Annotated in this window: 51 protein-coding genes (2 of these 51 running past the window's edge); 35 read left to right on the forward strand and 16 right to left on the reverse strand. The window is 66.4% G+C overall.

Features of this window, described 5'->3' with window-relative positions:
- From G5B40_RS16315 to kynA, 7 genes are all read left to right on the forward strand, one after another.
- Positions 1–154, forward strand: the final stretch of a protein-coding gene (locus G5B40_RS16315; protein ID WP_165100720.1) for a Fur family transcriptional regulator. It extends 272 nt beyond the left edge of the window; 154 of the gene's 426 nt are visible here — the last part of the coding sequence; the start codon falls outside the window, past its left edge; its stop codon occupies positions 152–154.
- Positions 155–432: 278 nt separating this feature from the next.
- The gene (locus G5B40_RS16320) at positions 433–660 is read left to right on the forward strand and encodes a hypothetical protein (protein ID WP_165100723.1); all 228 of its coding nucleotides are present in this window, start codon (positions 433–435) and stop codon (positions 658–660) included.
- 255 nt (positions 661–915) lie between these two features.
- Positions 916–1,905, forward strand: a complete 990-nt coding sequence (locus tag G5B40_RS16325; protein WP_165100726.1) for an SMP-30/gluconolactonase/LRE family protein — start codon at positions 916–918, stop codon at positions 1,903–1,905.
- Positions 1,906–1,915: 10 nt separating this feature from the next.
- Positions 1,916–3,007, forward strand: a complete 1,092-nt coding sequence (locus tag G5B40_RS16330; RefSeq protein ID WP_165100729.1) for an isocitrate/isopropylmalate dehydrogenase family protein — start codon at positions 1,916–1,918, stop codon at positions 3,005–3,007.
- On the forward strand, positions 3,000–4,019 hold the full coding sequence (locus tag G5B40_RS16335) for a Gfo/Idh/MocA family protein (RefSeq protein ID WP_165100732.1): 1,020 nt from the start codon (positions 3,000–3,002) through the stop codon (positions 4,017–4,019). The genes G5B40_RS16330 and G5B40_RS16335 overlap by 8 nt, the downstream gene beginning before the upstream one ends.
- Positions 4,016–5,242, forward strand: a complete 1,227-nt coding sequence (gene kynU, locus G5B40_RS16340; protein ID WP_165100735.1) for a kynureninase — start codon at positions 4,016–4,018, stop codon at positions 5,240–5,242. Before G5B40_RS16335 ends, kynU begins: the two co-directional genes overlap by 4 nt.
- A complete protein-coding gene (gene kynA, locus G5B40_RS16345; protein ID WP_211907357.1) occupies positions 5,239–6,084 on the forward strand; it encodes a tryptophan 2,3-dioxygenase in 846 nt (281 codons plus the stop codon). Before kynU ends, kynA begins: the two co-directional genes overlap by 4 nt.
- Positions 6,085–6,190: 106 nt before the next feature.
- On the opposite strand, the gene G5B40_RS16350 is transcribed toward kynA, so the two are convergent.
- Entirely contained in the window at positions 6,191–7,072 is an 882-nt protein-coding gene (locus G5B40_RS16350; RefSeq protein ID WP_165100738.1) for a LysR substrate-binding domain-containing protein, read from the reverse strand.
- A gap of 99 nt (positions 7,073–7,171) precedes the next feature.
- On the opposite strand from G5B40_RS16350, the gene G5B40_RS16355 reads away from it, so the two are divergent.
- The 4 genes from G5B40_RS16355 (at position 7,172) to G5B40_RS16370 (ending at position 10,791) form a co-directional block, all read left to right on the forward strand.
- Entirely contained in the window at positions 7,172–8,500 is a 1,329-nt protein-coding gene (locus G5B40_RS16355) for a serine hydroxymethyltransferase (RefSeq protein ID WP_165100741.1), read from the forward strand.
- The gene (locus G5B40_RS16360; RefSeq protein WP_165100744.1) at positions 8,497–9,519 is read left to right on the forward strand and encodes a DUF2332 domain-containing protein; all 1,023 of its coding nucleotides are present in this window, start codon (positions 8,497–8,499) and stop codon (positions 9,517–9,519) included. Before G5B40_RS16355 ends, G5B40_RS16360 begins: the two co-directional genes overlap by 4 nt.
- A 61-nt stretch (positions 9,520–9,580) precedes the next feature.
- On the forward strand, positions 9,581–10,027 hold the full coding sequence (locus G5B40_RS16365; protein ID WP_165100747.1) for an HIT family protein: 447 nt from the start codon (positions 9,581–9,583) through the stop codon (positions 10,025–10,027).
- Between the two features lie 2 nt (positions 10,028–10,029).
- Positions 10,030–10,791: an NTP transferase domain-containing protein gene (locus G5B40_RS16370; protein ID WP_165100750.1), complete on the forward strand. Its 762-nt coding sequence runs from the start codon at positions 10,030–10,032 to the stop codon at positions 10,789–10,791.
- On the opposite strand, the gene G5B40_RS16375 is transcribed toward G5B40_RS16370, so the two are convergent.
- The 3 genes from G5B40_RS16375 to G5B40_RS16385 all read right to left on the reverse strand — a co-directional run bounded on the left by G5B40_RS16375 (position 10,776) and on the right by G5B40_RS16385 (position 14,255).
- On the reverse strand, positions 10,776–11,801 hold the full coding sequence (locus tag G5B40_RS16375; protein WP_165100753.1) for an ELM1/GtrOC1 family putative glycosyltransferase: 1,026 nt from the start codon (positions 11,799–11,801) through the stop codon (positions 10,776–10,778). The genes G5B40_RS16370 and G5B40_RS16375 overlap by 16 nt on opposite strands.
- A 62-nt stretch (positions 11,802–11,863) precedes the next feature.
- A complete protein-coding gene (locus G5B40_RS16380; protein WP_165100756.1) occupies positions 11,864–12,553 on the reverse strand; it encodes a hypothetical protein in 690 nt (229 codons plus the stop codon).
- A 328-nt stretch (positions 12,554–12,881) separates the two neighbouring features.
- Positions 12,882–14,255, reverse strand: a complete 1,374-nt coding sequence (locus tag G5B40_RS16385) for a lipopolysaccharide biosynthesis protein (RefSeq protein ID WP_165100759.1) — start codon at positions 14,253–14,255, stop codon at positions 12,882–12,884.
- A 110-nt stretch (positions 14,256–14,365) separates the two neighbouring features.
- Here G5B40_RS16385 and G5B40_RS16390 point away from each other — a divergent pair, with 110 nt between their 5' ends.
- From G5B40_RS16390 to G5B40_RS16415, 6 genes are all read left to right on the forward strand, one after another.
- The gene (locus G5B40_RS16390) at positions 14,366–15,262 is read left to right on the forward strand and encodes a hypothetical protein (protein WP_165100762.1); all 897 of its coding nucleotides are present in this window, start codon (positions 14,366–14,368) and stop codon (positions 15,260–15,262) included.
- An 84-nt stretch (positions 15,263–15,346) separates the two neighbouring features.
- Positions 15,347–16,075 carry a phosphocholine cytidylyltransferase family protein gene (locus G5B40_RS16395; RefSeq protein WP_165100765.1) on the forward strand — a complete coding sequence of 243 codons (729 nt, stop codon included), beginning with the start codon at positions 15,347–15,349 and terminating at the stop codon, positions 16,073–16,075.
- 82 nt (positions 16,076–16,157) lie between these two features.
- The gene (locus tag G5B40_RS16400) at positions 16,158–16,979 is read left to right on the forward strand and encodes a uracil-DNA glycosylase (RefSeq protein ID WP_425500068.1); all 822 of its coding nucleotides are present in this window, start codon (positions 16,158–16,160) and stop codon (positions 16,977–16,979) included.
- Between the two features lie 3 nt (positions 16,980–16,982).
- Entirely contained in the window at positions 16,983–17,522 is a 540-nt protein-coding gene (moaB, locus tag G5B40_RS16405) for a molybdenum cofactor biosynthesis protein B (protein WP_165100771.1), read from the forward strand.
- Complete coding sequence (locus G5B40_RS16410; protein WP_165100774.1) at positions 17,519–17,989, forward strand: NUDIX domain-containing protein; 471 nt, start codon at positions 17,519–17,521, stop codon at positions 17,987–17,989. Before moaB ends, G5B40_RS16410 begins: the two co-directional genes overlap by 4 nt.
- A 29-nt stretch (positions 17,990–18,018) precedes the next feature.
- Positions 18,019–18,279 carry a hypothetical protein gene (locus G5B40_RS16415; protein WP_165100777.1) on the forward strand — a complete coding sequence of 87 codons (261 nt, stop codon included), beginning with the start codon at positions 18,019–18,021 and terminating at the stop codon, positions 18,277–18,279.
- A gap of 5 nt (positions 18,280–18,284) precedes the next feature.
- On the opposite strand, the gene G5B40_RS16420 is transcribed toward G5B40_RS16415, so the two are convergent.
- Genes G5B40_RS16420 through G5B40_RS16430 form a run of 3 tightly spaced genes read right to left on the reverse strand, consistent with a single transcriptional unit; the run spans position 18,285 to position 21,023 of the window.
- Positions 18,285–18,683 carry a (deoxy)nucleoside triphosphate pyrophosphohydrolase gene (locus G5B40_RS16420; RefSeq protein WP_165100780.1) on the reverse strand — a complete coding sequence of 133 codons (399 nt, stop codon included), beginning with the start codon at positions 18,681–18,683 and terminating at the stop codon, positions 18,285–18,287.
- Complete coding sequence (gene argJ / locus G5B40_RS16425) at positions 18,680–20,101, reverse strand: bifunctional glutamate N-acetyltransferase/amino-acid acetyltransferase ArgJ (RefSeq protein WP_165100783.1); 1,422 nt, start codon at positions 20,099–20,101, stop codon at positions 18,680–18,682. Before argJ ends, G5B40_RS16420 begins: the two co-directional genes overlap by 4 nt.
- Positions 20,102–20,111: 10 nt before the next feature.
- Entirely contained in the window at positions 20,112–21,023 is a 912-nt protein-coding gene (locus G5B40_RS16430; RefSeq protein WP_165100786.1) for a peptidylprolyl isomerase, read from the reverse strand.
- Between the two features lie 303 nt (positions 21,024–21,326).
- On the opposite strand from G5B40_RS16430, the gene secA reads away from it, so the two are divergent.
- From secA to G5B40_RS16455, 5 genes are all read left to right on the forward strand, one after another.
- Positions 21,327–24,374, forward strand: a complete 3,048-nt coding sequence (secA, locus tag G5B40_RS16435) for a preprotein translocase subunit SecA (RefSeq protein WP_165100789.1) — start codon at positions 21,327–21,329, stop codon at positions 24,372–24,374.
- Between the two features lie 141 nt (positions 24,375–24,515).
- Positions 24,516–24,860 (forward strand): hypothetical protein, encoded by a 345-nt coding sequence (locus G5B40_RS16440; protein WP_165100793.1) that lies wholly within the window; start codon positions 24,516–24,518, stop codon positions 24,858–24,860.
- 186 nt (positions 24,861–25,046) lie between these two features.
- Positions 25,047–25,757, forward strand: a complete 711-nt coding sequence (locus tag G5B40_RS16445) for an Npun_F0296 family exosortase-dependent surface protein (protein WP_165100796.1) — start codon at positions 25,047–25,049, stop codon at positions 25,755–25,757.
- 173 nt (positions 25,758–25,930) lie between these two features.
- Positions 25,931–27,088: a CDP-alcohol phosphatidyltransferase family protein gene (locus G5B40_RS16450; protein WP_165100798.1), complete on the forward strand. Its 1,158-nt coding sequence runs from the start codon at positions 25,931–25,933 to the stop codon at positions 27,086–27,088.
- Between the two features lie 37 nt (positions 27,089–27,125).
- Positions 27,126–28,721 carry a GMC family oxidoreductase gene (locus G5B40_RS16455; protein ID WP_211907358.1) on the forward strand — a complete coding sequence of 532 codons (1,596 nt, stop codon included), beginning with the start codon at positions 27,126–27,128 and terminating at the stop codon, positions 28,719–28,721.
- Positions 28,722–28,740: 19 nt separating this feature from the next.
- Here the strand turns inward: G5B40_RS16455 and G5B40_RS16460 are convergent, their stop codons facing one another.
- Positions 28,741–31,026 carry a xanthine dehydrogenase family protein molybdopterin-binding subunit gene (locus G5B40_RS16460; protein WP_165100800.1) on the reverse strand — a complete coding sequence of 762 codons (2,286 nt, stop codon included), beginning with the start codon at positions 31,024–31,026 and terminating at the stop codon, positions 28,741–28,743.
- A 111-nt stretch (positions 31,027–31,137) separates the two neighbouring features.
- Between G5B40_RS16460 and G5B40_RS16465 the strand changes: the two genes are divergently transcribed.
- The 5 genes from G5B40_RS16465 to G5B40_RS16485 all read left to right on the forward strand — a co-directional run bounded on the left by G5B40_RS16465 (position 31,138) and on the right by G5B40_RS16485 (position 37,886).
- On the forward strand, positions 31,138–31,623 hold the full coding sequence (locus tag G5B40_RS16465; RefSeq protein ID WP_165100803.1) for a hypothetical protein: 486 nt from the start codon (positions 31,138–31,140) through the stop codon (positions 31,621–31,623).
- 217 nt (positions 31,624–31,840) lie between these two features.
- Positions 31,841–33,487 (forward strand): ABC transporter substrate-binding protein, encoded by a 1,647-nt coding sequence (locus tag G5B40_RS16470; RefSeq protein ID WP_425500069.1) that lies wholly within the window; start codon positions 31,841–31,843, stop codon positions 33,485–33,487.
- 101 nt (positions 33,488–33,588) lie between these two features.
- Positions 33,589–34,632 carry an ABC transporter permease gene (locus G5B40_RS16475; protein WP_165100806.1) on the forward strand — a complete coding sequence of 348 codons (1,044 nt, stop codon included), beginning with the start codon at positions 33,589–33,591 and terminating at the stop codon, positions 34,630–34,632.
- Positions 34,633–34,644: 12 nt separating this feature from the next.
- On the forward strand, positions 34,645–35,799 hold the full coding sequence (locus G5B40_RS16480; RefSeq protein ID WP_165100808.1) for an ABC transporter permease: 1,155 nt from the start codon (positions 34,645–34,647) through the stop codon (positions 35,797–35,799).
- Positions 35,800–35,810: 11 nt separating this feature from the next.
- Positions 35,811–37,886: a dipeptide ABC transporter ATP-binding protein gene (locus G5B40_RS16485; RefSeq protein ID WP_165100811.1), complete on the forward strand. Its 2,076-nt coding sequence runs from the start codon at positions 35,811–35,813 to the stop codon at positions 37,884–37,886.
- A gap of 34 nt (positions 37,887–37,920) precedes the next feature.
- On the opposite strand, the gene G5B40_RS16490 is transcribed toward G5B40_RS16485, so the two are convergent.
- The 4 genes from G5B40_RS16490 to galU all read right to left on the reverse strand — a co-directional run bounded on the left by G5B40_RS16490 (position 37,921) and on the right by galU (position 41,399).
- Positions 37,921–39,273, reverse strand: a complete 1,353-nt coding sequence (locus tag G5B40_RS16490) for a PepSY-associated TM helix domain-containing protein (protein ID WP_165100813.1) — start codon at positions 39,271–39,273, stop codon at positions 37,921–37,923.
- A gap of 66 nt (positions 39,274–39,339) precedes the next feature.
- Positions 39,340–39,732 (reverse strand): hypothetical protein, encoded by a 393-nt coding sequence (locus G5B40_RS16495; RefSeq protein ID WP_165100815.1) that lies wholly within the window; start codon positions 39,730–39,732, stop codon positions 39,340–39,342.
- A gap of 121 nt (positions 39,733–39,853) precedes the next feature.
- Positions 39,854–40,339 carry a translation initiation factor IF-3 gene (infC, locus tag G5B40_RS16500; RefSeq protein WP_246209863.1) on the reverse strand — a complete coding sequence of 162 codons (486 nt, stop codon included), beginning with the start codon at positions 40,337–40,339 and terminating at the stop codon, positions 39,854–39,856.
- A gap of 172 nt (positions 40,340–40,511) precedes the next feature.
- On the reverse strand, positions 40,512–41,399 hold the full coding sequence (gene galU / locus G5B40_RS16505) for a UTP--glucose-1-phosphate uridylyltransferase GalU (protein WP_165100817.1): 888 nt from the start codon (positions 41,397–41,399) through the stop codon (positions 40,512–40,514).
- 133 nt (positions 41,400–41,532) lie between these two features.
- Here galU and G5B40_RS16510 point away from each other — a divergent pair, with 133 nt between their 5' ends.
- The gene (locus G5B40_RS16510; protein WP_165100819.1) at positions 41,533–42,813 is read left to right on the forward strand and encodes a glycerate kinase type-2 family protein; all 1,281 of its coding nucleotides are present in this window, start codon (positions 41,533–41,535) and stop codon (positions 42,811–42,813) included.
- A gap of 18 nt (positions 42,814–42,831) precedes the next feature.
- Here the strand turns inward: G5B40_RS16510 and hppD are convergent, their stop codons facing one another.
- Positions 42,832–43,932: a 4-hydroxyphenylpyruvate dioxygenase gene (hppD, locus tag G5B40_RS16515; protein ID WP_165100821.1), complete on the reverse strand. Its 1,101-nt coding sequence runs from the start codon at positions 43,930–43,932 to the stop codon at positions 42,832–42,834.
- Between the two features lie 133 nt (positions 43,933–44,065).
- On the opposite strand from hppD, the gene G5B40_RS16520 reads away from it, so the two are divergent.
- The 6 genes from G5B40_RS16520 to G5B40_RS16545 all read left to right on the forward strand — a co-directional run bounded on the left by G5B40_RS16520 (position 44,066) and on the right by G5B40_RS16545 (position 51,240).
- Positions 44,066–44,524: an Lrp/AsnC family transcriptional regulator gene (locus G5B40_RS16520; protein ID WP_246209582.1), complete on the forward strand. Its 459-nt coding sequence runs from the start codon at positions 44,066–44,068 to the stop codon at positions 44,522–44,524.
- Between the two features lie 133 nt (positions 44,525–44,657).
- Positions 44,658–45,839, forward strand: a complete 1,182-nt coding sequence (locus G5B40_RS16525; RefSeq protein ID WP_165100826.1) for an MFS transporter — start codon at positions 44,658–44,660, stop codon at positions 45,837–45,839.
- Positions 45,840–45,974: 135 nt separating this feature from the next.
- Positions 45,975–47,627, forward strand: coding sequence for an acetolactate synthase large subunit (locus G5B40_RS16530; RefSeq protein ID WP_165100829.1), 1,653 nt, complete (start codon positions 45,975–45,977; stop codon positions 47,625–47,627).
- A 56-nt stretch (positions 47,628–47,683) separates the two neighbouring features.
- Entirely contained in the window at positions 47,684–49,126 is a 1,443-nt protein-coding gene (locus G5B40_RS16535) for an aldehyde dehydrogenase family protein (protein WP_165100832.1), read from the forward strand.
- A 431-nt stretch (positions 49,127–49,557) separates the two neighbouring features.
- On the forward strand, positions 49,558–50,607 hold the full coding sequence (locus G5B40_RS16540; protein ID WP_165100835.1) for an isopenicillin N synthase family dioxygenase: 1,050 nt from the start codon (positions 49,558–49,560) through the stop codon (positions 50,605–50,607).
- A 3-nt stretch (positions 50,608–50,610) separates the two neighbouring features.
- Positions 50,611–51,240, forward strand: coding sequence for a LysE family translocator (locus tag G5B40_RS16545; protein ID WP_165100838.1), 630 nt, complete (start codon positions 50,611–50,613; stop codon positions 51,238–51,240).
- A gap of 6 nt (positions 51,241–51,246) precedes the next feature.
- Here the strand turns inward: G5B40_RS16545 and G5B40_RS16550 are convergent, their stop codons facing one another.
- The 3 genes from G5B40_RS16550 to G5B40_RS16560 are packed head-to-tail and all read right to left on the reverse strand — an operon-like array spanning position 51,247 to position 54,625.
- A complete protein-coding gene (locus G5B40_RS16550; RefSeq protein ID WP_165100841.1) occupies positions 51,247–52,377 on the reverse strand; it encodes a GNAT family N-acetyltransferase in 1,131 nt (376 codons plus the stop codon).
- A gap of 5 nt (positions 52,378–52,382) precedes the next feature.
- Entirely contained in the window at positions 52,383–53,423 is a 1,041-nt protein-coding gene (locus G5B40_RS16555; protein WP_165100844.1) for an LptF/LptG family permease, read from the reverse strand.
- Positions 53,420–54,625 carry an LptF/LptG family permease gene (locus tag G5B40_RS16560; protein ID WP_165100847.1) on the reverse strand — a complete coding sequence of 402 codons (1,206 nt, stop codon included), beginning with the start codon at positions 54,623–54,625 and terminating at the stop codon, positions 53,420–53,422. The genes G5B40_RS16555 and G5B40_RS16560 overlap by 4 nt, the downstream gene beginning before the upstream one ends.
- 283 nt (positions 54,626–54,908) lie before the next feature.
- Between G5B40_RS16560 and G5B40_RS16565 the strand changes: the two genes are divergently transcribed.
- On the forward strand, positions 54,909–56,115 hold the 5' portion of the coding sequence (locus G5B40_RS16565) for a GAF domain-containing sensor histidine kinase (RefSeq protein WP_165100850.1). Its footprint extends 71 nt past the window's final position; 1,207 of the gene's 1,278 nt are visible here — the first part of the coding sequence; its start codon is at positions 54,909–54,911; its stop codon lies beyond the right edge, outside the window.

Below are 56,115 nucleotides of genomic sequence, written 5' to 3' on the forward strand. Positions count from 1 at the left end.
GCCGCATCACGATCACATCATTGATCTGGAGACTGGCGAAGTCATGGAGTTTCGTTCCGAAAAGATCGAAGCGCTGCAGGCCCTTATCGCCGAAGAACTTGGCTATGAGGTCGTGCATCATCGGCTGGAGCTCTATTGCCGTAAGCGGAAATAGGACCACGATGCGACGCCGGGCTGGAAATCCGCGCCGACCCCTCGTAGATCCTGGATAGAATCGGCCTTTGAGCGAACCAAGGCGCTTCAGGCTGCGAAGCCAATCAGGATTAGCGCCTTCTTAACGTCATCTTAACGAATTACGCAGCATCTGGCAGATGTTGGAACCATGGTCGTCCCATAAGCGTTCGCTATCCATCATGTGTTGACGAATGCAACTTATGAGGGATACGTATTTTGACTGCACATCCTGAGATAGGAAGGAGGCGCACTGTCGCTATGGCGTTCCCGGCATTTCTCGTCTCCACCTGCATTATGTGGATGGCGACGTTCGCATTATGGCTGAAGTTTCCCTACGGCTTTTTCGCCAGTCTGGGTATTGGTGTCGTTATCGGAACCGCAGCTTTCTTCCTGATCATCGGCCTTCACGTGGCTGTTCGCAAGCTCTTTTGCAGCGCGGAGAATGACAACTTGTCGCTGGATACGGTCGCGTCGGAGCGGCGCTGATCGGCTTTCGGGCGCCGTATTCGCAGAGCGGACGACTATTCCGATCAAGACGATGAATCCTCCGTAGTCATGTGAATCGGGCTCATTCCGCGCGCGCCCACCGCGTCCAAATCCCATCGCCCGACCTGAACGCTGGAAGCAAAACGGCGTCGCGCCGGACCGGGCGTGCGCGAATGGTCTATCCGGCGCGCCGCGTGTCGAAAGCTTCACGAACCCTCTGGTCCGCATGGACGCCCGCGCATAGTCTTCGCCGGGATGATCGACCTTGACGCCCTGAGCTTTATCGGCGCCGGCCTTCGGCGGCCCGAATGCGCGCTGGCGCACGGGTCGGGAATCGTCTTCGCGCCGGATTGGACCGGGAAGGGCGGCGTGGCGATCCTCGCGCCGTCGGGCGCCGTCAGGCGGATCGAGGCGCGCTGGCCCCAGCCTCTGCGTCCGAACGGGATCGCGCTGGAGGCGGGGGGGGCGTTCCTGCTCGCTCATCTCGGAGACGAAGATGGCGGTGTTTTCCGCATGGATCACGCGGGCGCGATCGAACCGGTGCTGACGGAGATCGGCGGGCGCGCTCTGCCGCCGACGAATTTTGTGCTCGTCGACGCCGAGGGGCGGCTCTGGGTCACGGTCTCCACCACCATCCAGCCCCGAGCGGACGATTATCGGAAGGACGCCTGTACCGGCTTCGTCGTTCTGATCGACGGCGCCGGCGCGCGGATCGTTGCCGACGGACTCGGGTACGCGAATGAATGCGCGCTATCGCCGGACGGCCGGAGGTTCTACGTCAACGAGACGTTCGCGCGCCGCACATCGGTGTTCGACATCGGCGCGAACGGCGCGCTGGCCAACCGCCGGACCTTCGCCGCCTACGGGCCCGGAACCTATCCCGACGGTCTGGTCTTCGACGCGGAGGGCGGGCTCTGGGTCACCTCGATCGTCTCCAATCGCGTCATCCGCGTTCGCCCCGACGGCGCGCAGGAGATCGTCGTCGAGGACGTCGCACCAGCGCATCTCGACTGGACCGAAGCGGCGTGGGCGACGGATGCGATGGGCCGGCCGCATCTCGACACCGCCGGCGGGCGCATTCTGAAGAACATCTCGAACCTCGCCTTCAGGGGCGAAACGCTTGAAGAAGCGGTGCTCGGCTGCCTCCTCGGCGACCGTCTCGCGGTGTTTTCAAGCCCGGTTCCGGGCCACCCGCCCCCACATTGGCGTGTCGATCTCGGCCCGCTTGCTTGCGTTCTCGACTGAAGGAGACCACATGGTCCAGGATTTCAACATCGCCGTCTTTCCGGGCGACGGCATCGGCCACGAAGTGACCCCGGCGGCGGAGACGGTGCTGGCGGCGGCGGCGGCGCGCTGCGGTTTCGGGCTGAACTGGAACCATCTTCAGGGCGGCGCGGCGTGCTGGCGCGAAACGGGGCATGAAATTCCCCCCTCCGATCTCAAGACGGCCGGGGCCGCCGACGCGATCTTCCTCGCCGCGATGGGTTTGCCGGAAGTGCGCCATCCCGACGGGCGCGAGATCACGCCGCAGATCTCGATCCGCTTTCATTTCGATCTCTACGCCGGGGTGCGCCCGGTTCGCCCGATCCCCGGCGTCCGCCCGGTGCTGGCCGACCCGCGTGCGGCGAAGATGGATTATGTCATCCTTCGCGAAAGCACCGAGGGGCTTTTCGCCCCCGCCGCCAAGGGGTCTGCGACGGCGGACGAGGCGCGCGAGACGATGCTGATCACCCGCAAGGTTTCCGAAAAGCTCTTTGACTTCGCCTTTCGCATGGCGGAGGCGCGGAAAGCGGCGGGCCATCCCGGAAAGGTCACCTGCGTCGACAAGGCCAATGTCTTCGCCGCCTTTTGGTACTTCCGCGAGATTTTTCATGAGCGGGCGAAGGCTTTCCCCGCGATCACGGCCGACGGCGCCTATGTCGACGCTTTCGCGATGACCATGGCGCAGAAGCCGGGCGCGATCGACGTTGCGGTCACCGAGAACATGTTCGGCGATATCCTCTCCGATCTCGGCGCGGCGCTGATGGGCGGCATGGGTTATGCGCCCTCCGCCGATATCGGCGACGAGCACGCGGTCTTCCAGCCCTGTCACGGGACGGCGCCGGATATCGCGGGCAAGGGCCTCGCCAACCCGACCGCGATGATCCTCTCGGGTGCGATGATGCTCGAATGGCTGGCGGAGCGGCAAGGCGCGCCAGAAGCCGCCTGCGCCGGCGGCCTGATCCGCCGCGCGGTCGACATGGCCTTCGCCGGCGGCGATCTGGTGACGTGCGAACTTGGCGGCGACGCCGGGATCGAAGCGGTGAAGACGGCGGTGCTGGCTGCGCTCGAGCGGCTGGATGTCTGACCCGGAGATGCGTGTCGCGCTGGTCGGCGCGGGCTATTTCGGCCGCTTTCACGCTGACGCCTGGGCGCGCATCGAGGGCGCCGAGCTGGTCGCGGTGGTCGACAGCGACTCGACGACGGCCGAAGGGCTGGGCGCGCCGGTTTTCGCCGACGCGGTGGAGATGGCGCGCGCGCTGACCCCCGACATCATCGACATCGCCGTTCCGCCCGCCGCGCATCTCGGCCTGATCGAGGCCTTGGCGCCGCTCTGCGCGCGCCTCATCTGCCAGAAGCCTTTCTGCCGCGATCTGGCCGAGGCGGAGCGCGCCACGGCCGTGGCCGCCCGGGGAGGCGCGCGCCTCATCATCCATGAGAATATTCGCAACCAGCCCTGGTATGCGGAGGCCGCGCGGTTGATTCGCGACGGCGCCATAGGCGACCCTTGGTCGCTTTCCTTTCGCCTTCGCCCCGGCGACGGGCGCGGCGCCGAAGCCTATCTCGCCCGCCAGCCCTATTTTCAGAAGATGGAGCGGTTTCTGGTCCATGAAACCGCGATCCACTGGATCGATCTCTTTCGCGCGATCTTCGGCGAGCCGGAAGGGGTCTACGCCGATCTGCGCCGGCTCAACCCGGCGATCAGGGGCGAGGACGCCGGGATCGTCATCCTCGACTGGCCGGACGGGCGGCGTGCGCTCTTCGACGGCAATCGCCTCGCCGATCACGCCGCAACCGACCGGCGCCGGACGATGGGCGAGTTTCTGGCCGAAGGCGATTCCGGCGCGCTCCGCATCGACGGCGAGGGGCGGATTTTCCTTCGAAAAATCGAAGAGAACGCCGAACGGGAGCATCGCTTCGACTGGCGAGACAGGAATTTCGGCGGCGACTGCGTCTATATTTCATGCATGAACTATCTTGACAGTTTCCGGACCGGCGCTCCTAATCCGACCGAGGCGGCCGCATATCTCGCCAACCTCAGGATCGAGCAGGCGATCTACGAGAGCGCCGCCGAAGGACGGAGGGTCGTTCCCGGATGACAGATATCGCGGCGCTTGACCGGGCCGACCCGCTGGCCGCGAAACGCGCGGAGTTCCTGATCCCCGAGGGGGTCATCTATCTCGACGGCAATTCCCTCGGCCCGCTGACGAAAGGCGCGCAAGCGCGGATCGCCTCCGCCGTGGCCGACGAATGGGGCGAAATGCTGATCCGCGGCTGGAACGACGCCGGCTGGTTCACCGCGCCGGGCCGGGTCGGCGACCGGATCGGCGCGCTGATCGGCGCGCCGCCGGGCAGCGTCACCGCGGCGGACAACACCTCGATCAACGTCTTCAAATGCCTCTCCGCCGCGCTGGCGATGCGCCCGGACAGGAAAGTTGTGCTTTCCGACAGCGGCAATTTTCCCACCGATCTCTATATCGCGGAAGGGCTGATCGCGGGGCTGGGCGGCGGCCACAGGCTGAAGACCGTGGCGCCGGAGGAAGTTGCCGACGCGCTCGACGAGGACGTCGCGGTGATGATGCTGACCGAGGTCGATTATCGCACCGGCCGGCGCCATGACATGGCCGGGCTCACAAGGCGCGCGCATGAGGTCGGGGCGCTGGCGATGTGGGATCTCGCGCATTCCGCCGGGGCGTTTGAAGTCGATCTGACCGGCGCCGGGGCCGATTTCGCGGTCGGCTGTGGCTACAAATACCTGAATGGCGGGCCGGGGGCGCCGGCCTTCCTCTATGTCCGGCCCGAGCGCCAGGCGCGGGTGCGGCCGCTGATCTCCGGTTGGATGGGGCATGAGGCGCCTTTCGCCTTCGATCCGGATTACCGCCCGCTGGAGGGGATCGGCCGGATGCGGGTCGGGACGCCGCCGGTGATCTCGCTCAAAGGGCTCGACGCCGCGCTCGATGTGTTCGACGGCGTGGAGATGGCGGCGATCCGGGCGAAATCGATCTCGCTTTCCGAACTGTTCATCGCCGAGGTCGAGCGGCGCTGCGCCGGTCATGGGCTGCGGCTCGTCTCGCCGCGCGATCCCGCGGTGCGCGGAAGCCAGGTCTCCTTCGCGCATGAGCAGGGTTACGCGGCGATGCAGGCGTTGATCGCGCGCGGCGTGATCGGCGATTTTCGCGCGCCGGACGTCATGCGCTTCGGCTTCGCGCCGCTCTATCTTTCGCACGCAGACGTCGCCGCCGCCGCCGGCGTGCTGGCCGAGGTGCTGGACGGCCGGCTTTGGGACCGGCCCGAATACCTGACGCGGTCGGATGTTACATGAAACGCGAGAAACCGAAGCACGAAGCGGAGGCGGAAGGCGCGCGGATGTCGTTCGAGGGCGCCATGGCCTATGGCGACTATCTGAAGCTCGACCGGATTCTCGACGCGCAGGCCCCGCTCTCCTCCGCGCATGACGAGATGCTGTTCATCATCCAGCACCAGACGAGCGAACTCTGGATGAAACTGGCGCTCCACGAACTCGAAGCCGTGCGTCGCGCGATCCGCGCCGACGACATGCCGACCGCTTTGAAGATGATGGCGCGGGTCAGCCGCATCTTCGAGCATCTGAACAACGCCTGGGACATTCTGCGCACGATGACGCCGAGCGAGTATACGCGGTTTCGCGACGATCTCGGGCAATCTTCCGGCTTCCAGTCCTGGCAATACCGCTCGATCGAATTCATCAGCGGCAACAAGGCGGCGGCGCTGTTGAAACCCCATGCGCATCGGCCGGACGTGGTCGCGGACCTCAAGCGCCGTCTCGCCGAGCCGAGCCTTTATGACGAGGCGATCCGGCTGCTCGCCCGTTCCGGCCTCGTCATCGCGCCGGAGGCGCTGGAGCGCGACTGGACCCAGCCTTACCGCGCCGACGACAGCGTGCGCGCCGCCTGGGGAGAGGTTTACCGCAACCCCGAGGCGATGTGGGGGCTTTACGATCTGGCCGAGAAACTGGTGGATTTCGAAGATTACTTCCGCCGCTGGCGCTTTAATCATGTCACCACGGTCGAGCGGGTGATTGGCTTCAAGCGCGGCACCGGCGGAACATCTGGCGTCGCCTATCTCAGGAAGATGCTGGAGGTTGTGCTCTTCCCCGAGCTTTGGGACGTGCGCACGGCGCTTTAGGCGGCAGGCGCGCCTGATGGAGACCCCGGCTCAAAGCGGGGGTCTCGATGGATGGCGCAATCTGGGCGCATTCTCGGATCAGGTCCGGGAAAGTCATGCGCTCCGTTCAGCCCGCCGCCAGCATCGCCGCGATCCGCGCCGTAGCGCCGCCCTTCGCCGCCGGGCGGGCGAGGCTGAGCGTCAGGCGCCGGCCGGTCGCGACCCGCTCCGGGAAGGGCGCGATCAGTCGGCCGGTTTTCATCTGCCGGCGCACCAGATGGCCATGCCCGATCAGCACGCCGCCGCCGCTCTCCGCCGCTTCGACCGCCAGCGCGTAGAGCGAGAAGACCGGGCCGGCGGGCGCCCGGCGCGGCGCGGCTGGAACGGCGGCGGCCCAGCGCGCCCAGTCATCGGACCAGGCGGTGTCGCTCAGCAGAGACTCGCGGCCCAGATCGGCGGGGCGGCGGAGGCGCCGGGCCACGGAGGGCGCCGCGACCGGAAAGATCACGTCCGCTCCGAGGTCGAGTGCGTCGGCCGCACCTTCGGCCTCGTCGAGGAAAACCGCGATGTCGAATGCCTCCCGCAGCAGATTGGGCGCACGTTCAATGGCCGCGACGGAGACGGTGATCTCCGGCGCCGCCTGCCGCAGCCCCGCGAGGCGCGGCGAGAGCCAGAGCTGCGCGATGGCGGGTAGCGCGGCGATCCTGACCGCGCGTGGCCCGGCTCCGGCCCTGAGCGCGGTTGCAGCCGCGCCGAGCCGGTCGAAGGCGGCGGAAAGCCCGCCCAGCGCTGAAGCGCCGAGCGGCGTCAGCTCGACCCCCTGCGCCCGGCGCGCGAAGAGCTTCGCGCCGATCGCCGCCTCCAGCGCCTTGACCTGCTGCGCCACCGCGCCCGGCGTCACCGAGAGCTCCTCCGCCGCCGCCGCGAAGCCGCCAAGCCGCGCCGCCGCCTCGAAGGCGCGGAGCGCGGTGAGCGGCAGGCCGGGGCCGCGGGGCGGGGAGAGGGACATCGCCTAGCCGTAGTTTTTCTCGGCCAAATTCGCAAGAGAACTGGTTTGCGCGCGCCCTGCCGCGCCGCTTCTATCGGCGCCGACAGATAGGAGACCGCCATGACCGCCCTCGCGCCCCGCCCCTGGCTCGCAACTTCGTCCGCCACGCTGATAAGCGCGCGCGCCGAGGCGGCCGCCGCGCTGCCAGCCGCTTCCGTCGCTGACCGGATCGAGGCGCTCGCGGTGCGAAACCGCGAGATTCATGAGCGCGATTGTTTCAACCTCAACCCCGCGACTAATGTGCTCAACCCGCGCGCCGAGGCGATCCTCTCCGCCGGGCTCGGCTCGCGCCCCTCGCTCGGCCAGCCCGGCGAGAAATACGAGATGGGGCTGGAGGCGATCGAGGAGATCGAGATCATCGCCGCGGAACTGGCGGCGGAGGTGTTCGACGCCCGCCATGTCGAGATGCGCGTCGCTTCCGGCGCCATGTCGAATCTCTACGGCTTCATGGCGCTGGCGAAGCCGGGCGACGCGATCATCGCGCCCCCTGCCGCCATCGGCGGGCATGTCACGCATCACATGGCGGGCTGCGCCGGGCTCTACGGATTGCGGATCCACGAGGCCCCGGTGGACGCCGACGGTTACACCGTCGATCTCGACGGACTGGCGACGCTCGCCGCGCGGGTGAAGCCGAAAATCATCACCATCGGCGGCAGCCTCAACCTCTTCCCGCATCCCGTCGCCGAGGCGCGCGAGATCGCGGACAGCGTTGGCGCGAAGCTGATGTTCGACGCCGCGCATCAATGCGGGATCATCGCCGGCGGGGCCTGGCCGAACCCCCTGAAGGACGGCGCGCATCTGATGACGATGAGCACCTATAAGAGCCTCGGCGGGCCGGCCGGCGGCTTGATCGTCACCGACGAGCCGGAGATCGCCGAGCGGCTGGACGCCATCGCCTTTCCCGGCCTCACCGCGAATTTCGACGTTTCGAAGACCGCCGCGCTGGCGATCACGCTGGCGGATTGGAAGGCCTGCGGCGCGGCCTACGCGGCCCGGATGGTCGCGCTGTCCCGCGCGTTGGCGGCGGCGCTGGCCGGCGCGGGCCTGCCGGTCTTCGCCGCCGAGCAGGGCTTCACCGGTTCGCACCAGTTCGCGCTCGAAGCCGCGCGCTGGGGCGGCGGGCAGGCGGCGTCGCATCATATCCGGCCGGCCGGGTTTCTCGCTTGCGGCATCGGCCTTCCCATCGCGCCGATTGTGGGCGACATGAACGGCCTCCGGATCGGCACGCCGGAACTCGCGCGGTGGGGGGTGGAGGAGGCGGATATCCCGGAGATCGCCGGTCTCCTCGCCCGCGCCCTGACGGCGGATCAGCCCGAGGCGCTCTCGGCCGAGACCCGCGCGCTCCGCGCCCGCTTCACCGAGATTCATTTCACCACGGGTGGCGCATGACGAACGCGGTTGCGGCCCATTTCCGCGCGCAAGCGCAGGCTTGCCGCCGGCTCGGCTCGCCCTTCACCGCGGACCTGCTGGCCCGCCTGATCGCCGCGCCCATCGAGGCGAGCCGGTTCGGCGCCCGGATCCTGGGCTGGAAGGGTGAGCCGGGGGCGGACGCGCTCGCGCTCCGCGCCGCAGGCGCGCTGCACGCATTGGCGCTCTCGGGCCGAGCGCCGGCGCTGACCGCCGCCTATCCGCCGGCGCCAGGGCCGGATGCGGAGCTGCTGGCGGAAACGGTGGCGTCGCATGACGCCTGGCTCTTCCCCTGGCTCGACAGCCCGCCGCAAACCAACGAGGTCGCCCGCTCCGGCGTTCTGCTCGGCGGGCTTCTGACCATCGCGACGGAGACCGGCAAGTCGCTGGAGCTTCTGGAGATCGGCGCCAGCGCCGGGCTGAACCTGGTCCCCGACCGTTACCGCTACGCGCTCGGAGTCGGGAATTGGGGAGACGCCGCCGCGACGCCGCTGATCGAATGCGAATGGCGCGGCGCGGCGCCGCCGTTCGACGCGAGGCTGGATATCGCGGCGCGGGCCGGGGTCGATCTCCGGCCGGTAGATCCCGCCCTCCGGCCCTCGCCCCTTCTCTGCTATGTCTGGCCCGATCAGCATGCGCGCCGCGCACGGCTGGAAGCGGCGCTCGATCGGCTTGCGGCGAGCGGCCTGAAGGTGGCGGCGGGCGATGCGGCGGAATGGCTCGCCCTCCGGCTCCGGGAGCCGCAGGCGGCCGGCCGCGCCCGGGTGATCCTGCACTCGATCATGTGGATGTATCTGCCCGAGTCGACACGCGCCGTCATCGACGCGGAGATTTCGGCCGCCGGCGCGCGGGCCTCGCAGGACCGCCCGCTCGCGCATCTGAGGCTGGAGCCGGACGGCGTCCAGGGCTCCGCCGCGATTCGGCTGACGACATGGCCTGGCGGAGAGCCCCGCCTGCTGGGACGGGGCGATTATCATGGGCGCTGGGCCGATTGGGTCTGAACCGCTTGCGGCGGGGGGCGCGCGCGCTAGTCTCTGGCGCGAAAGCAGATGGGAAACCGCCATGACCGAGACCGCCCCCAACGCCACCTTCGCCAAGTTCGGCTGGCCCGAAACCGGCATCGCGGAGCTCGAACATTGGGGGGTGATGCTGCGCCCCGACCAGCCGACGCTCGGCGCGCTCGTCCTCGCCTGCAAGCAGCCGGTCACGGCCTTCGGCGATGTCGACGCGGCGGGGTGCAAGGAGCTTGGCGTCGCCGTGAGGGCGGTGGAGGCGATGCTTCAAGCCGCCATCGGCTATGAGAAGATCAACTACCTGATGCTCATGATGGTGGACCCGGACGTCCATTTCCACGTCATCCCGCGCTATGACGGCGCGAAGACGTTCGATGCGCTGGAGATCGAGGATCAGGGCTGGCCCGGCCCGCCCGCGCTTGCCGCCTGTCAGACGCCCGACGCAGCGCAGAGGGCGGCGTTGATCGCGCATCTTGGCGCTCATTGGCCGCTCTAGGCGTGGCGCGCTGGAAAACTCTCGTCCTCGCCGGGGATCGCGGGCCGGAGGACCGGGTGGCGCGGGCCGCCGGCGTCTCCACCAAGGCCTTCGCGGAGATCGCCGGCGCGCCGATGATCGACCATGTGCTGGCGGCGTTGGGCGCGGCGCCGGAGATTGGCGAGATCGCCGTCTCGATTTCGGCGGATGCGCCGGCTTTGCCCTCCGGCGTGTTGCGCCTCGACGCGGCGGCCACCCCGGCGACGAGCACGGCGGAGGGGCTGGCGGCGCTCGGCGCGCCCCTGCTGATCACCACCGCCGATCACCCGCTCCTGACCGCGGCGATGATCGCTGATTTTATCGCCGGGGCGGAGGCGTCGGGCGCGGACGCGGCGGCGGGGGCGAGCCTCCGCGCGGTGGTCGAGCGCGCCGGCAACCCGGCGCGGCGGACCTATCTGAAATTCTCCGATGGCGGGCTTTCCGGCTGCAATCTCTTCGCCATCCGCACCGAGCGCGGCGGCGGCGCGGTGGAATTCTGGACCGAGATCGAGGCCGACCGGAAAAGACCCCTGCGCATGGCGCTCAAGGTCGGGCTCCCTGCGCTTGCGCTTTACGCGCTCGGCCGCCTCAGCCGGGCGAAAGCTGCGGCGATGATCGGAGCGAAGGCTGGGTGCCATGCGGCGATCGTTCTGCTCGATCATCCGGAAGCGGCGCATGATGTCGACAAGCCCGCCGACATGGATTTCGCCCGCCAGCGGCTGGAGGCCCGTCAGCGCGGCGCGTGAAGAACGGCGCGGACCCGCCGGATCCCTTCCGCGTGTTCGGCGCGCACCGTCGGCGTCACGTCGTCGATCCGCAAAAGCCCGTCTTCCCACCGCGCGAGGCCGAGCGCCACCAGTCGCGCGTGGATCGCCGGCAGATGCGCCGGCGGGCGGAACCAGGCGCGATTGCCGTTATTCTTGAACCAGCGCCGGCCCCACCAGGTGTCGCCAAAGCGCGCCAGCAGCGCGCGCGCAGGCGTCGGCAGGAGACTGACCGGCGCGCCCGCGCCGAGCGCATCGGACAGGAGCGAGATGCTGTCGCCTGACACGAGACAGGCCCCGGCCTCCGCCAGCCAGCGCCGATAGGGGTTGTCCTCGCCCTTGCGCGCCCGAAAGTCATAGATCTCCGCTTCCGGCAGTCGCCGGGCGAGCCGTGCGGCTGCGCCTTCGGGGCTGCGCGGCGAGGTCGAGACCGAGAGCGGCAAACCGCTCTTCGCGGCCATTGCGGCGGCGGCGTCGGCGAAGCGGTCGACATAGGCCAGCGTGACATGGGCAGCCTTGCTGGAGCCGCCGAGCAGCGCCACCGCGCGCTTGCGCCGGGTGGCGGCCGTCGTCACCCCGAATGGCATCGAGAACATCACCACGTTCGGCGCGGGGGGCAGCATGTATTGCGGCGTCGTCAGCACGAGGTCGACCTGATCGAGCGGGATGCAGGGCCGCCCGATCCACACGATCCTTGTCTTCCCGCCGGAAGCGTTGCGGATCCAGCGCGCCGCCGGGATCGGGCGCCGGCCGCTGCTGATCACCATGTCCGGCCAGGGCGGCCGAAAGCCCGGATCGCGCCTCAGCGTGATCAGCGTCGCGCCGAGCAGCGCCTTGGGGTAATGCCGCATGGCGTTGAATTCGAGCTGGAACCCGGTGATCTCAGCGTCACCCTGCGCCGCCGCCTCCGCCACCGCGCGAATCTGGACATTGTCGCCGAAATGATGCGCGAAGAGCAGCCATATGCGCGGCTTCGGTGGGGAGGGAGTCATCGCGTCGCCGCCTTCACGAGGTTCGGTGCCGACCCCCGTTAAAATGGCGCGCGCCGCGGAGTTCAAGCCGCTTGTCGCGATGCGCGCGCCCTGTCCTGGGCGATTCTGAACGCGGCGCTTTGCTTGCGCGTCGGCCCCTTGGCGGTCCAGATGACGGAATCCGGCCGGAATTCGTAGTCGGAGAGGATGCGGGGCACCTGGAAGTATTGCGCCGCGCATCGTCGCGAAGCGTAATAGAGCAGGGTCTGATCGACATGGTAAGCCGGCGCATCGGCGAGCGCCATCAGCGTGGACCGCGCCATGACATGCGCGAAATGACGTCCGCGTATCGTCGGGTGGATAATCACGCCGGACGCAAGCACCTTGCGCCACGGCTTCCGCATCTCGGGCCGGAAATAGAGACCCACACCGCCCGAGGAGGCGTCCTCGACGGCGGGCCAGATCGGACGGTTGGCGATCGAGTCGATATCGGTGATGAAGACCGAGCATCCGCGCTCGACGATGAAATGCGCGACGACGAACCGCGTCGCCGCCATATAGATGATCGAAGACGCGGCGTCGCTGGGAACGTCGTTGCGATCCACCGTCCATGTCAGCGCCATGTCCCGCGCTCTCACGTCGAGATCGGCGATCACCCTGTCCGACGGCCAGTAGAGGTGGAGATGAACATGGTCGAAGCCGCCGGTCGACCTTATCGAGTCCAGAAACGCTGCGCCGAATTTCCAGTAGTAAGTTTCGTCGCAGGCCGCCATGATAGCGTTATCAATTGGAAATTTTCCGCGTATTTTAATTCTAAAATTCGATAGATTATCTTCTCCCGTGAATTGTTCGCGGTCTGTTTGCCTCACCTGCATCCACATTTTCGCGCGGCGCGGGCGAGAGTGCCATTCCTTCATTTCGATACTCGCTGCTCTTCGAGAACGGTCATTGTTCTCGTTTTCGGGTCCCGCCTCCTCCCGGCCATATGGGCGCCGCTCCGGCAGGAAGAACTCACGAAGTGGTGAGGCGCGGCGTTCGCCGCACGTTTCGCGTGCGAAATTGGGGAAGGCGCTGAGCGCCCGGACGCGAGGCGCGCCCCGGTCAGCGCGCCGCCTTTTTGCGCGCCGGATTGGAGACCAGCGCCCGGTAAAGGATCACCAGGCGGTGGGCGGTGACGACGACCTGGCGCAGCAGCAGCGCGAATCCGACGCCGAGCAGGCCCCACAAGTGCATGAACGGGAAGAGCGCGGCGCAGAAGACGAGGGCGCCGACAGTGGTGGAGAAAAGCAGCGCCTTTTCCTTGCGGATGGTCATCATCACCGGTCCGATGGCGAATCCGAAGGCGCCCAGCGCGGCGGCGACGCCCGCCGCGGTGAGCAACGGCGCGGCCGGCGCCGCCGCCGCGCCGAAGAGAAGCGTGAGCAGCGGCTCGCCGAGGAAGACGAAAATCAGGCACAGCGCGACGAGCGGCAGGGCGGAGAGCGCCATGGTTCGCACGAAAAGCCGCCGTATCGAGCGGCGGTCCCGGCGCGCTTCGAGCCAGGCGAGCTCGGGAAAGATGATCGGTCCGATCAGCGTGAAACCGCGCTTCAGCGGGTCGGTGAGCTGGCGCACGATGCCAAAAAGGCCCGCCGCGCCGGTGCCGAGCACCGGGCCGACCACGAGCACCGTCGCCTGCGCGACCAGCGAGTTCAGCAGCGACGTGGTGTTGAGGAACACCATGAAACGCCAGATCCGCGGGAACCCGGCGGTGAGCCGCGACCAGCGCCCGGCGAGCTTCGGCATCAGCCGCCGGCGCTTCAGCTCCAGCCCGGCCGCGAGGATGAGCGAGCCGCCGGCGACCACCGTGGCGAGCGCCCACACCAGGATCAGCGCTTCGAGCCCGCCGCCGAAGACATAGATCGCCGCGGAGCCGATCAGCCGAACGATGGCGTTGAAGGCGTGCTGGCGCACCAGCACGTTCAGATTGTCAAAGAGCCGAACCACGCCGGTCGCGGTGGCCGGGTTGATGAAGGGAATCGTCAGCGCGAAGTAGGGCGCGATGGCGGCGGCTTCGGGCGGCCAGCCCATCCAGCGCGCGGCGAGATGGGCGCCGATTACGCCAACGATGACGCCGAGCATGTTCCCGAGAAAGTCGAGCCGCAGCGTGAAGCCGATCAGTCGGCGAAAGTCGCTCCAGCGCTCCTCGGCGACGGTCTCCGCGCCGAATTTCGTCACGGCGGTCCAGGATTCGAATTTCAGCAGGCCGCTGATGAGCTTGACATAGGCCTGCAGCATCACGACCACGCCGAAAGCCTCGATGCCCACGGCCCGCGCGGCGAGCGCCGCCGCAGCGAGATTGACCAGTCCGAAAACCGCGCGGCCGCCGATGATCTTGACCGCATTGCGCCGAACGCGGCGCCAGATCTCCGCAAGGCCGCCTTGTCCCGGCGCTCCGTTCAGGGCTGGCTTCAGGGACGGCGCTTCGGGCGTCATTCCCATTGATCCTCATCCACGCGGCGCTGGCCAGCCGCCGGGCAGACCGTTATATGAGCAGGGCACGACCCCGCAAGGGGCGACTAACCGCAGGCGGCGGAGCGCAGAACATGACTGACACGGTATTCATTCACACCAATGCGCAGCAGATGGTTGGCGCGATCGTCGGCCGCCACTCGCTTAAGCGGCAGGCGTCGGACCCCGAGAGTTTCGAGGTCAGGATCCTGAAGCGAGAAGATTTCCCGGTTTTCGAGACCTATGCCGGGCGAAAGTTCCTGCGAGGCGGCGGCTGGCGCGTCTGGCGCAACGACGACCTGCAGAGCTTCACCCCCCTGCGCTTCGCGCCGCCGCAGGTGATGAACTATCAGAGCCGCGCCGTGGTGACCGACCCGGACGTCTTCGCCGTCGGGGATATCTGCGAGCTTCTGAAGCGGGATATGGGCGGCAAGGGCGTGCTCGCCAAGCCCCGTCCGGGCCACAAGGGCGTCGCCGAATACATCGCGACCAGCGTCATGCTGATGGATTGCGCCAAGCTAACTCACTGGAAGATGGAGGATCAGTTCGAGGCGATGTTCCGCGGCGAGTTGGATTACGAGGATTGGATCATCCTCGCCAATCAGCCCGAGGGGCTTGTCGGTCCGCTCGAGGAGTGCTGGAATGATTTCGACCATCTCGGACCTGAGACCCGGCTTCTTCACAACACGAAGCGCCGCACCCAGCCTTGGAAGGCCGGCCTGCCGATCGATTTCACCACTAGTCTGCCGCTGATCGGCAAGATCATTCCGGGCGCAAGCATCCGCAAGAAGGGAAAGTACCTGCGCCATCCGGACCCGAGGCAGGAGAATCTGTTTTTCGCCTATCTCGCCGAATGTCTCGACGCCGGGGAACTCACCGAGGCGGACGTCAGGAAGGAGATGGCCGCCGATCATGTCCGGCACGACGCGCTGGAGATGGTCAGGAAGGCGCCCTCGGTCGATTCCATCCTTTCCGAGGTCGAAGCGGCCTAGACGCGACGACGCGGCGCGGCATGGACAAGACCGCCCTCTTGATGTGAAAAGGCGCCAACATCAACGAAAGACAGGCGGCCTCTCTTGACCAACGCCGTTCTACTTAGCGCCGGGCAGGGCAAGCGGCTTGGCGCGCTGACCGAGGATCGCCCGAAATGCACCGTGATGATCGGCGAGCGGAGTCTCGTCGAATGGCAGGTCCGGGCGCTCGTCGCCAACGGGATCGAGGACATCACCATCGTTACCGGCTTTCGTGCGCCGATGATCAGGGCCGCGCTTGACGCCGCCGCTCTCCCGGTCCGGATCGAGTATCTCTACAATCCCTTTTACAGCGTCGCCGACAATATCGGCTCCTGCTGGATGGCGCGGGAGCGGCTCGGCGAGGATTCGGTGCTGATCAACGGCGATACGCTTTTCGACCCGCGCATCCTTGAGCGGGTGTTGGCGCGCGCCACGGCGCCGATCTCCGTCACCATCGACCGCAAGCCGGTCTATGACAGCGACGATATGAAAGTGCGCCTCGACGGTGGGCGCTTGACCGATATCGGCAAAACGCTGACCCGCCCGATTGACGGCGAATCGATCGGGATGCTGCGTTTCAGCGGCGCGGGCGGGATGCTTTTTCGCGACAAGCTGGAAGAGGTGCTGGCCGATGTCGCGGCGCTGAAGCTCTGGTATCTCTCGATCATCGATCGGATCGCCAAGACCGGTTCGGTCGGTTTCGTCGATATTGAGGGCCTGCCCTGGGCCGAAGTCGATTTCGCGCAGGATGTGGAGAGCGCGGCCCAAGCAGTCGCGAAGTTCCCGCTCTAGGTCCGCCGAACTGGCGAAGCGCCCGGCGCGCATCTATAGTCGGGCGATGGACTCGCCCCTCACCCCTGATCAACCGCCTGTTTTGCGCGATGACCCCGCCGCGCTTCTGGCGGCGCTTGGCTGGCAGTTGGAATGCGGCGTCGACGAATGCGTCGCCGACGCACCCGTTGACCGGTTCAAGGTGGCGGCGGAGGCCGAGGCCGCGCAGGCCGTCTCGCCGCCCGTCGCGCCGCCGGCCCCGCTGCGCGCCGCCCCGCCCGCCGACGAGGCCGAAGAGGCGATCGGCGAGGCGCGCCGGAGCGCGGCCGCGGCGAAAACGCTGGACGCGCTTCGGGCCGCCGTAGCCGCCTTCGACGGCTGTGCGCTGAAACACGGGGCAAGGAATACGGTTTTCGCGGATGGCGACCCGGCGGCGCGGGTGATGTTCATCGGTGAGGCCCCGGGTCGCGAGGAAGACCGCGAAGGCAAACCCTTTGTGGGCCGCTCCGGTCAGCTTCTTGACCGGATGCTGGCGGCGATCGGGCTCGACCGGCGTTCCGGCGACCCTGAAAAGGCCGCCTATATCGCGAATATCCTGCCCTGGCGCCCGATCGACAACCGCGATCCCTCGACTGACGAGGCGGTGATGCTTTGGGCGTTTCTGGAGCGCCATATCGAACTCGCGGATCCGGAGATTGTCGTCGCGCTCGGCAAGGCCCCGGCGGCGGTGCTGCTGGAGACCCCGGTCGCGATCACGCGGATGCGCGGGCGCTGGCTTCGGCCGGCGCGGGTAGGCGGGCGGCCGCTGCTGCTTACGCTCCACCCAGCCTATCTGCTGCGCCAGCCCGCGGAAAAGGCGAAAAGCTGGCGCGATCTTCTCTCGCTCCGCGCCGTGCTCGACGGCGCCTCGCCGCCCGAAGGTTAAACCATGAGCAACGCCAAGACGCGCGAATTCGTCCCGGTCCGCATCGCCGTGCTGACCGTCTCCGACAGCCGGACCCTCGCCGACGACCGTTCCGGCGATGTGCTGGTCGAGCGTCTGACCGGCGCCGGGCACAGCCTCGCCGACCGCGCCATCGTCACCGACGATGTCAAGAAGATCGCAGCGCGGCTCAGGGACTGGATCGCCGACCCGGAGGTCGACGCCGTGATCTCCACCGGCGGCACCGGGCTGACAGGCCGCGATGTGACGGTGGAGGCGCATAAATCCGTCTACGAGAAGGAGATTGAGGGCTTCGCCGTCGCTTTCCACATGATCTCGTGGGAAAAGATCCGCACCTCCACCATCCAGTCCCGGGCCTGCGCCGGCGTGGCGGGGGGAACCTATCTCTTCGCCCTTCCGGGCAGTCCCGGCGCCTGCAGGGACGGCTGGGACGGCATCCTCGTCCATCAGCTCGACTATCGCCACATGCCCTGCAATTTCGTCGAGATCATGCCCCGGCTCGAAGAGCATCGGCGCCGGACGTGAGCGAAGAGGCGGGTTTCGCGCCGCTCGGTCCCTGGCGGGAGCCTTTCGACGTCTATCGCGGCGCGCTGGTGATCCCGGTCGACCCCGCCGGCCGCGTCCTTCTCCAACTGCGCGACCGCTGGGCGCCTGTCCACCCCGGCGAGTGGGGGCTGTTTGGCGGCGCCGTCGAGGGCGATGAGACTCTGCTCGAAGCGGCGATGCGCGAGCTCGAGGAGGAGACCGGGCTGCGCCCGCCGGCGGCGGAGTTCCGGCCTTTCGCCCGCATCGTGTCGGCCGATTCGCGCCGCCGGCTCTACACCTTCGAGGCGCGGATCGTCGCCACGCCCGCCGATATTATCCTCGGAGAGGGCGCCGGTTTCGGCTTCTTCGAGCGCGAGGACATGATGCGCCTCGATCTTGTCCCGCCGACGCGGGTGCTGCTCGCCGCGTGGGCGTCTTCCTTTGCGAAGAGCGAAATCCGCGCATAGGCTGATCGGCGCGTTGGCCCGGAGCGGCGATGAAAAACGAATCCGCGCATCTGGAATGGCTGCGGCGGAACGCGCCGGGGATCGCCGGGATCGCGAGCATCGCCGCCTTCGTCGCTGTCCGGCTTGCCGGCCGGGCCATCAGCGACGCGCTGCTCGTCGCGGGGATAATGCTGGTCTTCGCGACCTTTCTGATCAAGCTCAGGCAGTGGTTCGGGGTAAGAATCGCCGCTGCGGTGGTGGGGACGCTGTCCTTTTTGCTCTTTCTCGCGCTCCACTACGACTGGGTCTGATTTCTTCAGAGCCAGTCCCGCAATATCGCCACCAGCGGCAGGTCGGCCGGCGGCATTGGGTAGTCCTTCAGCGCCCCGACCCGCGCCCATTTCAGCCGCTGACCTTCGCGCGGGCGCAGCGCGCCCTCCCATTTCCGGCAGGCGTAGAGCGGCATCAGCAGGTGGAAGTCCTCATAGGCGTGGCTGGCGAAGGTGAGCGGGGCGAGGCAACTCTTCCAGGTCTCGATTCCGAGTTCCTCATGCAGTTCGCGGATCAGCGCCGCTTCGGGCGTTTCGCCGGGCTCGACCTTGCCGCCGGGAAACTCCCACAGCCCCGCCATCGGTTTTCCCGCCGGGCGCTCCGCGATCAGCACGCGCCCGTCGCGGTCGATCAGCGCGACGGCGGCGACGAGCACCAGTTTCAAGAACGGTAGTCCGCGTTGATCTCGATATAGCGATGGGTCAGATCGCAGGTCCAGACCTCAGCCGCGCCGCGTCTGAGGCCGAGATCGACGCTGATCTCGATCTCGTCGCGCTTCATGTAAGCGGCGCCGTCCTCTTCGCGGTAGCCAGGCGCGACCCAGCCTTTCTCCGCGACCAGAATATCGCCGAGCCGGATCGAAAGCCGGTCGCGATTCGCCGGCTCGCCGGATTTGCCGACAGCCATGACGATTCGCCCCCAGTTCGGGTCGGCCCCGGCGATAGCAGTCTTCACCAGCGGCGAATTGGCGATGGCGCGAGCGATCACGGCGGCGGAGGCGTCGGTTTTCGCGCCCGTCACCTTCACCGCGACATATTTCGATATCCCTTCACCATCGCGCACGATCTGCTGCGCGAGATCGACCAGAACTTCCCTGAGCGCCGCTTCGAACGGCGCGGCGCGCGGGTCGCGCCGGTTCCTGATCGGCTTGCCGCCAGCCTTGCCCGTCGCGGCGACGATCAGCGTGTCGGAGGTCGAGGTGTCGCTATCCACGGTGGCGGCGTTGAAGCTGACCACTGTCGCGGCGGAGACCATGGATTGCAGAAGCGGCTGGGCGATTGGCGCGTCGGTGAAGACGAAGGCCAGCATCGTCGCCATGTCCGGAGCGATCATGCCGGAGCCCTTGGCGATTCCGGCGATGGCGACCGGCTCGCCGCCCAGCGTCAGCTCCCGCCCGGCGCCCTTGGCGAAAGTGTCCGTCGTCATGATCGCGTCGGCCGCGTCGCGGATCGCGCCGGCGTCCAGCCTTGCGGCCATGTCCTTCAGGCGCGCCGTGATGCGCTCCGCCGGCAGAGCTTCGCCAATCACGCCTGTAGAGGCGACGAATACGCCGCCTTTCGCGCCGCGCACCGCTTTGGCCGCCGCGCCGGCCACCGCGGAGACGCCGGCCATGCCGTTGTCGCCGGTGAAGGCGTTGGCGTTGCCGGAATTGACGACGATGGCTAACGGGCCTTTCATCGACCGTTTCGAAAGCGCCGCCAGGCGCGCCCGGCACCAGTCGACCGGGGCCGAGCGGGTGGCGGAGCGGGTGAGAACGCCGGCGATGGCCGTCCCCGGCGCAAGCTCGGCGAGCATCACGTCCTTCCGGCCCTGATAGCGAACCCCGGCTTCGGCGGCGGCGAACCGCGCGCCCCGGATTTCAGGGAGGTCGGGAAAGGGCCGGGCGAAGGGCGAAACGCCGCCCCCCGCCTTCGCCGCCGCTCCGTCAGCCTCGGCGAGCTTGCGTTCGACCTTGGCGAGTTTGGCGCGAAGCCGCGCCCTGCGCTCCCGGAGACGCGCGATCTTCTTCGCGCTCTTCTTTGCACTGGTCACAGCGACCGCGTGTTCCGCCGTTTCGCCGGTCACCGGCTCCCCCTCGTCCATCGGTCCGGCCCTATTCCGCGATCAGGGCGTCATTCCGGAGATCGTCGAGCCCCGGCTGATCCTCGGCGATCTCCACATCGCCGCTGTCGCGAAGCGCCGCGACGACGGATTCCGTCACCTCCCTGCTCATCTCGCCGATGAGTTCTTCGCGAACCTCTTCGATCGGGGGGACCGGACGGTCGCGGACCTCCTCCAGCAGGATCACGTGCCAGCCGAACTGGGTCTTGACCGGATCGGAGACCTCGCCAGGCGCGAGGGCGAATGTCGCGGCCTGAAATTCCGGCACCATCTGGCCTTCCTCGAACCAGCCCAGATCGCCGCCCTGCGGGGCGGAGGGGCCTTCCGAGCGCTCTTTCGCGAGCGCGGCGAAATCGGCGCCGTCCTCGCGCGCCGCTTCGGCGATCTCCTTCGCCTCATCCTCATCCTCCACGAGGATGTGGCGGGCCTTGTACTGTTTCACCGGCGGCGCATCGACATAGCGGGTCTTGTATTCGGCGGCGACGGTTTCGGGGGTGATCAGCTCGTTCAGCCGCTGGCGCACGTAAAGCTCCGCGAGGAAGCTGGTGCGCTGGAAGGCGAGCCCGCGCTTCACCGCAGGCGAATCGGCCAGGCCGGTCCGCTCCGCGGCCTGACGGAGCAGGATCTGATTTGTGATCTGTTCAAGCAGCCCGTCATAGAGCGCGCCATCCGGTATCGCCTGGTACTGCGCCGGCAACTCCGCCCGAAGCGCGATAAGCTCGCCGAGCGTCACCTCTTCGCCGTTCACGGTGGCGATCGTCATCGACGGATCGGAGGCCGGCGCGGCGTCGGCGGCCGGTTCGGCGGCGGGCGCGCTCTCCTGCGCGTGAAGCGGCGCGGAGAGAGCGAGACCGGTGATGATGGCGACGATATGGGGCGCGACAGGCAGCGCGGGTAAACGCATGTAGATCCTCCGGACGGCCGGGCGCACCCGACCTTCACGTTGCGGGTCCGGCGCCCCGTGCAACAAAAGGGACGCCGAAGACGGGACGCGCGGCGTTGACAGGGTGGGGGTCGACGCATACATCTCGCCCCGGCCCACGGGCCCAAACGGCGCGCGACGCTCTCATCTACGATGTCGGGCCGCGGCGGACAAGCGCCCCCGGCGTCGCCCCGTGAAAATCGCGCGACGTGAGGGGAGAACCGGGCCGGACGGGCGTCGGTTCGCGGCGCCGGTAGATCAGGACCGGTGAATCAGGAACACGCGATGCTGGGCTTCGACGGATTGGCGAAAAAGGTCTTTGGCTCCTCCAACGACCGGGTCGTGAAGGGCGCGCGGCGGCTGGTTCAGACCATCAACGCGCTGGAGCCGGAATATGAGGCGCTCGATGACGATGCGCTGAAGGCCAAGACCCCCGAATTCCGCGAACGCCTGGAGAAGGGAGAGACGCTTGACCAGCTTCTCCCAGAGGCGTTCGCCACCGTGCGCGAGACGGCGAAGCGCGTCCTCGGGCTGCGCCCGTTTGACGTTCAGTTGATCGGCGGCATCATGCTCCACCAGGGCAAGATCTCCGAGATGAAGACCGGCGAGGGCAAGACGCTGGTCGCCACCATGCCGGCTTATCTCAACGCGCTCGAAGGCAAGGGCGTTCACATCGTCACGGTGAACGACTACCTCGCCCGTCGCGACGCGGACTGGATGGGGCGGATCTATCGTTTTCTCGGCATGACCGTCGGCGTGATCGTGCCCAACATGGACGACCGAAGCCGCAAGGCGAACTACGCCTGCGACATCACTCATGCGACCAATAATGAGCTTGGCTTCGACTATCTCCGCGACAACATGAAATACTCGCTGGAGCAGATGGCCCAGCGCGGCCATCGCTTCGCCATCGTCGACGAGGTGGACAGCATCCTCATCGACGAGGCGCGGACGCCGCTGATCATCTCCGGCCCGACCGAGGACATGTCGGAGCTCTATATCGCCATCGACAAATTCATCCCCGAGCTGAAACCCGAGCATTACGAGATCGACGAAAAACTCCGCACCGCGATCCTGACCGAGGAAGGGACGGAAGCCGTCGAGCAGCTTCTGCGCAAGGCCGGGCATCTGGCGGAGGGCGCGACGCTCTACGACCCGGAAAACGTGACGCTGGTGCATCACGTCAATCAGGCGCTTCGCGCCCATAAACTCCACCAGCGCGACAAGGACTACATCGTCAAGAACGGCAAGATCGTCATCATCGACGAGTTCACCGGTCGGATGATGGACGGCCGGCGCTGGGGCGACGGACTGCATCAGGCGGTCGAGGCGAAGGAAGGCCAGAAGATCCAGCCGGAGAACGTGACCCTCGCCTCGGTGACGTTCCAGAACTATTTCCGGCTCTACGACAAGCTCTCCGGTATGACCGGCACGGCGATGACCGAGGCGGAGGAGTTCCAGTCGATCTACGGGCTGGAGGTCGTCGAGATCCCGACCAACCTGCCGATCGCCCGCGTCGATGACGACGATCAGGTGTACCGGACCGCCGAAGAGAAATATGTCGCCATCATCCAGGCGATCGCCGATTCCTATCATCGCGGTCAGCCGGTGCTGGTCGGCACCACCTCGATCGAGAAGTCCGAGATGCTGTCGGGCATGCTGAAGAACACCGAAGTGCTGAAGGACGCGGCCTCCAAGCTGCGCGGTTTCGCCGCCCGACTGAATCAGAAGAAGGAGGCGGACGAAGTCGCCCGCCTGACCGCCGAAGCCGAGCGGATCGAGGAACTGGCGAAACGGCCGGAAGGCGTGCCGCATCAGGTGCTGAACGCCCGCTTTCACGAGCAGGAGGCGCAGATCATCGCCCAGGCCGGCGCGCCGCACGCCGTCACCATCGCCACCAACATGGCCGGGCGCGGCACCGACATCCAGCTTGGCGGCAACCCGGAGGGACGCATCCTCGCCGCGCTGCTGCAGAGCCAGTCGGAGGAGATCGACCGCCAGGTGAACGCGGCGGTCGAGCAGATCACCGCCGCGCAGCCGCCGCTCGACGATCCCGAGCAGGTCAAGGCGCGCGCCCGGGCGATCCAGCAGATGGTCGCCCAGCAGATTGTCAATTCGGCGCTGAAGGTGCTGAAGCAGGAAGCCGATGAAGGCAAGCACGACGATATCGTCGGCCCGATCAAGGCCGAGGTCGCGGCCGCCAAGGAAAAAGTGAAGGCCGCCGGCGGGCTATGGGTGCTGGCGACCGAGCGTCACGAGAGCCGGCGCATCGACAACCAGCTTCGCGGCCGCTCCGGCCGGCAGGGCGACGAAGGCCGCTCGACCTTCTATCTCTCGCTCGAAGACGATCTGATGCGGATTTTCGGCTCTGAGCGCATGGACGGAATGCTCCAGCGGCTCGGCCTTCAGGAGGGCGAGGCGATCGTCCACACCTGGGTCAACAAGGCGATCGAGAAAAGCCAAGCCAAGGTCGAGGCGCGGAATTTCGACATCCGCAAGAACCTTCTGAAATACGACGACGTGATGAACGATCAGCGAAAAGCGATCTTCGGCCAGCGCCGCGAGGTGATGGAGGCGAAGGACGTCGCCGATACGATCGAGGAGATGCGCGTCTCGATGATCGATGATCTCGTCGCCACCCATATCCCGGCGCGCGCCTATGCCGAGCAATGGGACGTCGAAGGGCTGGCGCGCGAGATCGAAGAGAACCTCGCGCTTAAGGCGCCGGTCGTCGAATGGGCCGCCGAGGAAGGTGTCGATGACGTGACGATCCGCGAGCGGCTGGAGAAAGCCGCCGCCGAGCAGGCCGCGAAACGCGTCGGGAAGTATGGGCAGGAGCGGATGCGTGCGGTCGAAAAGACCCTGCTCCTTGAATCCATTGATGCCGCCTGGCGCGACCATCTGACCACGCTGGACCATCTGCGCTCGGTCATCGGTCTTCGGGGTTATGCGCAGCGCGACCCGCTGAACGAGTTCAAGTCGGAGGCGTTCGAGCTTTTTGATTCGATGATGAACAGGCTGCGCACGGATGTGACGAAGCGCATCTGCCATGAGGATTTCCCGGCCGAGTCCGAGACGCAGCCGCAGATTCCGCCGGAGATCCTCGCCGCGATGCAGGGCGCTGCGCCGGCGCAGGCCAAATCCGCCGCTCCGGCCGCGCCCGGCGCCGCCGCGCCGCGCCAGGAGGCTGTCGCCGCGGGCGCCGCCGCGGCCGCGGGAGCAGCCGCTGACGCCGCGCCGGACACGGTCGAGAGTAGGGCCAAGATCGGACGCAACGAGCCGTGTCCATGCGGCAGCGGAAAGAAGTACAAACACTGCCACGGACGGGTCTGAACGCCCGTATCGCGGGGTGAGGTTGAGCAACTTCGGGTTGATTTTTATCCCGAACGCCGCCATCTTCTTATCAGTGGTCGGGGGCGTCGGCTTGTTGGCGGTCGTGGCATTGCGACCGCTCCAGGGAGTGGAGTGCGTTCGATGCGTCCAACGATTCTTCTATGCGGCGAGGGTGAGGACGCCGAAGCGGCGGCGGCCTTCGCGACGGCGACGGCCCGCGCGGCCCGGCTGACTTCGCCGGCGGCCGCGCGCCAGGCGGCGCGGGTGCGCGAAGCCTATCGCGCCGCCTGCAACGCGCTGGTCTGCGACGCCAGTCAGCGCCCGGCGTTGCGTCTCACCATCGAGTCGGAAACGCTCACGCCGAAATTCGAATTGGTGAGCGGCCCGCAGCGCGGCGCGAGGGCGACGCCACGCGCGCTGCGCGCGCTGCGCGCCCGCGCCTATCTGAAAGCCCGCGCGGACAAGAGCGCCCGCACGCCCGTCTGACCGCTCGCGGCATCAAGCGAGTTTCATGGTTTACTATTGGTAAACCACGACATTATAATCCCGCGCGTAGTGAGCGGGCGCCGGTGTGCCGGGGCGGCGCCCCGAGTGTGTGAGTTCCAGTCGTGCATGTTCCCCGGTGATCTTGCTGGCGCCTTCGCGCGCCTGAAACACAGGGGCTAATTCGCAATGACGTTACTCACACGACTGGCCGGCCTTTCGGCGGCCTTTCTTCTCTCCAGCGCGATTGGCGCCGGGGCAGCAACTGTCGGCCTGATCAACTCCTCCGTTCAGGGTGTCGGCAACAACGCCGATGTGTACGCCGCCGGTTACGACGGCTCCACGCCGCTCGGCGGCAGTTGGTTTCTGGGCACGGGAGACGCGCTCGGCGCCGCAGCTTCCGCGCCGGTCGTCACCCCGCCGCCAGGCACCTTGAGCGGGAGCTTTCAGTCGCCTTTCAACAACACGCCGCTCAATGACTCGCAGAGCTATTTCTCTGTCGGCGGCTCGGGACCCAATGGCGGCGGCGGCTCGCCGATGACGCTGGCGCTCGCGGATCCGGTTTCCGAATTCGCGCTGCTCTGGGGCTCGCTCGACGACTATAACAAGATCGAGGTCTACGACGCCGCCGGCGTTTCGCTCGGTTCCGCGACCGGCGCCGGCGTCGCCAACGGGTTCGGGCTCGGCGGGTCCGCGCCGAATTTCGAGCGCGTCGCGCTGGTGAACTTCACGGTCGGAACGGGTGAGAACCCGATCTCCTTCATCACCTTCACCTCGACCTCGGCGGCGCTGGAGTTCGCGCTCCCGACCACGGTGGTGCCGCTGCCGGCGGCCGGGTTACTGCTGCTCTCCGGCCTCGCCGGACTCGGCTTCGTCTCCCGCCGTCGCGCGCGGGCCTGACGCCGCCCCGCCGGACAGGGTGAAAGACATCTCCCTTCCCGACAGCGCTCGGGGCGGGGGAACTACGTGCCGGCGCGCGCAGTCGCGAGGCGATGGACCATCATCCCGAACTGATTTAACAGGGGCTCGAAGCGCGGGGTCCGCCTCCGCCCGTGATCTGTGTGGAGCTCCTTTTGCCAGAGACCCAGAAAAGCGGCCCCGGCCTTCGGCTTATCGGCGAGTCGCCGATCTCGCTCTATGGCCTGCCTGCGGCCGAGTGGCAGCGGCGCGCCTGGGCGCATGCCGGGGCCAGGGGCGGGGATGACGACGGCGCGGGCGCAATCTGCATCGACATCGGCTGGGCGCTATCCGCCGGGCTGGCGAGCGCGCTTGCGGCCAGTCCGGGGGCGGCCCTTCTCGCCGATGGCGCGCAAGGACGCCGCCTGATCGCCGCTCACGCCCCCGCCTCCGCCGATATCGGCGCGGTCGCGGCGCTGGTCGCGCAGGGCGAGGCCGACGAAGCCTTGCTCGCGGATCAGGGACTTCGCCCTGCGAGTGCGGCGGAGATCGCCGGCGACTACAACCAGGTGCTCCGCAAGCGCGAGGTCCCGTTCGCCGTCGAGATGGCGGCGGAGGGTCCGCGGGCGACCGAGCGCGCGTTCTTTCGAAGCGCCTATAAGGGCGCGACCGACATCGTCACCAAATTCGCTTGGCCCATCCCGGCGTTCGCGGCGACGCGGTTCTGCGCCGCCCGCGGGATCACCCCCAACGCGGTGACGGCGCTCAGCTTCGTCTTCGTGCTTCTCGCGATGTGGTTCTTCTGGCGCGGCGAATGGACGGCGGGTTTCGTCTCCGGCTGGTTCATGACCTTTCTCGACACGGTCGACGGCAAGCTCGCGCGGACGACCTTCACCTCTTCGCGCTGGGGCAACATCTTCGACCACGGCATCGACCAGATCCACCCGCCGTTCTGGTACTGGGCGTGGTTTGAAGGAATTCGCGCGACGACGCCGAACGCGCCGGACTGGCTTGACCTTGCGCTCTGGACGATCCTCGTCTTCTATCTCCTCGGTCGCCTGGTGGAGACGGTGTTCATGCGCCGCTTCGGCTTTCACATGCATATCTGGCGGCGGATCGACTATCTGATGCGGACCGTCACCGCGCGGCGCAATCCGAACATGCTGATCTTCATGGTGTTCTGCATGTTCGGCGCCGCCGCCGAAGGGCTCGCCGCCGTCGCGCTCTGGGCGGTGGTCTGTGTCGGCTTTCACGCGGTGCGGCTGGCGATGGCGTTCCGGGTCGCGCGGGGCGGCGTCGTCGCCTCATGGATGATCGGGAGCGCTTCGAAATGATCCTGCTTCGCGCGATCCGGGCGCAAACGTTCGCTCCATGATCGATCTCAACGCCGCCGGTCCCGCCAGTCTTGAGCGAGAGACAGAATTCTGCGTCGTCGGCGCCGGCGTCGCGGGGCAGACCGTGGCGCGCCGGCTCGCGGCGCGCGGGCGCCGCGTTGTCCTCGTCGAGAGCGGCGGGCTCGATTTCAACCGTGAGGCGCAGAACCTCGCAGCCGGCGAGAGTGTCGGCTTCGACTATTACGACCTGGACCAGGCGAGACTGCGCATCTTCGGCGGCTCGACGGCGATCTGGGGCGGGCGCTGCGCCGCGCTCGACCCGATCGATTTCGAGCGCCGACCCTGGGTGCCGCATTCGGGCTGGCCGATCGCTTATGCTGAACTCGACCCCTATGTCGACGAAGCCTTCGCCGCGCTCGGCCTGGATCGGATGCGCGGACTTGCGGCGCTTGGCGTCTCGTCCCCCTTCGATCCGGAAAAGATAGACGCTCCGCTCTGGACCTTCGATGGCCGCTCGGAGCGTTTCACCGATGTGGCGGCCCTCGAGAACCAGCCTATCGAGATCGCGCTGAACGCCACGCTCGCAGAGATCCGCACGACGCCGGAGGGCGTGGTTTCCGAATGCCGCTTCCGCAGCTTCAGGGGCGGGGCGCTGACCGTGCGCGCGAAACGCTATGTGCTCGCCGCCGGCGGAATCGAGACGCCGCGGCTCCTTCTCGCCGCGGCGCCGGATCGGCCGGAGGGGCTCGGCAACGGTCATGATCTCGTCGGCCGGTTCTTCATGGAGCACCCGCATGCGCGCGGCGGCGAGATCGCGCCCGCCGCGCCGACGGCGGAGGGCTATGCGAAGCTCCTTGCCCTCGGTCCGCGTTCGATCGCGCATCGGGGCGGGGTCTACGCCGCCGCCTTCCGCCCCGCCGAAGCCGCGCAGCGCGCGCGCGGCGCGCTGAACACGGCGGCGACCTTCTTCACCTGCCGGCGAGAGGGCGAGCCGGACGCGATCTATCGCCGCGTACTCTCGACCCTGCGGCAGGAGGCCCCGGCGACGAAACTCTTCCGGCGGCTGTTTTTCCGCGGCAAGCATTTCGCCCGCAGCACGCTCGCCCCGCTGGAGGATCGCGTCGCGGCCTGGCGGCTGCCGCGCGCCGGCGCCCGGATCGGAATTTTCACGGTGATCCGCGCCGAGCAGGCGCCCAACCCGGATAGCCGGGTGAAGCTCGCGGAGGAACGCGACGCGCTGGGCCTCCGCCGCGCCGCGCTCGACTGGCGGCTCTCCGCCATCGACCGGGACTCCGTCTCGACGCTCATGGGCCTCTTCGACGAGGAGCTGACGCGGCTCGGGATCGGACGCGCCATCCCCGCGCGCTGGCTGTCCGAGCCGGGCGTGATGTGGAAGCCGGACCCGCTGGTTTCCACTCACCCGATCGCCGGATATCACCACATGGGCACGACGCGCATGGCCGCGACGCCGCGCGAGGGCGTGACCGACGCGAACTGCCGGGTATTCGAATCGCCCAATCTTTACATCGCCGGCAGTTCCCTCTTTCCCACATCGGGCTGGGCCAATCCGACGATCACCATTCTCGCCCTCGCCATGCGGCTTGGCGATCATTTGGCGACGAAGGCGGACTGATGGGCGGCGTCCGCGTGCGCTAACGCGCGTTCAGCGCTCTCCAGACCCGTTCCGGCGTGAACGGCGCTTCGACCAGTTCGCCCCCGGCCCGCGCCAGCGCGTCATGGATCGCCAACACCGTCGCCGGTATCCCCGCTACCGAGCCTGATTCTCCGCCGCCCTTCACACCGTACGGGTTGGTCTTGCACGGCACCTCGACGAATCGCGGCTCCAGCGGCGGCAGATCGTCCGCGCGCGGGACGGCGTAGTCCATGAAGCTGGCCGCCAGCGGTTGTCCGCTTTCAGGATCGTAGACCGCCTGCTCCAGCAGCGCTTGGCCGATCCCCTGCGCCACCCCGCCCTGCGCCTGACCGCCGGCGAGGAGTGGGTTGAGGATCACCCCGAAATCGTCCGCCAGCGTGTAGCGCTCAAGCGTCACGCGCCCGGTCTCGCGGTCGATCTCGACCTCGGCGATGTGGCAGCCGTTCGGAAAGCTGCTCTCGCTGTCGGAGACCTTGCCGAAGCCGATGACGCGGCCAAGCTTCTTCACCACCGCCGGCAGGGCGACCCGCCGGTCGGTGCCGGCGACCGCGAACTCGCCCGCCGTGGCGTCGAACTCGACATCCTCGGGCGCGACCTCGAGATCCTCGGCGGCGGCGGGGCGGCATTTTCGGATGATCTCGTCCGCCGCCAGCCGGATCACCCGGCTCGCCATGATCGTGGAGCGCGATCCGCCGGTGCCGCCGCCGAGCGGCAGCGCGTCGCTGTCGCCGTCCGCGAGAGCGATCCGGTCCCAGTCCAGCCCGAGATTGTCGGTCAGCACCTGCGCCCAGGTCGTCTCGTGGCCCTGCCCGGTCGATTGCGTGCCGATCCGGATCACCGCGTCGCCCTCCGCCGAGATGGAGATTTCCGCGTTCTCCTCCGGCCCCCCGCCGGTTCTCTCCATGTAATAGATCGCCGAGCGACCGCGCAGCCGCCCCCGTGCGGCCGACGCCTCGGCGCGGGCGGGAAAGCCGTCATAATCCGCCGCCTCGATCGCGGCGTCGATCAGCCGCGCCGGGTCGAGGCTGTCGAAAGTGAGGTCGCCGAGCGTCCGATACGGCAGTTCTTTCGGCGTCAGCAGGTTGAGCCGGCGGAGCGCGACCGGATCCCTTCCCATGGCCCGCGCCGCGGCGTCGATCAATCGCTCGGTCGCGTAGATCACTTCGGGGCGTCCGGCGCCGCGATAGGCGTCCGTCGGCGTGGTATTGGTCAGCGCCCCGCGAACCCGGACGTAAGCGGCCGGAACCCGATACATCCCGCCAATCAGCCCGGCCGAAAAGATCGTGTGGATCGCCGTGCTGGCGGTCGAATAATACGCCCCGAGATTGGAGACGCAGTCCGATCGCAGCGCCAGGATTCGCCCCTCCTCGTCGAACGCGCCTTCGATTTCGGATTGCAGATCGCGCGCCTGCGCGTCGGAAAGAAAGCTCTCGGAGCGGTCGGCGATCCATTTCACCGGCTGTCCGGCGTCCTTCGTCGCGAGCGCCGCCAGCGCGTATTCCGGGTGCTGCATGATCTTCATGCCGAAACCGCCGCCGATATCCGGCGCATGAATCCTCAGCCTTTCGGGCTCGACCTTCAGCGCGCGGGCGATGCCGCCGCGCATCGAATGCGCTCCCTGGCTGCCGACCCAGCCCTCCCATCGCGCGCTGTCGGGATCGAACGCGATGAGGATCCCGCGCGTCTCCATCGCCGTGACGATCAGGCGCTGGTTGACGACGCGGGCGCGCACCACATGCGCCGCCCGCCCGAACGCCGTCTCCGCCGCCTCCCGGTCGCCGATCTCCCATTCATAGGCGAGGTTGCCGGGGGCGGAGGCGTGAAGCTCCGGCGCGCCGGGCGCCAGGGCGGCGACCGCGTCCACGACTGACGGCGCCTCCTCGTAGTCGACCTCGATCAGTTCCGCCGCGTCGCGGGCCTGCTCGAGCGTCTCGGCGACGACGAAGGCCAGCGGCTGGCCGACATGGCGCACGGTCCCGTCCGAAAGATGCGGCTGAAGCACCGGCGCCGGCGGCGCGCCGTCAACCTGCCTGACCGGCGTATGCGCGGTGAGCGGCTCCAGCCGTTCGCAGACATCGTCATGGCCGTAGACGACAGCGACGCCGGGCGCGGCGCGCGCCGCATCAAGCCCGCCGAGGCGCACGCGGCCATGGGCGATGGCCGAGCGCAGCACGAAGGCGAAAAGCTGGCCCTCGGGGGCGTGATCGTCGATATAGCGCCCGCTTCCGGTCAGAAAGCGTCTGTCTTCCTTGCGCGTCACGTGCTGGCCGACGCCGAATTTCATCTTGCTCACCTCATGCCGTTCGAGCGGCCATACTACTGTCGTGGGCGTTCGGCGCCAGCGTCGAGGCGCATGCGCGCGCCCCCGTGCTTGCAATGCCGCGCCGCGCTGGGAATGATCGCGCCCGTCGCCAGTCCCGCGGCGCAGAACCGGCGAAAGGGGCCGCATTTGCTTCAGGACGATCGGGTGATGTCGATCCTGACCGGGTTGGTCATCGTGGTCGCGATGGTCACGCTCGCACAGCGGTCGGACGAGTTGCTGAGTTTCTTCTTCCGCGAGGCGCCGGCGCAGGTCGCGCCGCAGAATGACGAGGCGGAGGTCGTCGCCGGCGGCTCGACCATCATCGACGTTCTGGCCAACGACCTCAATCTCGCGCCCGCCGACGCCGCGAATGTCCGCATCGTCGTTTCGCCCGCCTGCGGCGCGGTCGAGGCGACCGACGGCGGCGTGCTCTATGTCGCCAGCGACCGTTGCGAGGGCAAGCAGATTTTCGCGTATTGCGTGGCGCGCGGAGACTCATGCCCGACCGCCTCGGTCATCGTCACGATCACGCCCGCCGGACCCCGCGCAGCGCTCGTTCACGCGTCTGCGCGGGGCTGACGGACGCCGCGTTTCGGGCGTCGCGCGCCACATTGCGCCGACGAGGCGGAACGGGGCGCGCGCCGGTCAGGACGATGATAGGGGTTGCACACGCGTCGCGAAGCGGGTCAGACTTGTGCATATTTTGCGGCGCTGACGGAAGAACGATGGCGAAACGACCGTCGGGCCGCCAGGGATGGCGCGGAATCCGCGCCCAACTACAACAGGGAGACAAGGCATGAGAAAAAATCTCGGAACCGTATCCGGCGCGCCAATGCACAAGGCGGTCGCGATGTTCGCCGAGGAATGCGCGGCCGGCAAGCTTGACCGGCGTGAGTTCCTGACCCGCGCCAGCGCGCTCGGCGCGACCGCGGCGGCGGCTTATGGCGCCATCGGACTGGTCGCCCCGTCTCCGGCGCAGGCGGCGCCGACGGCGGGCGGCACGCTCCGCATCCAGATGGAATTGAAGGGGTTGAAGGACCCGCGCACCGCAGACTGGTCGCAGATCGCGAACATCACCCGCGGCTGGCTGGAATATCTCGTCCGCTACAACAACGACGGCACGTTCGAGCCCCGGTTGCTGGAAAGCTGGGAGGTGAACGACGACGCCACCGAGTATACGCTGAACGTCCGTAAGGGCGTCACCTGGAACAATGGCGATCCCTTCACCGCTGAAGATGTGGCGCGGAATATCGAACTCTGGTGCGACAGCACGGTCGAGGGAAACTCGATGGCCACGCGCGTGGCGTCCCTTATCGACGAGGCCAGCGGCAAGGCCCGCGACGGCGCCATCAAGATGGTGGACGACCACACGGTGAAGCTCATGTTGAGCAGCCCGGATATCACGATCATTCCGAACTTTTCGGACTATCCCGCCGCGATCGTCCACTCCTCCTATGACGGCGGCAACCCTGCCGACAATCCGATCGGCACCGGCCCCTACGTTCCCGAGAGCTACGAGGTTGGCGTCAAGGGCGTGCTGGTCAAGAAGGACGGCCACAAGTGGTGGGGCGAGGGCGCGTATCTCGATCGGATCGAGTTCATCGATTTCGGGACCGACACCTCCGCCTGGGTGGCGGCGGCCGAGTCCGAAGAGATCGACATGCTCTATCAGACGACCGGCGATTTCATCGACATCATGGACGCCATCGGCTGGGAGAAGTCGGAGGCGGTGACCGCCGCGACGATCGCGGTGCGCTATAACCAGGTCGCCGAACCCTATGACAAGGTCGAGGTGCGGCGCGCGCTGTCGATGGCGGTGGACAACGCGGTGGTGCTGGAGCTCGGCTACGCCGGGCGTGGCACGGAGGCGGAGAACCACCATGTCTGCCCGATCCACCCCGAATACGCCGAGCTGCCGCCGCTCACGCCGGATCCGGCCGCGGCGAAGGCCGCCATCGACGAGGCCGGGCTCTCGGATCACGAGTTCGAGCTGATCTCGATCGACGACAACTGGCAGCGGGACACCTGCGACAGCGTGGCGGCGCAGATCCGCGACGCCGGAATCAACATCAAGCGGACGGTTCTGCCCGGCTCGACCTACTGGAATGACTGGCTGAAATATCCGTTTTCGGCGACCGAGTGGAACATGCGTCCGCTCGGCGTGCAGGTGCTGGCGTTGGCCTATCGCTCCGGCGTCGCGTGGAACGAGGCGGCTTTCTCGAACGAGGAGTTCGACCAGAAGCTCGACGAGGCGATGGCGATCGCAGACGCCGACAAGCGCCGCGAAGTGATGAAGCGGATCGAGGAGATCATGCAGGAGCAGGGCGTATTGATTCAGCCCTATTGGCGTTCGCTCTATCGCCACGTGAAGCCGGGTGTGCACGGGACCGACATGCATCCGACTTTCGAGATGCACCTCGATAAATACTGGATCGAGGCCTGAGCCGGTGATCGCGCGGCGCCGGCCCCCGGCGCCGCGCGTGGCATTCCCGCCATCCGGCGGGCGCGAATATAAGCTGCGGTAGCTCAGACGGAGGGGCCTGGATGGCGACTTTCCTCGCGCGACGCATCGGGATGATGGTGCTGACGGCGCTTTGCCTCACCTTCATCGTCTTTTTTCTGACCAACCTTCCGCCCAATCTGGAAAAACTCGCCAAGAGCGAGGGCAACGCCCGGATGTCGGACGCGCAGGTTGAAAGCTGGCTCGACAGGAACGGCTACAACCGGCCGCTCGCGATCCGCTACGGTCAATGGCTCGGCGTCGTTCCTTACGATCACCCCGCCCCGGATTCCGGCGCCCAGGTCCGCTGCCGCGCCGTGGCGGAGGGCGAGGAGCCGCCGACTTTCTGCGGTGTTCTTCAGGGATACTGGGGCTATTCCAGCGTCTTCAAGGACACGGCCGGGGGCATCATCGCCAAACGGCTCGCCGCGACCGGCGTCCTGATGTTCTGGGTGATGTTGGTGATGGTGCCGACGGCGCTCTTTCTCGGGGTGCTCGCCGGCATGCGCGAGGGGTCGCGCACCGATCGCACCCTCTCGACCTTCGCGATCTCGACCACGGCGACGCCGGAATATGTCTCGGGCGTCGTCTTCATCGTCGTCTTCGCCTCCTCCGTCGTCGGGCTGAAATGGTTCAAGGGCACGGCGACCTCGGCCATCGCGGACGGCCCGACCTTCGAGAACTTCACCCTCCCAGTGCTGACCATGGCGCTTTACGGCATGGGCTATGTCGCGCGGATGACCCGCGCCTCGATGGCGGAGGTGATGACGGCTCAATATATCCGCACCGCGCGGCTGAAAGGGGTCAGCTTTCCGAAGATCGTCCTGCGCCACGCGCTCAGGAACGCGCTGATCGCGCCCTTCACCGTCATCATGCTGCAGTTCCCCTGGCTTCTGACCGGCGTGGTGATCGTCGAGACGCTGTTCAACTACAAGGGCTTCGGTTGGCTGCTGGTGCAGGCGGCCGGGAACAACGATATCGATCTTCTGCTCGGCTGTTCGGTGGTCGCGGTCTTCGTCGTGCTGATCACCCAACTGATATCCGATATCGGCTATGTCTATCTCAACCCGCGCATCCGCGTGAAATAGGGGAGCGCGGCAATGGAACCCTTGGGATGGGGCGCGATCTTCGCCTCGATGTTCGTCCGGTTCATTCCGGTCTGGATCGGGCTGATCGTGATCTTCGCGCTGTCGATCGTCTTCAAGAGGCGGCTCAGCCTCTACGGCAAACTGATGGACTCGCCGATCGGCATGATCGGGCTCGCCATCGTGCTCTTCTGGGTTCTGACCGCGCTCTTCGCCGAACAGATCGCCACTTTCGGCGCGCTGGATCAGGTCGCGAGCCTGAAGAACGACCCGCCAGGCGCCCCTTATCCGGAGATCGAAGGCGCATTTTACCTGCTCGGCGGCGACAATCTCGGCCGGGATGTCTTCTCGCGCATGGTGCTCGGCTCGCAATCGGTGCTGGCGATCGCGCCGCTGGCGACGCTTTTCGCCTTCATGGTCGGGGTGACGCTCGGCCTGCCCGCCGGCTATTTCGGCGGGCGGATGGACGGGCTTCTTTCGTTCCTCGCCAACCTGGTTCTGGCCTTTCCGGTGATCCTGCTTTTCTATCTGCTGGTCACGCCTGAAATTCGCCAGACCGGCATACCGGTGATCCTCGCCGCCTTTCTCTTCCTTTTTCCGATCATCTTCTTCTGGGTGTTCTTCTACAGCCGGTTCGAGACCCGCCCGGAGATGATGTATCCGCTGCTCGCCGGCACCGTCGTCATCGGTTTCTGGGCGTATTCCGGGCTCGCCTTCAACGCCGATCCGCTCGGCGTCTTCTCGATGGACCCGAACCTGCTGAACGTCTTTGTCTCGGTCGTCTTCGTGAACTCGCCGACCGTGTTTCGCATCGTTCGCGGCCTGACCATGGACATCAAGACACGCGATTACGTCGCCGCTGGCCAGACACGCGGTGAGGGGCCGTTCTACATCATGCTGTGGGAGATCCTTCCGAACGCGCGCGGCCCGCTGATCGTCGATTTCTGCCTGCGCATCGGATACACGACGATCCTTCTCGGCACGCTCGGCTTCTTCGGTCTTGGTGTCAGCCCTGAAAGCCCTGACTGGGGCTCGACCATCAACGAGGGGAGGAAACTCCTCTCGATCTACCCACACCCCGCACTGCCGCCCGCCCTCGCGCTGATGAGCCTCGTCCTCGGCCTGAATCTTCTGGCCGATGGGCTGCGCGAACAATCGCTCAAGGATTGAGGAAAGACGCGATGACCGATTACGACGGACCGATCCTCGAAATCGTGAACCTCCACATTTCCTTCTTCACCCGGGCCGGGGAGATCCCGGCGGTGATGGATTTCTCCTGCACCGTACAACCCGGCGAGGCGATGGGTCTCGTCGGCGAATCCGGCTGCGGCAAGTCCACCGTCGCCCTTGGCGTGATGCAGGACCTCGGCAAGAACGGTCGTGTCACCGGCGGGACGATCCGGTTCAAGGGGCGCGACCTCTCCACGTTCTCCGCCGAGGAGCTGCGCGCCATCCGCGGCTCGGAGATTGCGATGATCTATCAGGAGCCGATGGCCTCGCTGAACCCGGCGATGAAGATCGGCAGGCAACTGATGGAAGTCCCGATGATCCATCAGAAGATGGGACGGCGCGACGCCTATAATCTGGCGCTGGAGATGGTCGCCTCGGTCAAGCTCCCCGACCCGAAGCGCATCCTCGACGCCTATCCGCACCAGCTCTCGGGCGGTCAGCAACAGCGCATCGTCATCGCCATGGCGCTGATGTCGCGCCCGGCGCTGCTGATCCTCGACGAGCCGACGACGGCGCTGGATGTGACGGTCGAGGCCGGCATTGTCGACCTAGTGAAGGAACTCGGCGAGACGACCGGCACCTCGATCCTCTTCATATCCCATAATCTCGGCCTGGTGCTGGAGACATGCGACCGGATATGCGTGATGTATTCCGGTGAAGCGGTGGAGACCGGATCGATCGAGGAAGTCTTCGATCACATGCGCCATCCCTATACCGAGGGGCTCTTCCGTTCGATCCCGCTTCCGGGCGCCGACAAGAACACCCGCCCGCTGGTCGCCATTCCAGGCAATTTCCCGCTGCCGAACGAGCGCCCGCCGGGCTGCTATTTCGGCCCGCGCTGCAGCTATTTCGAGGCCGGACGGTGTGATGCGCAGCCGATCGACATGGTGACGCTGCCCGGGCGCGACCGGCACGAGTCGCGGTGCCTGCGCTGGGACGAGATCGACTGGAACGCCCCGGTCCCGCGCGTCGCAGACGCTGCGGCGACGACCGCTGGCGATGTCGTCCTCTCGGTCGATAACCTGAAGAAGTATTACGAGGTTTCAGGCAACTCCTTCGGCAGGGGCGCCGCGAAGGTGGTGAAGGCGAACGAGACGCTCAGTTTCGAGGCGCGCGAAGCCGAGACCCTCGCCATCGTCGGCGAATCGGGTTGCGGCAAGTCGACGCTCGCCAAGGTGCTGCTGGGGCTGGAGACCGCGACAGAAGGCCATGTGAAGCTCTCGAATGAGGATATTGCGAATATCGAGATCGAGAAGCGCGCGACCAAGACCGTCGCCTCGATCCAGATGGTGTTCCAGAATCCGTTCGATACGCTGAATCCCAGCCACTCGATCGGCGGGCAGATCATGCGGGTGCTGGAGAAGTTCAAGGTCGGCAAGAACCAGAAGGACCGCGAGGAGCGGATGCTCCAGCTTCTCGACCTGGTCAAACTGCCGCGCGCCTTCGCCAAACGCATGCCGCGCCAGCTTTCCGGCGGCCAGAAACAGCGCATCGGCATCGCCCGCGCCTTCGCCGGCGACGCGAAGGTGGTGGTGGCGGATGAGCCGGTCTCGGCGCTCGACGTTTCGGTGCAGGCGGCCGTCACCGACCTTCTGATGGAGATTCAGCGCGAGCGGCGCACAACCATGCTCTTCATCAGCCATGATCTCTCCATCGTGCGCTATCTCGCCGACCGGGTGATGGTGATGTATCTCGGTCATGTGGTGGAGATCGGCTCCACCGAGCAGGTCTTCGCCCCGCCTTATCATCCCTATACCGAGGCGCTACTCTCCGCGGTGCCGATCGCAGATACGCGGGTGAAGAAGAAGCATATCGTCCTCGAAGGCGACATTCCGTCGGCGATGAACCCGCCCTCCGGATGCCCGTTCCAGACGCGTTGCCCGCGCAAGCACCAAGTGCCCGGAAACAAGTGCGAGACCGAGGTCCCGCCGATGGTCACCCTTGGCCCCGGCCATCAGAGCAAGTGCCACCTTTCCGCGGACATTCTCGCCGCGATGGAGCCGGTGATCGAGGTCGGGGCGGCGTAACCGCGCCCCGACCAGCCCCGCTCGGGGTTCGCGTTCAGGCCACGCGCTTGCGAAGCGCCAGCGGCAGCGCGAGGTCGATCGCGAGCATCACCAGAAGCGACAGCCCGACCAGCGGAAAGACGATTCCGGCGACTACCGCGAAAACGAGGATCGCGCGCGGCGCCCGCCAGTCGGCCGGCGGCCGCGGCGCGCCGAGCCCGCCGGCCGGCCGGCGCTTCCACCACATAACGAGGGCGGAGACCGCCATCAGGATGATCGAAACGCAAGCGAACAACATCGCGGCCTGATTCAGCGCGCCGAATTCCTGCCCCATATGGACGCTGATCCCCCATTCCGCCGCCCGGCCGAGCGCGCCGAGATCGGCGAGGCCCATGTCGAAGAGCTTCTCGCCGGTGTACTGGTCGAAATGGATCACCCGTTCGAAGGTGATGTCGTCAGGGTAGACCGAAGCGGTGAAAACTCCCTCCGGCCCGCCGGGCATGTCGAGCGCGTATCCGGGGTGAATCCCCGTCGCTTCGACCAATTCGATGATGCGGTCGAGGCCAATCGGCACGCCTTCTGCCGCGCCGGAGATCGGCATCGGCTGATGCTCCAGTATCCACGGCGTCTGGTCTAGCGCCGCGCCGGTCGGGACGTTCGATGTCGGGTAGGAGCCCCAGTAGCCGTCCGGCATCCCCAGCCCCGCCTTGTAGGAGAGGTCGTAGAACTGGGCGCCCCATACGCCGGACCACGGCAGTCCGGTGAGGGCGAGAAAGCCGATGAAGAGCGCGGCGTAGGCTCCGGTGACGGCGTGCAGATCTCGCCAAAACGGCCGCCCTTTGGCGCGACGCGGGCGAAAAACTCCGACGCCGCGGCCCCGCGGCCACCAGAGATAAAGCCCACTGACGACGAGCAGCAGCGCCCAGCCGGCGACCGCCTCGATGATCCGGTTCCCCCACCAGCCGATATATTCGAGGCTGTGTATCTTCCGGACCAGCCACATCGCCGGTGAACCGGCGGCGCCCCCGTCCCAGACGCTGCCGAGCGCTTTCCCGTCATATGGATTCACATAGATGGTGTCGCTGACGCTGTCGTCGCTGGCGATCTTCACCTCCGCCGCTCGGTCCGACGCGGAGGGGGGCCGGTAGGTCTTCACCTTCCCTGGAGAATAGGCCAGCGCGCTCGCGACGAGCGTGGAGGCGGGAAGCGGCGCCGATTCTTGCGGCTCGACGATCCGGAGATCGCCGTAGAAGGCGTTGTTGATCTCGTCCTTGAAAAGATACAACCCGCCGGTGATGGCGATCAGGATCATGAACGGAAGAACGATCAGTCCGGCGTAGAAATGCCAGCGCCATACGGCGCGATAAAGCGCGGAGGCGCCGGCCCCCGCAACAGATGAGTCTGTCATTGTCGGTCTCTTTCGGATTCGGTGCGGCGTCCATCAACGACGGACGCGGAAACGTCGCTGCGATCTCTACGATGCGAATCCGGGTGGAGCGCGGGGGCGGAACGCCGTCGTCGCGACGTGTAGGGGCGTTGGTGCGACGTGGGGGGGCGCGGGCGGCGCCGGAAGCGCAATGGGAGGCGGGGCGCCGGCCAGCGCCTCCAGCGTGGCGTGATTGAGTCCGAACCAGGGGCAGGGGGCATCCGCCGGGGCAGTCTTGGTCGTCGGCGCATTTTCCGCCGATCCCGCCAGTTCGTTTACCGCGACGTAGACGATCTCGCCGCCCGTGCAGATCGGAACATAGCCCTCCGCCGGCGCTGCGATGGCGGCGGGCGCGAACGCGCGGAACGACAGCAGGAGCGCAAGAATCACCGCGACCGGCGCCGGTGGGCATCGTCTCCAGCGGTGCAGATGGCGGATCATGGCGACAATACGCGCGAAAACCGGCGCGTGGTCAATACGACGTCAGGCGTAGACGCCTGACGTCCCGTCGTGCTGGGCCCGTCCGAAGGGTGGTTCTCAGCGATTCGGCCTCAGCGGAGCCTCAGGCCCGGTTCGGCGCCACCACCATGATCATCTGGCGGCCTTCCATCTTCGGCATGGATTCGACCTTGGCGACGCCCTCGATCTCGCCGGCGATCTTGCGCAGAAGATCGCGGCCAAGCTCCTGATGGGCCATCTCGCGTCCCCGGAACCGAAGCGTCACCTTGACCTTGTCGCCTTCGTCAAGAAACCGGTTCACGCTCCGCATCTTTACGTCGTAGTCATGCGTGTCGATATTCGGGCGGAACTTGACTTCCTTGACCTCGATGATCTTCTGCTTCTTCTTCGCCTCGGCCGCCTTTTTCTGGCTTTCGTACTTGAACTTGCCGACATCCATGATCTTGCAGACGGGCGGATTCGCGTTCGGCGAAATCTCGACCACGTCGAGTCCGACCTCCTGCGCCATCTCGATGGCGTGCGCCGGCGTGACGACGCCATGATTGTCGCCGTTCTCGTCGATGAGACGGATTTCAGGGACGCGGATCATATCGTTCACGCGCGGTCCGGTGTCGCGCGTCGGCGGGGCGTTGTGCGGTCTGCGAGCTATGGTGTCGGTTCCTTGCCAGTTTCAACGAATGCGGCGCCGCCCGTTACGCCGGACGGCGCGTACCCCATCAAGGATAATGCCTGCGCGGTCAAGCGCAATGATTCGGCCCGACTCAGCCTGATTTCAGCGCTTTCGCGGTCTTTTCTATGAATGCGGCGAAGTCATCGTGAAACTCGGGCCGGTTCAGCGCGAAGGCGACCGTCGCCTGAAGATAGCCGAGCTTGGTGCCGCAATCGAAGCGCTTTCCCTCGAAGCGCAGCCCGTAGACCGGCCGGCCGACCTTGATCTCTTCGGCGATCGCGTCAGTGAGTTGAATCTCGCCTCCCGCCCCGGATTTCAGCGCCGAGAGGTTCTTCATCACCCGAGGGCTGAGGATATACCGGCCGATCGCCGCGAGGTTCGAGGGCGCTTCCCCCGGTTTCGGCTTCTCGACGATGCCCTTCATCTCCACCAGGCGGCCGTCGTCCTTGGCCGGGTCCATGACGCCGTATTTGGAGACATCCTCCGGCCCGACCTCCATCGCGGCGACGATATTGCCGCCGGTGTCCTCGTAGACCTCGACCATCTGTTTCAGGCAGGGCGTCTCCGACTCGATGATGTCGTCCGGCAGGATCACCGCGAAGGGTTCGTCCCCGACGAGCTGGCGCGCGCACCAGACCGCATGGCCGAGGCCCAGCGCCTCCTGCTGGCGGATATAGCTGATCGCGCCGGAGGGCATGTCCGCCATCCTGATCATGTCGAGAAGCTCGGGCTTGCCCTTTTCCTCCAGCGCCCGCACCAGTTCGGGCGCGCTGTCGAAATAGTTCTCCAGGGCGGATTTCCCCTTCGCGGTGACGAAGATGAAATCGGTGATCCCGGCGGCGCGCGCCTCGTCGATCGCGTACTGGATCAGAGGCTTGTCGACCAGCGGCAGCACTTCCTTGGGCACCGCCTTCGTCGCGGGCAGGAATCGCGTGCCGAGACCGGCGACGGGAAAGACGGCTTTGCGAACTGACGGCATCTGCACCTCTTCTGGTTTGCGGCGTATGTAACGGCACGGCTCGATAAATCCAACGTGATAAGTGGCGCCGGGTTGCGTCGCCCTGCGTCGCCGGGTCAGATCGACAGCGTATGAATGTGGGAACGGAGTCCGAATGACTGATTATCGGGATGAGCGCGCGCTCCTGCGCCAGCTCTTCGACGCCGCCGTAGACGCCGCCGCGCCGGCGCGGTTGCTCGGCGCGCACCTGCCCCCGCCGCCGAAGGGGCGCCTGATCGTCCTTGGCGCCGGCAAGGCTGCGGCGGCGATGGCCGCGGCTTTCGAAGTTGAATGGGCGGCGCGCGGCGAAAACCCGGCGCCCGAAGGGCTTGTGGTGACGCGCTACGGCCACGGCGTTCCGACGAAGCTGATCGAGGTGGTCGAGGCGGCGCATCCCGAGCCGGACGAAGCCGGGCGGCGCGCGGCGGCGCGCATCCTCGCGCTGGCCGAGGGGGCCGGCGAAGACGATCTCGTCGTCGCGCTGATCTCCGGCGGCGGCTCGGCGCTCCTCACCTTGCCGGCGCCGGGAATCGCGTTCGGGGAGAAGCAGGCGATCAACCGCGCGCTGCTCGCCTCCGGCGCGCCGATTGGAGAGATGAACGCGGTCAGAAAACATCTGTCCGCGATCAAAGGCGGACGGCTGGCGGCCGCAGCATATCCGGCGCCGGTGCTGACGTTGGCGATTTCCGACGTGCCGGGGGACGAGCCGTCGGTGATCGCCTCCGGCCCGACCGTGGCGGACGCGACGACATTCGCGGACGCGCGCGAGATCCTGCGGCGCAGGAAGCTCGACCCGGCGCCGTCGATCGCCGCGTATCTCGAGGCGGCGGAGGCGGAGACGCCGAAACCGGGCGACGCGCGGTTGGCGCGGGCCGAGTTCCGCCTGATCGGGGCGCCGATGAAGTCGCTTGAGGCGGCGGCCAGGGTCGCAGAGGCGGCTGGTTTTCGCGCGGTCGTCCTGGGCGACGCGCTGGAGGGCGAGGCGCGTGAACTCGGGGCCGAAATGGCGGCGCGCGCTCTGGGCGAGACGGGCCCTGTGGCGCTGATCTCCGGCGGCGAGACCACGGTGACGCTGAACGACGGCGAAAAACCGAAAGGGCGCGGCGGGCGCAATGTCGAGTTCCTGCTCGGCCTCGCCAGCGCGCTCGACGGCGCGCCCGGCGTTCTCGCCATCGCCGGTGACACGGACGGGGTGGACGGGATGGCGGAGATCGCCGGCGCCATCGTCGATCCCGAAACCCCGAAGCGGGCGACGGACGCCGGGGTCTCGCTCGACGCCGCGCTCGGCGCGCATGACGGGCACGGGTTTTTCGAGGCGACCGGCGATCAGGTGATCACCGGCCCGACGCTGACCAATGTAAACGACTTCCGCGCCATCCTCGTACGGCGCGCCTGACCTGGCGCGCCGCGCGCCTCATTCGGCGGCGCTGAGCACGCCCCGGTTGATCTGATCCTGCTCGATGCTTTCAAAGAGCGCGCGGAAATTGCCCTCGCCGAAGCCGTCGTCGCCCTTCCTCTGGATGAATTCGAAGAAGATCGGGCCGACGACGGTTTTCGAGAAGATCTGCAGCAGGATCCGCGTCATCCCGCCATCCACGACGCCTTCGCCGTCGATCAGGATGCCGTGCCGCTTCATCCGTTCGATCGGCTCCTCGTGGCCGGTCACGCGCTTGTGGCTCATGTCGTAATAGACATCGGGCGGCGCCGGCATGAACTCCATCCCGTTGGCCGCGAGCGCGTCGACCGAGGAGTAGATGTCGTTGGTCGCCACGGCGATGTGCTGGATGCCCTCGCCATTGTATTCGCGCAGATACTCCTCGATCTGGCTGGTCTCGTCGGCGCTTTCGTTGATCGGGATGCGGATCTTGCCGCAGGGCGAGGTCAGCGCGCGCGAGGTGAGCCCGGTCATCCTCCCCTTGATGTCGAAGAACCGGATCTCCTTGAAATTGAAGATGCCGGAATAGAACCGGTACCACTTGTCCATATTGCCGCGATGGACGTTGTGGGTGAGGTGGTCGAGATAAAAGAACCCGATCCCCTCCGGCTTCGGGTCAACCTCGCCGAGCCATTCGTAATCCGCCGCGTAGGGCGAGACGCCGTCACGGGCGACGAAATAGAGCAGCGAGCCGCCGATGCCGAGAATGGCGGGGGCGTCCATAACCTTGTCATCGCCGTGATAGCCCTTCGCGCCATTGGCGACGGCGTGCGCATAAGCCTGCTGCGGATCGACGACGCGCCACGCCATTGACGCGGCGCAGGGGCCGTGCGCCTTGACGAAATCGGCGGCGAAATCGCCCGGTTCGGCATTGACCAGATAGTTGATGTCGCCCTGCCGGTAGAGCGTCACGTCCTTCGTGCGATGTTTGGCGACGGCGGTGTAGCCCATCTGTTCGAAGAGCGCGTGCAGGGCCTCCGGCTCCGGATGCGCGAACTCGACGAACTCGAACCCGTCCGTGCCGGCGGGGTTCTGCGCGGTGATCTCGGCGGGGGCGGCGTCGTGCGGGAAGGGTCCCATGGGGCGGCTCCTCTTTAAGAATGGCGATTTCGTGAGGATATACGCCGAAACATGCGATATGTCCGTGCGTAATGGGAATAATCGGCTATTCATACGCACATACTGTGCGCAAGGTCGAGAAAGGATGCGCGAAATGGACCTCGACGGCTTCGACCGGAAGATTCTCGCGCTCCTGCAGGCGGACGCGAGTCTCACCACCGCCCAGCTTGCCGGGGCGGTCGCGCTCTCGCCCTCGCAATGCTCGCGCCGCCGGATCGCGCTGGAGGCCGCCGGGCTGATCGCCGGCTACCGGGCGGAACTGGACGCCCATCTGCTCGGCTATGGCGTCGAGGCGTTCAGCCGGGTGACCCTTGCGGCGCATTCCGAAACCGTGGTGGACGATATCGCCGGGTTCTTCGACGCGCTGCCCGAGGTCCGCATGGCCTACACGCTGACCGGCGATGCGGATTACCTTCTCCACGTGCAGGTGCGCTCGCTGGACGAGTTGGCGAGCTTCGTGCACCGGCGGCTCCTGCCGCACCCGATGGTGGCGCAGGTTCGCTCCGACATCGTGCTGCAACGTGTCGGGCGGCCGAAAGGCGTGCCGATCTGAGGCGGGCGCGGGACGTCAGGATTTCATTAACTAAATTTATCCAGCAATATCAGATAGCTGCTCGCGATAACCATGGTTATCCGCCGCGCGCGGCCCGCTGGACTTTCGACCCGGTCCGTGCGCGAGTGCCGTCATGTCGAAATCCGTCGCCGTTTCCCTTCTCTGCCTCGCCGTCGTCGCCGGCATGGCGCCCTGGTTCGCCGCCGCAGCAGCGATGCCGGACATGGCGCGGGAGGCGGCGCTCGGCCCCGCGAGGCAGGCGCTGATGTCCTCCGCCGTTCAGGCCGGCTTCGTGATCGGCGCGCTCGGCTCGGCTATCACCGGGCTCTCCGACCGGTTCGACCCGCGCCGCGTGCTCGCCGCCGCCGCGTTGATGAACGCCGGCGCCACCGGCGCGCTCCTTCTCATCGCGCCCGGCTCGGACGCCGCGGTCGCACTGCGCTTTCTTACTGGGGCGGGGTTCGCGGGGATCTATCCGCTCGGCATGAAGATCGCCGTCGGCTGGGGCCTGCGCGATCGGGGGCTTCTGGTCGGCACGCTGGTAGGGGCGCTGACGGTCGGCTCGGCGGCGCCGCATTTGGCCGCCTATCTTGGCGGCGCCGAATGGCGGTTGGTGATCGGCTCCGCCGCCGCCGCGTCGCTCTTCGCCGCGCTCGTCGCGCCCTTCGTCCGGCTCGGCCCGCATCACGCGCGCGCACCGGTTTTCGACCCGAAGGTGATCCGCCTGATCTGGACCGATCGGCGCATCCGCGCCGCCACCGGCGGCTATCTCGGCCATATGTGGGAGCTGTACGCGATGTGGGGCTGGGTCGGCGCGGCGGCGGCTGCGGGCTATGGCGCACGTCTCGGAACATCGGAAGCGGAGCGTCTGGCGGCGCTGACCGCCTTTCTCGCCATCGCGATCGGCGCGGCGTTCTGCGCCCCGGCCGGTTGGCTCGCCGACCGTGTCGGCAAGGCGCGGGTCGCGGCCGGCGCGATGATGATCTCCGGCGCGGCGGCGCTGGCGGTCGCGCTGGCGCATGGCGGGCCGGTCTGGCTCTCGTTCATTCTGATCCTGATCTGGGGCGCGGCGGTGATCCCCGACAGCGCGCAGTTCTCGGCGTTGATCGCCGACGCCGCGCCGGCCGAGGCCGCCGGCAGCCTGATGACAATGCAGACCGCGCTCGGCTTCACGCTGACCGTCGCGACGGTGCAGGCGACGCCGATCCTCGCGGCGATGGCCGGCTGGCCGGCGGTGCTGGCGCTGATGGCGCTTGGCCCGGCGGTCGGCGTCGCCGCGCTCCGTCCGCTTCTGCTTCGGCGGGCGCATTTGTGAGCAACGACACGATCTGCGTGCGCCGCTGGTAAGAATCTCTACGCAAACGCGAATTATCCGCTAAGGTGACGCTGTATTCAGCGGGCGCGGGTCCGGCGTCCAGGCTATGAGCCGGCTATCAGGGAGAGGGGAACCATGACCAAAGCATCAGATCTGTTCATCGAATGTCTTGAGGCGGAGGGGTGCGAATATGTTTTCGGCATCCCCGGCGAGGAAAATCTTGATTTTCTCGACAGTCTTTCGCGCTCGAAGAAGATCCAGCTGGTCCTCACTCGCCATGAGCAGGGCGCGGGCTTCATGGCTTCGGTCTATGGCAGGTTGACCGGCAAGACCGGCGTCTGCGTCTCCACGCTCGGGCCGGGCGCGACGAATTTCACGACCGCCGCAGCCTATGCGCAGCTCGGCGGGATGCCGATGCTGATGGTGACCGGCCAGAAGCCGGTGAAGAAATCGAAACAGGGCCGGTTCCAGATTCTCGACGTCGTGGAGATGATGGGTCCGATCACCAAGTATTCGACGCAGATCGTCGCCGGCGACAACATCCCCTCGCGGGTCCGCGAGGCCTATCGCATCGCCGAGGAGGAGAAACCCGGCGCCGTGCATATCGAACTGCCCGAGGACATCGCCGACGAAAACACCGAGGAGAAACCGATCCCGAAATCGGCGGTGCGCCGGCCGGTTCCTGAGGATAAGTCGATCATCCAGGCGCTGGAGAAGATCCACGCGGCGAAATCGCCGATTCTGGTCATCGGCGCCGGCGGCAATCGCAAGTTGACCTCGAAGATGCTGGAGAAATTCATCGAGAAGACCGGCATCCCCTTCGTCACCACGCAGCTCGGCAAGGGCGTGGTCGATGAGCGCCATCCGCTCTTCATGGGCTGCGCCGCGCTATCGGCGGGCGACTACGTGCACCGGGCGATCGAGGCCGCGGATCTCATCATCAATATTGGTCATGATGTGATCGAGAAGCCGCCCTTCTTCATGAAACAGGGCGGCGCGGAAGTGATCCACGTCTCCTACAACACCGCCGAGGTCGATCCGGTATATTTCCCGCAGATCGAGGTGATCGGCGATATCGGCAACGCCGTTTGGCAACTGAAGAACGGCGTGAAGAAGGAGGAAGAGGCGGAGTGGGACTTTTCGCGTATGATGGAGGTGAAAAAGCACCACGACGCGCAGATTCTCGAAGGCGTCGGCGATATGCGGTTCCCGATCTATCCGCAGCACGCCGTCTCGGTGATCCGCGAGGCGATGCCCGATGACGGCATGATCTGTCTCGACAATGGTGTCTACAAGATCTGGTTCGCCCGGAATTACCTGGCGCGCAAGCCGAACACCGTGCTCCTGGACAACGCGTTGGCCACCATGGGCGCGGGGTTGCCTTCGGCGATGGCGGCGCGACTGGTCTACCCGGACCGGAAGGTGATGGCGATCTGCGGCGATGGCGGGTTCATGATGAACTCGCAGGAGCTGGAGACCGCTGTTCGGCTGAAAATGAACCTCGCCGTTCTGATCCTGAACGACAACTCCTACGGGATGATCCGCTGGAAACAGGCCAATATGGGCTTCAAGGACTGGGGCCTTCAGTACGGCAACCCGGACTTCGTGAAATATGTCGAAAGCTACGGCGGCATCGGCCATCGCGTCGGCTCGGCGGAGGAACTGCCGAAGATCATCGAAACCGCGCTCTCGACACCCGGCGTGCACCTTATTGACTGTCCGGTCGATTACGCAGAGAACGACCAGATCCTGAATATCGACATCAAGAAGCGTTCAGCCGCGGTGTAAACCAACGGGGGCGGCCCGCCCGCCCCCTCCGGCGCCTGACGAAACGAGAGGCCCCGATGCCCGAACTCAAAGCGAAATACCCCTACTACCTCAACAACGAGGCCGTCTTCGCGAATGACGATCTCGAGGTGACCGACAAATATTCCGGCGAGGTGGCGACACGCTGCGCGCTGGCGGACAGCGCCGCCATTGACGCGGGCATCGCCGGCGCAGTCGAGGCGACCGACGCGATGGCGAAGATGCCGTCCTTCGCCAAGAAGGCGGTGCTAGAACACTGTGTCGCGCGCTTTCGCGAACGCAAGGAGGAACTGGCCTATTCGCTCTGCGTCGAGGCCGGCAAGCCGATCAACGACGCCGAGGGCGAGGTCACGCGCCTGATCGACACATTCCAGATCGCGGCCGAGGAATCGACGCGGATGCACGGCGAGCTGCAGGCGCTCGACATTTCGCCCCGGGCGAAGGGTTATCGCGGCATGTGGAAGCGGGTGCCGATCGGTCCCTGCTCGTTCATCTCGCCGTTCAATTTCCCGCTCAATCTGGCGGCGCACAAGGTCGCCCCCGCCATTGCGGTCGGCTGCCCGTTCGTGATGAAGCCCGCCTCGCGCACGCCGCTCGGCGCGCTGATCATGGGCGAGGTTCTGGCCGAGACCGATCTGCCGAAGGGGGCGTTCTCGATCTTGCCCTGTTCGCGCGACGGCGCCGATCTCTTCACAGTGGACGACAGGCTGAAGCTTCTCTCCTTCACCGGATCGCCCGGCGTCGGCTGGGACCTGAAGGCGCGCTGCGGCAAGAAGAAGGTTGTGCTGGAGCTTGGCGGCAACGCCGCAGTCGTGGTCGATTCCGACACCAGGGATCTTGACGACGCGGTCACCCGGATCATCTTCGGCGCCTTCTACCAGTCGGGCCAGTCGTGCATCGGCGTTCAGCGGATCATTATCCATGAAGACATCTATGATGAGATGAAAGCGAAACTGGTCGCGAAGACGAAAACGCTCGTGTCCGGTGATCCGAAGGTGCGCGAAACCTTCATCGGCCCGATGATCTCGGAGAAGGAGGCCGCGCGCCTCCATGGCTGGATCGAATCCGCGGTCGCGGCCGGCGGCGATCTTCTCTGCGGCGGGGGGCGCGACGGCGCGATGCTGCAGGCGACGCTGCTGGAGAACGTGCCGGTGGATCAGGACATTTGCGCCGAGGAGGCCTTCGGCCCGGCCGCTGTCTTGCAGAAATTCTCGACCTGGGATCAGGCGATCTCGATGGTCAACGATTCCAAGTTCGGCCTGCAGGCGGGCATCTTCACCCGCGATTACTACAAGGTGCAGCAGGCGTGGGATGAGATGGACGTGGGCGGGGTCGTTGTCGGCGATGTTCCGTCCTATAGGGTCGACAACATGCCATACGGGGGCGTCAAGGATAGCGGGCTCGGGCGCGAAGGCATCCTGTTCGCGATGGAGGACATGACGGAGATCCGTAATCTGGTGATTCGCACGCCGCCGGGATGAGCCGAAACGCGCGCCATCCGGTCGCTTCTGAATGAGGCGGACACGGCGATGATCGTGTACGCCACGTTGACCGCGCCGGCCGGACGCCAGGATCCGTGCGTTCGCCGCGCCGGTCGGATGACGAGAAAAAGGAACTCGCCCAAAGCGATTCCCGGACAGATCCGGTTTCCCGGTGGTTCACATCGAATTTATTTTCAGAGTCTTAAAGGCGTTAATGCGGGGCTAACCGCATGAGACTCTGTCAAATTCCAGAGGGAGGTGATCAAAAGATTAAAATTTGGCAACAATTCTCCGCAAAAGATCGTTTACCTCTCGGCAAACTTAATTATTTCTTTAGTGGCACGCCACTTGCAACTATGGCGTGCCGTTGTTTCCCGTCAGTGCGGGCGGGAGTCATCGGATGATACGCGGTTGCAACGGGGGTAGACGCCATGTTCGGTGCTGATGTCTTGCCTGTAATCGATCTCGGGCCGCTGAGAAGCGGCGGAAAGGCGGATATAAAACGTGTTGCCGACGAGATGGGAGAGGCGGCGCGCGAAGTCGGTTTCTTCTACGTCGCGAACCACGGGATTTCACCCGCGTTGATCGAAAGCGCCTATGGCGCGGCGGAATCGTTTTTCGCCCAGCCCGACGACGTCAAGCGCGCGTACTATATCGGCGACAGCCTCAATCATCGCGGCTACGTCCCCTTTACCGAGAAGGGCGACTACGCGGACGAGGTGAATCGCAATTACGAAGCGTTCGACCTGGCGCTCGACCTTCCGCACGACGACCCGGACTATCTGGCGGGGAACTTGCTTCTCGGACCGAACGTCTGGCCGGAACTCGATGGGTTTCGCGAACGGATCGGCGCCTATTACGCGTCGATCTCGTCTGTCGGCCTGAAGATATGCGCGGCGCTGGAATTGCATCTCGACCTGCCGCCGGGGGATCTGACCAAGCAGATGACGAAGCCCATCTCGCAGCTGCGGCTTCTGCATTATGTGCGCGCGCGCGGCACCACGGAGTCGAAGAGCGTGAACATGGGCGCGCACACCGATTACGAATGCCTGACTCTGCTTCATCAGCGTCAGAAGGGCCTGCAGGTGATGACCCGGCGCGACGAGTGGATCGACGTTCCGGTGAAACCGGAAGCGTTCATCATCAATATCGGCGACATGCTCGAAGCCTGGACGAACGGCGCCTTCCGCTCCACCCCGCACCGCGTGCTGAATCTTAGTCCTGAACGGTTCTCGATGCCGTATTTCGTGGCGGCGAATTACGACACCGTGATCAAGCCGTTTCCAAGCTTGATTTCGCCTAATAATCCGCCAAAGTATGAAGGATTCAATGCAGGGTTGCATCTGGAGCGTATGTTGCTAAGAGATTTTCCATATCTGAGAGAACGGCGTGGCGAACGCATCTGGTCGGCGACGACCGACCATGAGGGGCCCGTCCAGAATCCCTTCGAGAAGCGTATGAACGGCGTGAGGGCGGACTGACATATGCCGTCGCTTGAGACGATGGTCGTTGTGGCGCTGGCCGGGCTCGCCCTCAGCGCTTCTCCGGGACCTTCCATGCTTTACGTCCTCTCGCGCAGCGTCGGCCAGAGCCGGGCCGCCGGCCTGGCTTCGGCGATCGGACTCGGACTCGGCGGCGTGCTTCTGGCGGTGATCGCCGCGCTGGGCCTTGCGGCGGTGTTCCAGCAATCCACGACCGCGTATCAGGCGATGACGGTCGTCGGCGCGGGCTATCTGATCTATCTCGGGATACGGATGATCCTGGAGCGCGAAGCTAGTCAGAACGGAGAAGTGCGGATCGGGCCGGTCGAAAAGCGCAGCTACGCACGGATCATCTGGCAGGGCATATTGGTCGAGGTGCTGAATCCGAAGACCATTCTCTTCTTCATGGCCTTCATCCCGCCCTTCGTCGAAACCTCGAAGGGCGATATCGCCCTGCAGATGCTGGTGCTCGGTGTTCTGGTGCCGCTGACCGCGGTGCCCTCCGACCTGATCGTCGCCTTCGTCGGCGGCTCGCTGGCGCAGACGGTGCAGGGCAACCGGTTGATCCGGCGCGGGCTTTCGTGGCTCGGCGGAATCTTCCTGATCGGGATCGGCGTCAGCCTGTTTTTCTGACCCGGGTCAGTCCAGCGGCCGCTCGTAGAAGCGGTAGGTCTTGACGATTTTCGCGCCCAGCATCTCGATCAGCCTGCGGACCGATGTGTTGTCTTCGAGAATCCAGCTGAACTCGAGCTCGCGGAACCCGCGCTCGACGCAGCGTTCCTCGGGCGAATAGATCAGCAACAGCGGAGCGATGGAGCCGACCAGACCTTCGAGACCCGGCAGCATCCCCATCAACGGCACCCGCGCGCCGCGTATGCGGCCGTATTTCAGCCGCCAGATAAGCCGCAGAATGTTGAAGGGAAAGAGTCGACCGCGGAAATCCCCGATCGCCTCGTTGATATCGGGCATCATCACGATGAAGCCGACCGCGCTCCCGTCAAGCTCGGCGATGCGGGTCAGGCCGGGATCGATCAGCGGCTTCATCTCCTTCGCCATGGCGTCGATCTCCTCCCTCGTGAACGGGACAAAACCCCAGTTGCCTTTCCACGACTCATTGAAGATATGCGCGATGGTCTCGACCTCCTCGTCCCAGCGCTTGAGGTCGACGGGCCGGACGTGAAGCGAGGGCGGCGTCTGACGGAACAGTCGTTTTGGTCGCTCCGGCAGTCCCGCCGAGGTGTCGAGCCGGTAGGCGAAGGCGTCGCGCCCCTTGGCGAGCCCGGTCGCCTCAACCATCGGGCCGAGCCATGACGGGTCGTGCGGCATCAGAAGAAAGGGTGGGCTGTCGAACCCGTCGACCAGCAGCCCCGCCTCGTGATTGATGTTGAGCGTATAGGGGCCGCGCATCCAGCCCGCGCCGCGCGCGCGCAGCCAGTCTTCCGCGGCCTTCAGAAGCGCGGTGACGATCGCCTGCTCCGGCTCCGCGGTCAGTGCGCCGAAAAGCCCGCATACCCGGCCGTCGACATCGGGCGAAAGCCGGTCGATCTGCGCGCTGATCCGGCCGACCGCGCGCCCTTCGGACCAGGCGAGGAAAAACGCCGCCTCGCCGTGCGTGAACCAGGGATTGTGCTTCGGGGAAAAGAACTGCGCGCGCTCGAAATGCAGCGGCTCGACCCAGTTTGGATCGTCTCGGAGGATCTGGCCCGGAAGGCGGATGAAGGTCTTCATCTGCGCTCTGCCGGCGACCTCGCGCACTTCGATTTCAGGCATACGGATTATTCCTCCAGCGTGAGCAGCACATAGCCGCCGATCGACGCGAACATAGCCGTCGCGCCGAAGGCGGCGAGCGCGGGCGGCAGGTTGCCTGTCTCGCCGAGCGCGGTCAGCATGCCGTCGAACAGCAGGAAGGCGAAACCGAGCACGACGCCGAGCGCGGCGTGTTTGCCGAGGCCGCCGCCGCGCCGCGTCCCGAAGGCGGCGGGGGCGGCGAGCAGGATCATCACCAGCGGCGCCATGAAGGCGGCGTATCCACGATAGACCCTGACCTGATAGAACTCCGTCGTCCTGTTGCCCGCCCAGGCGCCGGTCAGAATCCGTTCGGCGACGTCGCCGGCGACGGCGCTTGTAGGGCTGGAGAGCGCGCGCACATTCGCCGGGCGGAGTGGAGTCTCCCACCGCTCACCATCGATCCGGGTCGATTTCGATTGACCTGGCGTCAGCCGGCTCGCCTCTCCGAGGCGCCAGACGCCGTCCGCGAAGCGGGCCGAAGCGGCGCTGATCCGCGCCGTCATCCGGCCTTCGGCATCCATCTCGTAGACTTCGAGATCGAAGATCAGGTCGCCGCGCGTGGAGGAGGCGTCGGCGTGCACCACGCCGAGCGACGTGCGCGCCCAGAACCCGCCAGATGTCGCGGCTGGCTGCGGGTCGAGCCAGGTCAGCAAGCGCCCCTCGAGAACAGGCGATATCCGGTCGCTGAGCGCATAGAGGCAGGCCCCGAAGACGAGCCCGAGCGGGACGAGAAGTAGGAGCAGTCGATAGATCGTCGCGCCCGAAGCGCGCAGAACCGTGAACTCGCTCCGCCCGGCGAGGCTGAGAAACGCGAGGACCGGCCCGAGGATGAGGCCGACCGGCAGTACCGCTGTCAGGATGATCGGCGCGCGCAGGCCGAGATAGCGGAGCAGACCGCCGTCATCCTGTTTCAGCACTTCCGCCGCGCTCTCCACGAGATCGAGCGCGATGGCGAGACCGGCCAGCGCGAGCGTCGTCGCCAGCACCCGGATCAGCACCGCGCGCGTCAGGTGCAACGCCAGCGTCATCGGGGCTGCGTCTCTTCCGCGCCGGACTGTTTAAGTGCGCCGGTTGCACGGTGGATTCCGCGATCGATCCAGACGAAGCACTTCCTGAGCGCACTGTCCGTACCCTGGCTCGCGGTGGTGAAGAAGAGCCATAGTCCGAAGGCGAAATAGACGGCGCAAAGCCCCCAGAGCCCGAGCACCGGGTCTACGGTCCCGTTCGCGGCCATGCCCTCGACCGTCTTGGTGACGTTCTGAAACGCGATCAGCACCGCCATCGCCAGTGCGATTCGTCGCCAGGCCGGTGAGCGTTTCCCCGCGACCGCGAGCGGCACCGCGATCAACGGCACTCCGAGAAGCGCAAAAGCCCGGATCAGGCGACCGTGAAACTCCGCCGCGTAGCGTGGGTCGGGGGGCGCGCCTTCATCGCCGCGGATGCGCGCCAGAAGTTCCTTCTGCGTCAACTCGCGCTCGGAGCCGCCGCGCGGGCGAAAGAGCTCGCCGTCGAGATCGAACTCGCGTTCCAGCGTCAGACTGTCGAAACTGACCGAGAGTTCGCCCTCCGTCCGTCCGATGGAGACGGCGACGCCGTTGACGAGCCGAAGACGCAAGGTCCGCGTCTCCACGTTCGGGATAAGCACTCCGCGCTCGGCGGTGAGGATGCGTTCAGCGTCGCCTTCCTGCTTCTGAAGCACGAACACGCGGTCGAGAATGCGGCCGGTCGGGTCGACTTCCTCGGCGGAGATGGTCATGCCCTCGCCGGCGTCGATGAACGTGCCGGCCTCCACCCGGGCGTCCCATGCGGCGTTCACGAGTTCATGCTTGACGGCCTGGTAGGCGTAGCGTGAATAGGGCTGGAGATATCCAAACAGGAGGAGTGAAAGAACGCCGAGAATCGCGCCGCAGAAAATGAAGATGGCCCCGATCCGCCGGATCGACCAACCGGCGCCCTCCATCGCGTCAAGCTCGTTTTCGGAACCGAGCGAGGTCATCACCGCAATGATGCCGACGGCGAAGGCGGCGGGAAGCGCGAGGCCGAGATAGTGCGGCACGAGGTTGAGCGTCATGGCGAGCACGAGGCCGAGCGGCGCGCCCTTGCCGGTCAGGAGTTCGAACAGCCTGAGCACGCGCTCCAGCAGCAACGCCGCGAGAGTCACCGCCAGTGCGGCCATCATCGGCTTCGCCATCAGCCGAAGGAGGTAGGCGTCGACTGTGCGGAGGCGCATGGACATCGGGCTCCCCGGCTCCGGATCCGCCCGTATTCGGGCTTTCGCCGGCGCGCGCCATGCCGACGCGCGCATTTCCATTTAGAGGAGCGCGCGCGGCCCCGCAACCGCCGGAGGCGAAGCCTGGCGCCGGAAACACTGGCGCGTCGCCGCCGATTCTCTTAGAGATTCATGAACCGCCTGTCGAAGTGAGCAAAGCCGGAACCCTATGCACGGCGCGTCGCGAAAGCCCAACAGACTGGAAGAAATCGAAGCCCGGCTCGCCGAGGCCGAGGATGAGCTCATGCAGCGCGAGGAGCTCTTTCGCATCTTCAACAAGTTCGCGGTCGACATCATGGGGATCGACGGCGAGCAGGAGCTGATGTGGCATGTCGCGCGCGAAGTCGTCGGCAAGATGGGTTTCAACGATTGCGTTATCTACCTGACCGATCCGCTCGGCGCCTATCTGAGGCAGGTCGCCGCGCTCGGCGCGAAGAATCCCGAGGGCCACGATATCGTCAATTCGCTCCGCATCCGCATGGGACAGGGTGTGACCGGGCGAGTCGCGCAGACCGGTAAGCCGATCATCATTTCCGATCTTTCCAAGGAGCCGTCGTATATTCCCGATCTGGAGCCGGCGCTCAGCGAGATCTGCGTGCCGATGACGATCGACGGCAAGGTCGTCGGGGTGATCGACAGCGAGGAGGCGTCGGCGAACGTCTTCACGGCGGGCCACCTGAGCATCCTCACCACGATCGCCGCCATCGTCAGCTCGAAGCTGAAGCTGCTCCGGGAGGCGGAAGATGCGCGCCGGCGCAATCTGGAGCTCGAGCGCACGCGCGAGCGGCTGGATCGCGCGCGCAGGCAGGCGGAAAGCGCCAGCCGGGTGAAGAACGCGTTTCTCGGCACCCTCAGTCACGAACTGCGCACGCCGATGAACGGGGTGATCGGCATGGGCGAGTTGCTGTCGCACACCGATCTGGACGATCGCCAGCGGCAATTCGTCGACGTGCTGCTCGCCTCGGCGAAGTCGCTGACCGGGCTTATGGACGATCTGCTCGACATCTCGATGATCGAGGCTGGCGAAATGCGTCTTCAGATCGCCGATGTCGACCTCGCCGCGCTGGCGCATACGCTGACCGAAGCGATCGCGGCGATGGAGGTGGCGCGCCAGACCAGGCTGACGCTGGATTTCGACGACTCGGCGCGGGGCCTCTGGCGTGGCGACGGCAAACGCATCAGGCAGATTCTGTCGAACCTCATTAACAATGCGGTGAAGTTCACCGGTGAAGGCGAGGTCGCCGTTACGATTCGGGCCGAAGACACCCATGTTCGTTTCGAGGTGAAGGATGATGGGCCGGGCGTGCCGAAGGAGCAGCTCTCGGCGATCTTCGACCGGTTTCAGCAGGTCGAACAGACCGAATCCCGGCGCCATGGCGGCGTCGGCATCGGACTCAATATCTGTCGTCAGCTTGTCGCCGCGATGAAGGGCGAGATCGGCATCGAGAGCG

It is taken from the genome of Pikeienuella piscinae (assembly GCF_011044155.1).
Classification (GTDB): Bacteria; Pseudomonadota; Alphaproteobacteria; order Rhodobacterales; family Rhodobacteraceae; genus Pikeienuella; species Pikeienuella piscinae.

What these genes read in the sequence shown, in the direction of transcription:
- G5B40_RS16320 (WP_165100723.1), top strand. Translation starts at nt 433, where the DNA reads ATGGCGTTCCCGGCATTTCTCGTCTCCACCTGCATTATGTGGATGGCG.
- G5B40_RS16325 (WP_165100726.1), top strand. Translation starts at nt 916, where the DNA reads ATGATCGACCTTGACGCCCTGAGCTTTATCGGCGCCGGCCTTCGGCGG.
- G5B40_RS16330 (WP_165100729.1), top strand. Translation starts at nt 1,916, where the DNA reads ATGGTCCAGGATTTCAACATCGCCGTCTTTCCGGGCGACGGCATCGGC.
- G5B40_RS16335 (WP_165100732.1), top strand. Translation starts at nt 3,000, where the DNA reads ATGTCTGACCCGGAGATGCGTGTCGCGCTGGTCGGCGCGGGCTATTTC.
- kynU (WP_165100735.1), top strand. Translation starts at nt 4,016, where the DNA reads ATGACAGATATCGCGGCGCTTGACCGGGCCGACCCGCTGGCCGCGAAA.
- kynA (WP_211907357.1), top strand. Translation starts at nt 5,239, where the DNA reads ATGAAACGCGAGAAACCGAAGCACGAAGCGGAGGCGGAAGGCGCGCGG.
- G5B40_RS16350 (WP_165100738.1), bottom strand. Translation starts at nt 7,072, where the DNA reads ATGTCCCTCTCCCCGCCCCGCGGCCCCGGCCTGCCGCTCACCGCGCTC.
- G5B40_RS16355 (WP_165100741.1), top strand. Translation starts at nt 7,172, where the DNA reads ATGACCGCCCTCGCGCCCCGCCCCTGGCTCGCAACTTCGTCCGCCACG.
- G5B40_RS16360 (WP_165100744.1), top strand. Translation starts at nt 8,497, where the DNA reads ATGACGAACGCGGTTGCGGCCCATTTCCGCGCGCAAGCGCAGGCTTGC.
- G5B40_RS16365 (WP_165100747.1), top strand. Translation starts at nt 9,581, where the DNA reads ATGACCGAGACCGCCCCCAACGCCACCTTCGCCAAGTTCGGCTGGCCC.
- G5B40_RS16375 (WP_165100753.1), bottom strand. Translation starts at nt 11,801, where the DNA reads ATGACTCCCTCCCCACCGAAGCCGCGCATATGGCTGCTCTTCGCGCAT.
- G5B40_RS16380 (WP_165100756.1), bottom strand. Translation starts at nt 12,553, where the DNA reads ATGGCGGCCTGCGACGAAACTTACTACTGGAAATTCGGCGCAGCGTTT.
- G5B40_RS16385 (WP_165100759.1), bottom strand. Translation starts at nt 14,255, where the DNA reads ATGACGCCCGAAGCGCCGTCCCTGAAGCCAGCCCTGAACGGAGCGCCG.
- G5B40_RS16390 (WP_165100762.1), top strand. Translation starts at nt 14,366, where the DNA reads ATGACTGACACGGTATTCATTCACACCAATGCGCAGCAGATGGTTGGC.
- moaB (WP_165100771.1), top strand. Translation starts at nt 16,983, where the DNA reads ATGAGCAACGCCAAGACGCGCGAATTCGTCCCGGTCCGCATCGCCGTG.
- G5B40_RS16415 (WP_165100777.1), top strand. Translation starts at nt 18,019, where the DNA reads ATGAAAAACGAATCCGCGCATCTGGAATGGCTGCGGCGGAACGCGCCG.
- argJ (WP_165100783.1), bottom strand. Translation starts at nt 20,101, where the DNA reads ATGGACGAGGGGGAGCCGGTGACCGGCGAAACGGCGGAACACGCGGTC.
- G5B40_RS16430 (WP_165100786.1), bottom strand. Translation starts at nt 21,023, where the DNA reads ATGCGTTTACCCGCGCTGCCTGTCGCGCCCCATATCGTCGCCATCATC.
- secA (WP_165100789.1), top strand. Translation starts at nt 21,327, where the DNA reads ATGCTGGGCTTCGACGGATTGGCGAAAAAGGTCTTTGGCTCCTCCAAC.
- G5B40_RS16440 (WP_165100793.1), top strand. Translation starts at nt 24,516, where the DNA reads ATGCGTCCAACGATTCTTCTATGCGGCGAGGGTGAGGACGCCGAAGCG.
- G5B40_RS16445 (WP_165100796.1), top strand. Translation starts at nt 25,047, where the DNA reads ATGACGTTACTCACACGACTGGCCGGCCTTTCGGCGGCCTTTCTTCTC.
- G5B40_RS16455 (WP_211907358.1), top strand. Translation starts at nt 27,126, where the DNA reads ATGATCGATCTCAACGCCGCCGGTCCCGCCAGTCTTGAGCGAGAGACA.
- G5B40_RS16460 (WP_165100800.1), bottom strand. Translation starts at nt 31,026, where the DNA reads ATGAAATTCGGCGTCGGCCAGCACGTGACGCGCAAGGAAGACAGACGC.
- G5B40_RS16465 (WP_165100803.1), top strand. Translation starts at nt 31,138, where the DNA reads ATGATCGCGCCCGTCGCCAGTCCCGCGGCGCAGAACCGGCGAAAGGGG.
- G5B40_RS16470 (WP_425500069.1), top strand. Translation starts at nt 31,841, where the DNA reads ATGAGAAAAAATCTCGGAACCGTATCCGGCGCGCCAATGCACAAGGCG.
- G5B40_RS16475 (WP_165100806.1), top strand. Translation starts at nt 33,589, where the DNA reads ATGGCGACTTTCCTCGCGCGACGCATCGGGATGATGGTGCTGACGGCG.
- G5B40_RS16480 (WP_165100808.1), top strand. Translation starts at nt 34,645, where the DNA reads ATGGAACCCTTGGGATGGGGCGCGATCTTCGCCTCGATGTTCGTCCGG.
- G5B40_RS16485 (WP_165100811.1), top strand. Translation starts at nt 35,811, where the DNA reads ATGACCGATTACGACGGACCGATCCTCGAAATCGTGAACCTCCACATT.
- G5B40_RS16490 (WP_165100813.1), bottom strand. Translation starts at nt 39,273, where the DNA reads ATGACAGACTCATCTGTTGCGGGGGCCGGCGCCTCCGCGCTTTATCGC.
- G5B40_RS16495 (WP_165100815.1), bottom strand. Translation starts at nt 39,732, where the DNA reads ATGATCCGCCATCTGCACCGCTGGAGACGATGCCCACCGGCGCCGGTC.
- infC (WP_246209863.1), bottom strand. Translation starts at nt 40,339, where the DNA reads ATGATCCGCGTCCCTGAAATCCGTCTCATCGACGAGAACGGCGACAAT.
- galU (WP_165100817.1), bottom strand. Translation starts at nt 41,399, where the DNA reads ATGCCGTCAGTTCGCAAAGCCGTCTTTCCCGTCGCCGGTCTCGGCACG.
- G5B40_RS16510 (WP_165100819.1), top strand. Translation starts at nt 41,533, where the DNA reads ATGACTGATTATCGGGATGAGCGCGCGCTCCTGCGCCAGCTCTTCGAC.
- hppD (WP_165100821.1), bottom strand. Translation starts at nt 43,932, where the DNA reads ATGGGACCCTTCCCGCACGACGCCGCCCCCGCCGAGATCACCGCGCAG.
- G5B40_RS16520 (WP_246209582.1), top strand. Translation starts at nt 44,066, where the DNA reads ATGGACCTCGACGGCTTCGACCGGAAGATTCTCGCGCTCCTGCAGGCG.
- G5B40_RS16525 (WP_165100826.1), top strand. Translation starts at nt 44,658, where the DNA reads ATGTCGAAATCCGTCGCCGTTTCCCTTCTCTGCCTCGCCGTCGTCGCC.
- G5B40_RS16530 (WP_165100829.1), top strand. Translation starts at nt 45,975, where the DNA reads ATGACCAAAGCATCAGATCTGTTCATCGAATGTCTTGAGGCGGAGGGG.
- G5B40_RS16535 (WP_165100832.1), top strand. Translation starts at nt 47,684, where the DNA reads ATGCCCGAACTCAAAGCGAAATACCCCTACTACCTCAACAACGAGGCC.
- G5B40_RS16540 (WP_165100835.1), top strand. Translation starts at nt 49,558, where the DNA reads ATGTTCGGTGCTGATGTCTTGCCTGTAATCGATCTCGGGCCGCTGAGA.
- G5B40_RS16545 (WP_165100838.1), top strand. Translation starts at nt 50,611, where the DNA reads ATGCCGTCGCTTGAGACGATGGTCGTTGTGGCGCTGGCCGGGCTCGCC.
- G5B40_RS16550 (WP_165100841.1), bottom strand. Translation starts at nt 52,377, where the DNA reads ATGCCTGAAATCGAAGTGCGCGAGGTCGCCGGCAGAGCGCAGATGAAG.
- G5B40_RS16555 (WP_165100844.1), bottom strand. Translation starts at nt 53,423, where the DNA reads ATGACGCTGGCGTTGCACCTGACGCGCGCGGTGCTGATCCGGGTGCTG.
- G5B40_RS16560 (WP_165100847.1), bottom strand. Translation starts at nt 54,625, where the DNA reads ATGCGCCTCCGCACAGTCGACGCCTACCTCCTTCGGCTGATGGCGAAG.